General features: G+C 40.0%; 50 protein-coding genes, 6 tRNA genes, 1 rRNA gene and 3 pseudogenes (1 of these 60 running past the window's edge). 17 read left to right on the top strand and 43 right to left on the bottom strand.

The window, feature by feature from the left end; genetic code table 11:
- The 8 genes from N6H06_RS10770 to N6H06_RS10735 form a co-directional block, all read right to left on the bottom strand.
- On the bottom strand, nucleotides 1–556 hold the 5' end (the start) of the coding sequence (locus N6H06_RS10770) for a glycoside hydrolase family 1 protein (RefSeq protein ID WP_263706462.1). Its footprint begins 887 nt before the window's first position; 556 of the gene's 1,443 nt are visible here — the first part of the coding sequence; it begins with the start codon at nucleotides 554–556; its stop codon lies beyond the left edge, outside the window.
- A 16-nt stretch (nucleotides 557–572) separates the two neighbouring features.
- The gene (locus tag N6H06_RS10765; protein WP_263706460.1) at nucleotides 573–1,070 is read right to left on the bottom strand and encodes a PTS sugar transporter subunit IIA; all 498 of its coding nucleotides are present in this window, start codon (nucleotides 1,068–1,070) and stop codon (nucleotides 573–575) included.
- Nucleotides 1,071–1,089: 19 nt separating this feature from the next.
- Nucleotides 1,090–2,379, bottom strand: coding sequence for an apiosidase-like domain-containing protein (locus tag N6H06_RS10760; RefSeq protein WP_263706458.1), 1,290 nt, complete (start codon nucleotides 2,377–2,379; stop codon nucleotides 1,090–1,092).
- Nucleotides 2,380–2,491: 112 nt separating this feature from the next.
- The gene (locus N6H06_RS10755; RefSeq protein ID WP_263706457.1) at nucleotides 2,492–3,874 is read right to left on the bottom strand and encodes a PTS transporter subunit EIIC; all 1,383 of its coding nucleotides are present in this window, start codon (nucleotides 3,872–3,874) and stop codon (nucleotides 2,492–2,494) included.
- A gap of 181 nt (nucleotides 3,875–4,055) precedes the next feature.
- Entirely contained in the window at nucleotides 4,056–5,540 is a 1,485-nt protein-coding gene (glpK, locus tag N6H06_RS10750; protein ID WP_263706455.1) for a glycerol kinase GlpK, read from the bottom strand.
- 13 nt (nucleotides 5,541–5,553) lie between these two features.
- Nucleotides 5,554–6,519, bottom strand: a complete 966-nt coding sequence (locus tag N6H06_RS10745) for a transketolase family protein (protein WP_263706453.1) — start codon at nucleotides 6,517–6,519, stop codon at nucleotides 5,554–5,556.
- On the bottom strand, nucleotides 6,516–7,346 hold the full coding sequence (locus tag N6H06_RS10740; RefSeq protein ID WP_263706451.1) for a transketolase: 831 nt from the start codon (nucleotides 7,344–7,346) through the stop codon (nucleotides 6,516–6,518). Before N6H06_RS10740 ends, N6H06_RS10745 begins: the two co-directional genes overlap by 4 nt.
- Nucleotides 7,347–7,365: 19 nt before the next feature.
- A complete protein-coding gene (locus N6H06_RS10735) occupies nucleotides 7,366–8,802 on the bottom strand; it encodes an L-fucose/L-arabinose isomerase family protein (protein ID WP_263706449.1) in 1,437 nt (478 codons plus the stop codon).
- Nucleotides 8,803–9,170: 368 nt separating this feature from the next.
- Here N6H06_RS10735 and N6H06_RS10730 point away from each other — a divergent pair, with 368 nt between their 5' ends.
- The gene (locus tag N6H06_RS10730) at nucleotides 9,171–10,217 is read left to right on the top strand and encodes a LacI family DNA-binding transcriptional regulator (RefSeq protein WP_263706447.1); all 1,047 of its coding nucleotides are present in this window, start codon (nucleotides 9,171–9,173) and stop codon (nucleotides 10,215–10,217) included.
- 1,138 nt (nucleotides 10,218–11,355) lie between these two features.
- Here the strand turns inward: N6H06_RS10730 and N6H06_RS10725 are convergent.
- The 16 genes and pseudogenes from N6H06_RS10725 to sigW all read right to left on the bottom strand — a co-directional run bounded on the left by N6H06_RS10725 (nucleotide 11,356) and on the right by sigW (nucleotide 28,084).
- Nucleotides 11,356–11,973 carry an FMN-binding negative transcriptional regulator gene (locus tag N6H06_RS10725; RefSeq protein WP_263706446.1) on the bottom strand — a complete coding sequence of 206 codons (618 nt, stop codon included), beginning with the start codon at nucleotides 11,971–11,973 and terminating at the stop codon, nucleotides 11,356–11,358.
- Between the two features lie 21 nt (nucleotides 11,974–11,994).
- Nucleotides 11,995–12,513 (bottom strand): GNAT family N-acetyltransferase, encoded by a 519-nt coding sequence (locus tag N6H06_RS10720; protein WP_263706445.1) that lies wholly within the window; start codon nucleotides 12,511–12,513, stop codon nucleotides 11,995–11,997.
- 26 nt (nucleotides 12,514–12,539) lie between these two features.
- Nucleotides 12,540–12,983: a MarR family winged helix-turn-helix transcriptional regulator gene (locus N6H06_RS10715; protein WP_263706444.1), complete on the bottom strand. Its 444-nt coding sequence runs from the start codon at nucleotides 12,981–12,983 to the stop codon at nucleotides 12,540–12,542.
- 950 nt (nucleotides 12,984–13,933) lie between these two features.
- Nucleotides 13,934–14,737 (bottom strand): annotated as a pseudogene (hemC, locus tag N6H06_RS23080) (hydroxymethylbilane synthase).
- Between the two features lie 35 nt (nucleotides 14,738–14,772).
- Nucleotides 14,773–15,603 carry a cytochrome C assembly family protein gene (locus N6H06_RS10700; protein WP_263706443.1) on the bottom strand — a complete coding sequence of 277 codons (831 nt, stop codon included), beginning with the start codon at nucleotides 15,601–15,603 and terminating at the stop codon, nucleotides 14,773–14,775.
- A gap of 89 nt (nucleotides 15,604–15,692) precedes the next feature.
- Nucleotides 15,693–17,057 (bottom strand): glutamyl-tRNA reductase, encoded by a 1,365-nt coding sequence (gene hemA, locus N6H06_RS10695; RefSeq protein ID WP_263706442.1) that lies wholly within the window; start codon nucleotides 17,055–17,057, stop codon nucleotides 15,693–15,695.
- Nucleotides 17,058–17,232: 175 nt separating this feature from the next.
- Nucleotides 17,233–17,940 carry a DsbA family oxidoreductase gene (locus N6H06_RS10690; RefSeq protein WP_263706441.1) on the bottom strand — a complete coding sequence of 236 codons (708 nt, stop codon included), beginning with the start codon at nucleotides 17,938–17,940 and terminating at the stop codon, nucleotides 17,233–17,235.
- A 54-nt stretch (nucleotides 17,941–17,994) separates the two neighbouring features.
- Nucleotides 17,995–18,423: a MarR family winged helix-turn-helix transcriptional regulator gene (locus tag N6H06_RS10685; RefSeq protein ID WP_263706440.1), complete on the bottom strand. Its 429-nt coding sequence runs from the start codon at nucleotides 18,421–18,423 to the stop codon at nucleotides 17,995–17,997.
- Nucleotides 18,424–18,577: 154 nt separating this feature from the next.
- Nucleotides 18,578–18,871 (bottom strand): nitroreductase family protein, encoded by a 294-nt coding sequence (locus N6H06_RS10680; protein WP_263706439.1) that lies wholly within the window; start codon nucleotides 18,869–18,871, stop codon nucleotides 18,578–18,580.
- A 452-nt stretch (nucleotides 18,872–19,323) separates the two neighbouring features.
- Nucleotides 19,324–20,875, bottom strand: a pseudogene (locus tag N6H06_RS10675) (IS3 family transposase).
- Between the two features lie 160 nt (nucleotides 20,876–21,035).
- Nucleotides 21,036–22,838 carry a glutamine--fructose-6-phosphate transaminase (isomerizing) gene (gene glmS, locus N6H06_RS10670; RefSeq protein ID WP_263706436.1) on the bottom strand — a complete coding sequence of 601 codons (1,803 nt, stop codon included), beginning with the start codon at nucleotides 22,836–22,838 and terminating at the stop codon, nucleotides 21,036–21,038.
- 419 nt (nucleotides 22,839–23,257) lie between these two features.
- On the bottom strand, nucleotides 23,258–24,598 hold the full coding sequence (gene glmM / locus N6H06_RS10665; protein WP_263706435.1) for a phosphoglucosamine mutase: 1,341 nt from the start codon (nucleotides 24,596–24,598) through the stop codon (nucleotides 23,258–23,260).
- A 36-nt stretch (nucleotides 24,599–24,634) separates the two neighbouring features.
- Nucleotides 24,635–25,858, bottom strand: coding sequence for a CdaR family protein (locus tag N6H06_RS10660; protein WP_263706434.1), 1,224 nt, complete (start codon nucleotides 25,856–25,858; stop codon nucleotides 24,635–24,637).
- The gene (gene cdaA / locus N6H06_RS10655) at nucleotides 25,851–26,675 is read right to left on the bottom strand and encodes a diadenylate cyclase CdaA (protein WP_318527544.1); all 825 of its coding nucleotides are present in this window, start codon (nucleotides 26,673–26,675) and stop codon (nucleotides 25,851–25,853) included. Before cdaA ends, N6H06_RS10660 begins: the two co-directional genes overlap by 8 nt.
- Before the next feature lie 161 nt (nucleotides 26,676–26,836).
- The gene (locus N6H06_RS10650) at nucleotides 26,837–27,502 is read right to left on the bottom strand and encodes an anti-sigma factor family protein (RefSeq protein WP_263706433.1); all 666 of its coding nucleotides are present in this window, start codon (nucleotides 27,500–27,502) and stop codon (nucleotides 26,837–26,839) included.
- Nucleotides 27,503–27,520: 18 nt separating this feature from the next.
- Nucleotides 27,521–28,084, bottom strand: a complete 564-nt coding sequence (sigW, locus tag N6H06_RS10645; protein WP_062749008.1) for an RNA polymerase sigma factor SigW — start codon at nucleotides 28,082–28,084, stop codon at nucleotides 27,521–27,523.
- A gap of 148 nt (nucleotides 28,085–28,232) precedes the next feature.
- Here sigW and N6H06_RS10640 point away from each other — a divergent pair, with 148 nt between their 5' ends.
- Entirely contained in the window at nucleotides 28,233–28,418 is a 186-nt protein-coding gene (locus N6H06_RS10640) for an aspartyl-phosphate phosphatase Spo0E family protein (RefSeq protein ID WP_062749010.1), read from the top strand.
- Between the two features lie 53 nt (nucleotides 28,419–28,471).
- Here the strand turns inward: N6H06_RS10640 and N6H06_RS10635 are convergent.
- The 7 genes from N6H06_RS10635 to N6H06_RS10605 form a co-directional block, all read right to left on the bottom strand.
- Nucleotides 28,472–28,544, bottom strand: a tRNA-Ala gene (locus N6H06_RS10635).
- Nucleotides 28,545–28,749: 205 nt separating this feature from the next.
- A tRNA-Lys gene (locus N6H06_RS10630) sits at nucleotides 28,750–28,822 on the bottom strand.
- A gap of 3 nt (nucleotides 28,823–28,825) precedes the next feature.
- Nucleotides 28,826–28,900, bottom strand: a tRNA-Gln gene (locus N6H06_RS10625).
- Nucleotides 28,901–28,912: 12 nt separating this feature from the next.
- A tRNA-Tyr gene (locus N6H06_RS10620) sits at nucleotides 28,913–28,997 on the bottom strand.
- 23 nt (nucleotides 28,998–29,020) lie between these two features.
- Nucleotides 29,021–29,096: transfer RNA gene (locus N6H06_RS10615), tRNA-Val, on the bottom strand.
- Nucleotides 29,097–29,397: 301 nt separating this feature from the next.
- A 5S ribosomal RNA gene (gene rrf / locus N6H06_RS10610) occupies nucleotides 29,398–29,513 on the bottom strand.
- A gap of 69 nt (nucleotides 29,514–29,582) precedes the next feature.
- Nucleotides 29,583–29,654, bottom strand: a tRNA-Glu gene (locus N6H06_RS10605).
- Between the two features lie 199 nt (nucleotides 29,655–29,853).
- Between N6H06_RS10605 and N6H06_RS10600 the strand changes: the two genes are divergently transcribed.
- From N6H06_RS10600 to N6H06_RS10590, 3 genes are all read left to right on the top strand, one after another.
- Nucleotides 29,854–30,000, top strand: coding sequence for a YjcZ family sporulation protein (locus N6H06_RS10600; protein WP_062749012.1), 147 nt, complete (start codon nucleotides 29,854–29,856; stop codon nucleotides 29,998–30,000).
- A gap of 340 nt (nucleotides 30,001–30,340) precedes the next feature.
- Entirely contained in the window at nucleotides 30,341–31,912 is a 1,572-nt protein-coding gene (locus tag N6H06_RS10595) for a glutathione ABC transporter substrate-binding protein (protein ID WP_263706429.1), read from the top strand.
- 178 nt (nucleotides 31,913–32,090) lie between these two features.
- Nucleotides 32,091–32,672 carry an SGNH/GDSL hydrolase family protein gene (locus N6H06_RS10590; protein WP_263706427.1) on the top strand — a complete coding sequence of 194 codons (582 nt, stop codon included), beginning with the start codon at nucleotides 32,091–32,093 and terminating at the stop codon, nucleotides 32,670–32,672.
- A 167-nt stretch (nucleotides 32,673–32,839) separates the two neighbouring features.
- On the opposite strand, the gene N6H06_RS10585 is transcribed toward N6H06_RS10590, so the two are convergent.
- Nucleotides 32,840–33,889, bottom strand: a complete 1,050-nt coding sequence (locus tag N6H06_RS10585) for a 2,3-butanediol dehydrogenase (protein WP_062749017.1) — start codon at nucleotides 33,887–33,889, stop codon at nucleotides 32,840–32,842.
- 356 nt (nucleotides 33,890–34,245) lie between these two features.
- Entirely contained in the window at nucleotides 34,246–34,794 is a 549-nt protein-coding gene (locus N6H06_RS10580) for a GNAT family N-acetyltransferase (protein ID WP_213029027.1), read from the bottom strand.
- A 391-nt stretch (nucleotides 34,795–35,185) separates the two neighbouring features.
- Here N6H06_RS10580 and N6H06_RS10575 point away from each other — a divergent pair, with 391 nt between their 5' ends.
- The 7 genes from N6H06_RS10575 (at nucleotide 35,186) to N6H06_RS10545 (ending at nucleotide 43,213) form a co-directional block, all read left to right on the top strand.
- Nucleotides 35,186–36,928, top strand: a complete 1,743-nt coding sequence (locus N6H06_RS10575) for a sigma-54-dependent transcriptional regulator (protein ID WP_213029026.1) — start codon at nucleotides 35,186–35,188, stop codon at nucleotides 36,926–36,928.
- Between the two features lie 127 nt (nucleotides 36,929–37,055).
- Nucleotides 37,056–37,955 (top strand): 4-hydroxy-tetrahydrodipicolinate synthase, encoded by a 900-nt coding sequence (gene dapA, locus N6H06_RS10570; RefSeq protein WP_238583340.1) that lies wholly within the window; start codon nucleotides 37,056–37,058, stop codon nucleotides 37,953–37,955.
- Nucleotides 37,952–39,121 (top strand): iron-containing alcohol dehydrogenase, encoded by a 1,170-nt coding sequence (locus N6H06_RS10565; protein WP_213029025.1) that lies wholly within the window; start codon nucleotides 37,952–37,954, stop codon nucleotides 39,119–39,121. The genes dapA and N6H06_RS10565 overlap by 4 nt, the downstream gene beginning before the upstream one ends.
- A 134-nt stretch (nucleotides 39,122–39,255) precedes the next feature.
- A complete protein-coding gene (locus N6H06_RS10560; RefSeq protein WP_263706420.1) occupies nucleotides 39,256–40,206 on the top strand; it encodes a phosphoglycerate dehydrogenase in 951 nt (316 codons plus the stop codon).
- An 18-nt stretch (nucleotides 40,207–40,224) separates the two neighbouring features.
- Nucleotides 40,225–41,238, top strand: coding sequence for a tripartite tricarboxylate transporter substrate binding protein (locus N6H06_RS10555; protein WP_062749027.1), 1,014 nt, complete (start codon nucleotides 40,225–40,227; stop codon nucleotides 41,236–41,238).
- A 10-nt stretch (nucleotides 41,239–41,248) separates the two neighbouring features.
- Entirely contained in the window at nucleotides 41,249–41,707 is a 459-nt protein-coding gene (locus N6H06_RS10550) for a tripartite tricarboxylate transporter TctB family protein (protein ID WP_263706417.1), read from the top strand.
- An 18-nt stretch (nucleotides 41,708–41,725) separates the two neighbouring features.
- Nucleotides 41,726–43,213 carry a tripartite tricarboxylate transporter permease gene (locus tag N6H06_RS10545; RefSeq protein WP_263706415.1) on the top strand — a complete coding sequence of 496 codons (1,488 nt, stop codon included), beginning with the start codon at nucleotides 41,726–41,728 and terminating at the stop codon, nucleotides 43,211–43,213.
- A 396-nt stretch (nucleotides 43,214–43,609) separates the two neighbouring features.
- Here N6H06_RS10545 and N6H06_RS10540 read toward each other — a convergent pair whose 3' ends face one another.
- From N6H06_RS10540 to N6H06_RS10530, 3 genes and pseudogenes are all read right to left on the bottom strand, one after another.
- Entirely contained in the window at nucleotides 43,610–44,083 is a 474-nt protein-coding gene (locus N6H06_RS10540) for a DUF3278 domain-containing protein (RefSeq protein ID WP_062749032.1), read from the bottom strand.
- A 3-nt stretch (nucleotides 44,084–44,086) separates the two neighbouring features.
- Nucleotides 44,087–44,281: pseudogene (locus N6H06_RS10535) on the bottom strand (helix-turn-helix transcriptional regulator).
- Nucleotides 44,282–44,406: 125 nt separating this feature from the next.
- Nucleotides 44,407–44,733, bottom strand: a complete 327-nt coding sequence (locus N6H06_RS10530) for an antibiotic biosynthesis monooxygenase family protein (RefSeq protein ID WP_062749034.1) — start codon at nucleotides 44,731–44,733, stop codon at nucleotides 44,407–44,409.
- A gap of 334 nt (nucleotides 44,734–45,067) precedes the next feature.
- Here N6H06_RS10530 and N6H06_RS10525 point away from each other — a divergent pair, with 334 nt between their 5' ends.
- Complete coding sequence (locus tag N6H06_RS10525) at nucleotides 45,068–45,385, top strand: PadR family transcriptional regulator (RefSeq protein ID WP_213029022.1); 318 nt, start codon at nucleotides 45,068–45,070, stop codon at nucleotides 45,383–45,385.
- Nucleotides 45,382–46,104 carry a DUF2812 domain-containing protein gene (locus tag N6H06_RS10520; protein WP_263706409.1) on the top strand — a complete coding sequence of 241 codons (723 nt, stop codon included), beginning with the start codon at nucleotides 45,382–45,384 and terminating at the stop codon, nucleotides 46,102–46,104. Before N6H06_RS10525 ends, N6H06_RS10520 begins: the two co-directional genes overlap by 4 nt.
- A gap of 425 nt (nucleotides 46,105–46,529) precedes the next feature.
- On the opposite strand, the gene N6H06_RS10515 is transcribed toward N6H06_RS10520, so the two are convergent.
- Complete coding sequence (locus N6H06_RS10515) at nucleotides 46,530–47,747, bottom strand: MFS transporter (RefSeq protein WP_263706407.1); 1,218 nt, start codon at nucleotides 47,745–47,747, stop codon at nucleotides 46,530–46,532.
- 426 nt (nucleotides 47,748–48,173) lie between these two features.
- Between N6H06_RS10515 and N6H06_RS10510 the strand changes: the two genes are divergently transcribed.
- A complete protein-coding gene (locus tag N6H06_RS10510; RefSeq protein WP_263706405.1) occupies nucleotides 48,174–50,066 on the top strand; it encodes a sigma 54-interacting transcriptional regulator in 1,893 nt (630 codons plus the stop codon).
- Nucleotides 50,067–50,332: 266 nt separating this feature from the next.
- Nucleotides 50,333–51,493: a mandelate racemase/muconate lactonizing enzyme family protein gene (locus N6H06_RS10505; RefSeq protein ID WP_263706403.1), complete on the top strand. Its 1,161-nt coding sequence runs from the start codon at nucleotides 50,333–50,335 to the stop codon at nucleotides 51,491–51,493.
- Between the two features lie 116 nt (nucleotides 51,494–51,609).
- Here N6H06_RS10505 and N6H06_RS10500 read toward each other — a convergent pair whose 3' ends face one another.
- The 3 genes from N6H06_RS10500 to N6H06_RS10490 all read right to left on the bottom strand — a co-directional run bounded on the left by N6H06_RS10500 (nucleotide 51,610) and on the right by N6H06_RS10490 (nucleotide 54,802).
- Nucleotides 51,610–52,086 (bottom strand): hypothetical protein, encoded by a 477-nt coding sequence (locus N6H06_RS10500; protein WP_263706402.1) that lies wholly within the window; start codon nucleotides 52,084–52,086, stop codon nucleotides 51,610–51,612.
- Between the two features lie 155 nt (nucleotides 52,087–52,241).
- Entirely contained in the window at nucleotides 52,242–53,120 is an 879-nt protein-coding gene (locus N6H06_RS10495; RefSeq protein ID WP_263706400.1) for a GNAT family N-acetyltransferase, read from the bottom strand.
- A gap of 782 nt (nucleotides 53,121–53,902) precedes the next feature.
- Complete coding sequence (locus tag N6H06_RS10490) at nucleotides 53,903–54,802, bottom strand: endonuclease/exonuclease/phosphatase family protein (protein WP_263706398.1); 900 nt, start codon at nucleotides 54,800–54,802, stop codon at nucleotides 53,903–53,905.
- A 418-nt stretch (nucleotides 54,803–55,220) separates the two neighbouring features.
- Here N6H06_RS10490 and N6H06_RS23180 point away from each other — a divergent pair, with 418 nt between their 5' ends.
- Nucleotides 55,221–55,340, top strand: a complete 120-nt coding sequence (locus tag N6H06_RS23180; RefSeq protein ID WP_404830345.1) for a hypothetical protein — start codon at nucleotides 55,221–55,223, stop codon at nucleotides 55,338–55,340.
- Nucleotides 55,341–55,852: 512 nt separating this feature from the next.
- Here N6H06_RS23180 and N6H06_RS10480 read toward each other — a convergent pair.
- The 3 genes from N6H06_RS10480 to N6H06_RS10470 form a co-directional block, all read right to left on the bottom strand.
- Nucleotides 55,853–56,167: a hypothetical protein gene (locus N6H06_RS10480; protein ID WP_263706396.1), complete on the bottom strand. Its 315-nt coding sequence runs from the start codon at nucleotides 56,165–56,167 to the stop codon at nucleotides 55,853–55,855.
- Nucleotides 56,168–56,325: 158 nt separating this feature from the next.
- The gene (locus N6H06_RS10475) at nucleotides 56,326–56,457 is read right to left on the bottom strand and encodes a hypothetical protein (RefSeq protein ID WP_257006975.1); all 132 of its coding nucleotides are present in this window, start codon (nucleotides 56,455–56,457) and stop codon (nucleotides 56,326–56,328) included.
- Nucleotides 56,458–56,462: 5 nt separating this feature from the next.
- The gene (locus N6H06_RS10470) at nucleotides 56,463–57,602 is read right to left on the bottom strand and encodes an AimR family lysis-lysogeny pheromone receptor (RefSeq protein WP_263706394.1); all 1,140 of its coding nucleotides are present in this window, start codon (nucleotides 57,600–57,602) and stop codon (nucleotides 56,463–56,465) included.
- Between the last annotated feature and the right edge of the window lie 69 nt (nucleotides 57,603–57,671).

Here is a 57,671-nt window from a genome sequence, read left to right as displayed (position 1 = left end):
TCTCATTAAACGTCATCCAGTATTTCACTTTGCCTTTATAACGATTGAAAATGGCGTTTACATAACGCTCAAAATATGTAATGACTTCACGGCTTCTCCAACCGCCATACTCTTTTACAAGATTCAATGGCATTTCATAGTGAGAAATGGTTACGACCGGCTCAATTCCGTACTTGTACAATTCATCAAATACACGGTCATAAAACGCAAGTCCCTCTTCATTGGGTTCTAATTCATTCCCATTAGGAAAGATGCGCGACCAGGCAATTGACATACGATAGACTTTGAAGCCCATTTCGGCAAATAAGGCGATATCCTCTTTGTAGCGATGATAGAAGTCTATTCCTTCATGATTTGGATAAGAATACTTTTCTTTATCAATTTCAAAATTGAAACCCGGTTCTTTTAATACTTTTAGTCTCTCTTTACCTCCAGGAAGAACATCAGCGATATTTAAACCTTTTCCCCCTTCAAGATAGCCGCCCTCCATCTGGTTAGCTGCAGTTGCTCCTCCCCATAAAAAGTTTTTGGGGAATTTAATTTTAGATTGATTCATTTTCATTACCCCCACACTATTTAAAGTTGCATACAAATAGTTTTTCTCCCCTTGATACCGCTTGTTGATCTACACGTTCAATCTCGTCTACTTTATCCGAATAATTTGTAATGATGATCGGTGTAATAATCTCCTTATTCTCATTTCTTAAAAATGCAATATCGAAATTTAATAAAGGATCTCCCACTTTAACAGTTTGCCCTTCTTTAATGAAAACAGTAAATCCCTCACCATTGAGTTCTACTGTCTCCAATCCAACATGCAGCAGTATTTCTAGGCCGGAAAGAGATTTAATGCCAATCGCATGCTTTGTATGAAAAACTTGAACGACTTCTCCCTCAACAGGAGATACGAGCACACCTTCCTCCGGTATGACAGCGACACCATCCCCCATCATTTTTTGTGAGAAGACAGGGTCGGGAACCCGTTCTAGCGGTACCAATTCACCAGTAAGCGGAGAAAAAATCTCCTCCTTTTCAAATCTCTTTTTATGTTTGAAAATCTTCGCTAACATTTCTTCCCTCCCTAAATCATTAATCGAATCTTTTTTCGCCAATTATTAAAACATCCGAGCCGAACATATGCATATCAATAATGGTTCTATTCTCTTCATATGAAACATCGACTTCTCCAAAACGTCTTTGTTCTAAATCTATAATCGTGAATTCATAATCTTCAAGAAGCTTGTCTAGCTTTAGAACTGTGTTAACCGGAACATAAATGGCAATTTTAGTCGAATCACTGTTACTCGCAACTCTAATTTCCTCTGTATTTTTTAATACGATATCCAGTGGTTGCAAGTCATAAAGATCATATAATTTAAATATCTTCTTGGCGAACGCATAATCCCAGGCACCTTCAAACTTTAATGCATCTTTCCAATCATAAGGTCTGTCAAAAGCTTCGCCAGTTAGTCCGAAGCTTTTCCCCTTCTTATGCCAACTCCATATTCCGTGAGCTCCATATGTAATACCTGCACTAGCGCCAGATAATAAACTTTGCCATGCAGCCTTTCTAACATCAAACTGATTAAATCGTCCATATAAATTCCTGCTATAACCCATTTGTTCATAACAAGGCTCTGAATTAAGGGTAGGTCTTCTGACCGGTTTGTTGCTAAACTCATCGGCAAGTTTGTAAGTCATATTTTGGAATTTGGCGTTGTGCCCCGATTGAAACATATAAAAGTCTAATTTGTCACTATATAAAAACGCATCGGGTATTTCCTGCAATCTCCCTCTGATATGCAAAGTCGTTAGACAATGAGGGCTTAATCGCTTAATTGTGTTTAAAGCTAACGAGTAATATTCCACGGCCCGATCTGTTGGAAAATCAGTATCTCCACTTACCAAATAAATAGGATTGTATTTTGAAAATCTACCGTCAACATACTTTATATAATCCTCAACTAATTCCAGAGGCATATTATTTACATCACTAATCTCAGATCCCCATGTATCTGGAACATAGTTACACCACAGTAGTACGAGTGCTGGTACGAACCCTTTTTCTACTGCCATTGCAACCATCTTTTCAGCACGTTCAAAGTAAGCATCATTTTTCTTGTGAAAGTTAAAGGAGCCGTCATCCTTGTATTCAAACGGTTTTAAATTCAAATTTGATTCACTGGCATCCCATTGTTGGAGGATATTGATTTGCAGAACATTAAAGCCTTGGATCTTTCTATAATCAAGGTAATTTTCCCACTCCTCCAAAGTGGTATTGGTAAATGCACTCCACACTGTGTCAGCGAAGAAAAAGAATTTGTCCCCTTTTTCCGTTTCTAAATGTCGTTTATTTTCCGAAACTCTTAATTTTATCAAGTCATTCCCCTCCCAATTCATAGTGAAGAGAAAATAGTGTCATGAACTATTCTCCCTCAAATATCGTTCCTTAAAGATAGGATACCATCAAAAACGAATTAAGTTGTTGTCTTCATTGTGTATGCTTATGTTTTAATTGCATCTTTTGGTTATACCCAAATAGGTAAGTCAAGATAAATGCAATGGTCAAAGCGGCAATCAGTGAAATGACAAATCCATAAAATTCTGAGTTAATTCCTTGCGGATCAATAAACATCGGGATACCGAAAACACCACCTGAAGCAAATCCTCCATACATCTTCCCGCTAAAGAATCCTGCAATTGCGCCACCTGCACCGCCGCCAATACACGCCATTATAAATGGCCGCTTAAGTGGTAAGTTAACCCCATAAATTGCAGGTTCTGTAATACCTAAAAAACCGGATAATGTAGCCGTTGTTGATAGCGTTTTCATTTTGGCTTCTTTTGTTTTTAATGCAACAGCCATAGCCGCTCCAGTTTGAGCAAAAACGGTACAATACAATAAAGCATTAATAGGATCGAAGCCTAATGTTGCTATATTGTTTATGAAAATCGGAATAAAAGCCCAATGCAGTCCAAATATAACCGCTATTTGCCAGATTCCAGCAAGAACTAAGCCTGTAATAGCAGGGCTTAATGAATACAAAGCCATAGCCCCTTTAGCTAACAATTCACTAGCATATACAGAAATCGGCCCTATTACAATAAATGATAAAGGAACGGTGATTACTAATATGATTAAAGGAACAAAAATTAATTGCAGTGCCTTTGGAATTGCTCGAAGAAGCAATTTCTCAAATTTAGCTGTAATGAACGCAGCCAGTATAATCGGTATAACTGATTGTGTATAATTCATTAAGACAACAGGAATTTGAAGAAAAGTTAACGCTTCACCAGCATTATACATTTCCAACATCGTAGGATAAACAAGAGCAGCCCCAATAGTAGCTGTTATATATTGATTCGTTTTAAATGTTTTACCGGCTGAGAATCCGAGTAAAATTGGCATGAAATAAAAGAATGCATCTGAAGCAGCAAATAAAATCTTGTAAACGCCCATTTCCTCTGATATCCAACCAAGTACTGTTAAAGCAACTAAAAATCCTTTTAAAATACCGGCAGCTGCTAATACTCCCATTACAGGCATAAATATTCCAGACATCATTGATACAAACTTGCTAAATACCCCCCCTTCTTCAACTGTATCATCTGTGTCTTCAGCAGTTTTTTCCCCGATTAATTTGGTTACTTCGGCATAAACATTGGAAACTTGTTCACCGATTACAACCTGGTATTGTCCGCCACTTATAACAACTGTCATTACTCCAGGCAATTCTTTTATTACTTCTGTTTTCGCAAGAGATTGATCTTTAAGCTTAAACCTTAAGCGCGTCACACAGTGTATCACGCTGTTAATATTGTCTTTACCGCCTACCTCTTGTATAATTTGCCTTGCTAGCTTTTCATTATTCATATCTCAGACCTCCAATCCAGTATTTATTAATCCCTCTACACGCGTAAGACAAAAGCCTGTCGCTCTTCCTCGAATCCACAAAAATTGAAATTTTTCTACGATGTAGCTCATGTAATGACTATTACACTTACAAGCTTAAATCGCCGCTCACCCCCTTTGACGTCGGAGTTAACAGTACCATTTAGGTTAAAAGTGCGTGAATTGCTTTTTTCCATTCTGAATAGAACTTTTCTCTTTTTGTGGGACTCATTTTCGGCTCAAAAATATGTTGTTCATTCCTTAGTTGGTCGATCACTTCAATAGAATCCCATAAACGTATGCCGAGCCCACCAAGGTATGCAGAACCTAGAGCCGATAACTCAGAAACATTTGAGACGATCACTTTAATTCCAAGTACGTCAGATAGAAATTGCATTAAGAACGCATTTGTCGTCGCGCCGCCATCGACTTTTAATTCTTTTACAGCTACATTCGTATCTTTATATATAAGTTGAATAACATCTTTCACTTGGTACACGATACTCTCTAATCCTGCTCTTATAATGTGAGATTTGTTCGTATTTCTGCTCATACCCGTAATACCAGCCCGTGTATTTGGACTCCAATAAGGCGCACCTAATCCAACAAATGCAGGCACTAAATATACGCCACCATTATCCTTCAACATAGCCGCCAATGTTTCAGCTTCAGAGAAATCCTCAAATAAAGTTAAATCGTCTTTCATCCACTTCAGAATGTCACCTGTCGTATGGATGATTCCTTCCAAAGCATACGTAACCTCTCCATTAAGACCCCAAGCTATCGAAGTAACTAAACCGTCTTTCGCATCTACATGTTCTTCTGTAAACACCATTACGGATGTTCCTGTTCCAAAAGTAGCTTTTGCCATACCTTTATGAAAACATCGTTGTGCAAACAGAGCTGCTTGCGAATCACCGATAATACCGGATACAGGAATCTTTGGTATGAATAATTCTCTATCTTCTATGAACCCATATACTTCATCGGAAAATCTCACTTCAGGCAACATCGATCTTGGTATAGTAAAAATATCAAGTAATTCATCATCCCAATTTAAGGAGTTAATATTAAATAGTAATGTCCTACTCGCATTTGTTACGTCTGTAGCGTGAACGCTCCCATTTGTCAGCTTCCATAACAACCAGCTATCAATGGTTCCTAATAAAAGGTCGCCATTTTCTGCCCTCTCTCTTGCACCTGTAATATTATCTAAAATCCACTTTACTTTAGTGGCAGAGAAGTAAGGATCAATCGTTAGACCAGTCTTCAAATGAACCTTTTCTTCATACCCTTCCTGTTTCAGAAATGTACACATAGAAGTAGTTCTCCGACATTGCCATACGATTGCGTTATAAACCGGCTCGCCCGTTTGCTTGTCCCACACAATAACAGTCTCACGTTGGTTTGTTATTGTAAGAGCTTTTAATTTTTCTATTATCGTTTGATTTGATTGAGCGATTGCGTTAATTGCATCCTTTACACATTCATATATCTCAATAGGGTCATGTTCCACCCACCCCGATTGAGGATATATTTGCTTGTGGCTTCCTGTCTTTTTTGCTACAACATTGCCTTGTTGATCAACAATAAGCGCTTTTGTGCCAGATGTGCTCTGGTCTATAACAAGAATGTATTGGTCATCCATTTTAACAGCCTCACTAGTTACCAATCATTTCTTTAGCGATGGTAGAAACATTTGGAGCACTCAAGCCATAATGTTCAAATACTTCCTTTGTATTGCCTGTTATCGCTGGTTCATCCGGAATACCAATGATTTTGATAGGAACAGGGTAATTTTGTGAAATCACTTCTGAAACGGCAGAACCAAGTCCGCCATAAATACTGTGTTCCTCTATCGTAATGATGCGCGCCGTTTCTTCAGCTGCTTTTATAACAGCTTTCTCATCTAGCGGCTTGATCGTATGCATATTTAATACTCTGCAACCAATCCCTTCTGATTTAAGTAAATAAGCTGTATCAAGCGCAATGCGTACAGTTTCTCCCGATGCAATGATGGTAAGATCGTTTCCTTCATGCATCGTAACTGCCTTGCCAATTTCAAAATTGTAATCTTCATTTATATAAGAATCCTCCACAGGATTTCTGCCAATTCTCATATAAACAGGTGTCTGATAATCTACTAAGGCTTCGGTCATTTTCTTGGCTTCGTGACGGTCAGCAGGCATCATGACGTGTAAATCTGGTATAGCCCTGGTCACAGCCAAATCTTGCAGGGAGTGATGTGACATACCAAGCGCTCCATAACTTACTCCGCCACTAATTCCAATTAACTTTACATTCGTTCTTGAGTAAGCAATATCAACTTTAATCTGCTCTATGCTTCGCATGCTTAGGAAACAGGCAGGAGAAGCTACAAACGGCTTTTTTCCAGAGGCCGCCAAGCCGGCTGCAATCCCTACTAAGTTTTGCTCTGCAATCCCTACTTCTACTAATTGACCGGGCAGGGCATCTGCGAATGGCGCCATGGACGCTGAACCTCTGGAATCACTTGTTAATACTAAAATATCTTTATTTTCTTTTGCCAAATGTAGCAGAGTATCACTGATAACTTTCCGATTTGCAATATTATTTCCCGGTTTCTTTTTAAGTGCTGCATGATTCATGATAATACCTCCAATTGCTCAGAAAGTTCCTTCATAGCTAATTCATACTCTTCTTTAGTCGGAACGTGATGGTGCCAGCCAGCTACATTTTCAGCCAGTGATATTCCTTTCCCTTTAATAGTGTTGGCAAGGATGATTGTAGGTTTTCCAATCGTCTTGGGCACTTCATTTAGAACTTCTACTAGTTCAGCTATATCATTGCCATTTACTTCAACAACACTCCAGCCAAAGCTCTCCCACTTTTTATCAAGCGGTTCATTACTCATCACATCACTTGTACTGCCTGTGATCTGCAATCTATTTCTATCAATGATTCCTATTAAGTTATCCAGCTTATATTGTGATGCAGCCATAGCGGCTTCCCAAACAGAACCTTCTGCTAGCTCACCATCGCCCATTAATGTGAAGACTCTATAGGATTTATGATCCTTCTTAGCAGCTAAAGCCATTCCCACCGCTACTGATAATCCATGCCCTAATGACCCAGTGTTCATTTCCACACCTGGAACCTTATTATTCGGATGTCCTATTAATCTAGAGTTGAATTTAGAAAACGTTTTTAATTCTTCTCTCGGGAAAAATCCCCTGTCAGCTAATACCGCCCAATAAGATTCAACGGCATGACCTTTACTTTGAATATAACGATCCCTGTCTTCCCATGTTGGATTTTGCGGGTCGACATTCATCACATTATAGTAAAGAACTGTTAAAATATCGGTGTTTGATAAGGATGAACCAGTATGGCCTGTACCAGCTTCATAAATTGTTTCAAGCAACAACTTTCTGATTTCAGCAGCTTTACGCTTCAAAAATTTTATATCCTCCATAAATCTCCCTCCAATCGTATTATTCATTTATATCACTGCCACGCAGCCACGCTTGAATCTCTTCTACTGTAGGATCTACAGGGTCTGGTGTTAAACCAGGTATATATTGACACGCTTCATATATAACCGGTATGACATTGGCATGGATTCCAGTTGAATGGTGAATATATGGACCTTTCACTAATTTTTCTTCCCATAGCGGCCAATCATTCACTTCTACCCATACATATGACCCTCTTGAGTATGGCCCCTCAATCCCTTTAGCTTTACCTAAAAAAATTGAATACTCTCCATGGTCACCATCAAAGCGCGCTATTGTCATCTCCCCGCCTTTTATCTCCCCTTCATGCGTACCTGGTGAATGATCTTCGAATAAAAAGTGTTTATTTAATGTAGGCCTGTCTTCCACACTTAGTGAAACCGGAAAATTCCCGCAATGGAATAACAACTCTCCATTTGGGTTTTCAGGGTGTCTAATTGTAATATCTGCAAAAAAGGTTGGTGTCGTGTTCAAAGTTGCTGCTTGAACCATAATGGATGTAATGGCACCATGAATATCTGTTTCGCAAGTGACTGGGATTTGTTCATCAGTTAAGATTGCATTTGCCAAACAAGGCATAATGCCTATAATGTCTTGTAATGTAGACCAGCATTGAATAGCAATAGCCGAGCTGCCCGTTTCTTCAGCATATTGCTTCATCGCAACTTTTAGTGAAGCTATACGACGTACGTGTTTTTCTTCAACCATGCTCCAGTCAAGTGTTTCTTTAATATAATTGATCGCTTGATCTAACTCTGCGCTTCCTTCTTCCTCAACTTTCAGTGTTGTCTGCTTTATTTCGTCTAAGGTAATCGGGTAAATTTGAATACCGAACTTTTCAAGCAATTCCCCTTCGTTGCATATTACTGACCAAAAATCAGAAGGTCTGGTTGAGATTTGAAGGATTCGGAGCTGTTTAAATTGCTTCACAACATTCGCTGCACCAATAAAGTTTTTAAATCCTCTTTCAAAGACTTTAGAATCAACAGTACTGTTTGTTATGTAAGTGAACGGTACGTTAAACCTGCGAAGCACCTTACCTGTTGCAAAGATTCCACATTGCGTATCCCGAAGTCGCATCCCATTTTCCAGTGGAGCCTCATCTCTCGGGCCCCATATTAATACAGGTTTATCAACTGCTTTGGCTATTTTGGCTACAAGATCTTCCGTACCAAAATTACAATGCGGAAAAAATAATGCATCTACCCCCTCAGATTGAAATCGATTTACAACCGCAGCTTCATCTGAGCGATTATATAATAGACCTTCCTCATTGATTCCTTCCAAATCAACGATTTCAATTTCTAACCCAAAACTTTTTATTTTCTTCATTATTAACTCTTTGTATTTATAAGCGTCTTCTTTACTAAACACGAATCTCCGTGTTGGAGCAAAGCCCAACTTTAGCTTATCCATGTTACTCCCCCCACAATTTCAACTTTAATACCCCTAAACAAAAGTAAACAAAAACTAAAAAAAACGATAAAAGTTTAATAAAAACGGATTAATACGAGTTAGTTATCGAGATTAGAGTATCACCCGAACTAAACCGAAGTCAACACATTTATATAAAATTTACATTTATTATTTATATAATGTAACCGATTTAATTTAGTTATGTTTAGTCATTTTTAAACTTAAACCTTTTTATTTTAGTATGTTTGACCTGATTAGATGCCTATTTCAACAAGTTTGACATCACTAAATTCTTCCACTAAACTATGTATAAATAAGTTATTAGAATGATACAGGACATCTCAATTAATTTAAGTTGGAGGATATAGATGAAGATTGATGACATTGCAAAAATTGCCAAGGTCTCCAAGTCCGCCGTTTCATTAGCTTTAAATGGAAAGCCTGGTGTCAGTCAAGAAACGAGAGAAAGAATTTTAAAAATCGCAGAAAAGCACGATTATAACCCAAGACCTTTTTCAAAAGCACACAACAATAACAAATCAAAGATTTTCCGTTTTGTCGCATGTACACATACTGGAATTATCACAGATCAATATCAATCTCAATCTTTTTTTATGGAGTTAATTAATAATATAGATCAATCTATTACATCAAAAGGATATTCTTTAATCATTTCCTCAATCAATGTTGACTCATTAGAGCAAGAAATAACAAACCTAGAGAAACAGCAACGTTCTTCTGGAATATTAATGCTAGGAACAAACTTAACTGAAGAGCAAATCAAAGCTGTAGCTAAATTGCAACCAAATTTGGTTGTTTTAGATACATGCTTTGAAACCTTAGATGTTAGCTTTATAGTAATGAATAATGCTTTGGGGGCCTATCAAGCGGGGGAATATCTTGTAGGATTAGGCCATAAAAAGATTGGCTATGTTGAATCTAACTCTAGAATGTACAATTTTAATATGAGAAAAAGAGGATTCCAAAAAGTCATTTCAGAAAACAATTTAATCATCAAGCCTGAACACATATTCCAAATGTCACCTACTGATGTCTCTGTTCAAGAAGCGTTCAAACAATCGATATTGAATCTAAAAGGCAACTTGCCTACAGCATTATTTTGTGAATGCGACTACATGGCGATTAGTGTAATCAAAACACTTAACGAGTTAAACTTAAACGTTCCTGAAGATATATCAGTCATTGGGTTCGATAATATTACTGAGTCAAAAATAATAAGCCCAGAATTAACGACGATCCATGTAAAAAAAGATAAAATTTCATCACTTGCTGTTGAGAAGTTAACTAGAGAAATAGATCATAATGAAGATGTTAAAATGAAAATCTTTGTCGACACTGAACTTATTGTTAGAAAATCTTGTTGTTCACAAACGGAACATGAAAAAAGGGATTGATTTAAAATAAATCTCTTCTATAACATTGAACTTCGGATAGTGCACCTATCCCCGTTCAGTTCCCCTTTTAGCAAACTGTAGCCAGTTCGAGCAATGTTATCGGCAAAGTGCGCAATGCCTGTTATGTGAAACGCTTTATTGATGCCTCGCTACGGAAAAGCCGATGGTAAATATGCAGGGATTAACAAACATTGGCGATTCCACTTTATTTTTTTAATTCGGGAAATAATTGACCAAAATTTTTCTCGTGCCTGCCACGGGGCATGGGCCTCAATACACGGTAAATATTCTACAACCTAAAAGGTTTTATATGTAAAATCGTTTATAATCTAATCCATTCCTCTTTTAAATGTTCTTTAACACCCCTTTGGCTATGCATAACCAAAGGGGTGAACCTTCACGACTTTTTTAAAAGCCGGATTTCCTATTCCCCTGCTAAAAAGTCTTTCCCCACCTCCATTCTCCCCTTCACTCTCTCCAAACCCTTGCGGCTCTAAGCTCTTTCCTCCCTTCCTCTTCTTTCCACCACTCTTTCTTCTGCTGCATAGTACTTCACCAAAACCCTTAATTTCGACCTCTTTTTTCCGTTCTATATTGTATACAATATTGGGACAATATCATTAAGTTCGTACCGAACTGAGAGAGTAATCAAGAGAAAATAATGGAAAGAATGAAAAAAACTACTGAAAAAGTGTTGAAACCCTATAGGTTTATATCGTGAAGAAAACAAAAGAATAGAACAGAGTGAAATTGAGAAAATATGACTGGAGCCCTTATTGGATAAGGGATTGGACAGATATTGAGCAAAACAAAAAGACTAGATCACTAATGGACCCAGCCTGAAATTTGATTGATTTTACGATTGAATATTGATTGAGAACATATTGCTCGCCTGCTCTTTTTTTCCTCTCTCTTCCTTCCGCTCTGGATACCAACTATTTAGCATTGGGTTGGGTACAGCCTGTCTAGCATGAGGAAGGAGAAAGTAACAGCTATATATAATAGAAAAAAGAAGCAGGAAATAAGAAGTAAGAAAGTTGCTATTAACCTAACCCTTATTCAGTTAAATCCATTTACTTTAAGTGAAATTTCCCACAAACAGTAGAAAGATGCCAAGTTGACAGCTCGATCCCCTGCTTTAATTTTTTAATCTCTTTTTCATCAGTTCCGCCATTTGCTTCGAATTTGGATTTTGTTCATTTTGTAATTTGTCAATGATGTTAATATAATCGGTTTCATTTCGATTTTGGCTTAATTTATATGCAGCTTGAACTTCTTGCAATTTAATTTTAAATCCAACTATACCTTTGATTTGTTTTTTTGTTTGTGGAGAAAGATTTTTCCATAAAACAGGATTCTTACGATTTCCTTCATATTTTTGTAATAATAATATAAGATCTTCTTCTAACTCTTGTTCGCTCATAATACTTGCTGTTCCATATACATGGACTGATTGATAATTCCATGTTGGTACATTTTCCCGTTTATACCAAGATGACGAAATGTATGAATGTGGACCTTGATACATAACAAGGACATTATCATTTTCAGCCTCGAACGTTTTCCATTGAGGGTTCGCATAAGCCATATGTCCAGTTATGTAATAATCATCTCCTTGTTTATGTAACTCCAAAGGTAAATGAGAGGCTATAGGTTTATCTTGTTTTGTCGTTACAATAGTTCCAAAAGAGTTCCTCTGAATAAATTCTTTGATTTCATGAAAGTCCGTAACTTTATAATACTTAGGGATATACATGATAATCCACCTTTCAAAAATTTATTTAAGTGTTTTGATCATTACAAAGTCCATTTGTTCTTCATCCCCCATATAAAAAGAGTGGGCTCCAGTTTGAACAAACCCCATTTTCTTATAAAAACCAATGGCATTTTCATTTTTTTCCCATACACCTAGCCAGATTTTGTTTTTATTTTGTTCCTTCGCAATTTCTATAGCTTTAGTTAGCAGATATTTACCAAGCCCATGTCTTTGAAATTTATTCCTAATGTAAATCCTCTCAATTTCAAGTGATTCCTCACCCATTTCTTCAGACTGAGCATCATTAGTATTGACCTTTAAATATCCAGCAACTTCATTATTAAAATAAATAAAATAGAATTGTGAAAAAATGTTGGATAGTTCCTTTTCTAATTGTTTTAAGTTAAATGCCTTTTTCAAATAGGCCTTCATATTTTCAGGTGAATTCTGATCTTTAAATGTTGCATTGAATGTTTCTATACTTATTTCTTGAAGTGTTTGTAAATCTTCAAACGTGCACTTCTTTATTCTTATAGTCACTCTGAAATGTCTCCCCTTATCCACCTTCAATAATTTCTTTTGTTTCCCTTTTTTTCATATTCCCAGTCTTTTTCAATATTTTTTCTAACTCTTTTCAGAAGGTTAAAAATGGTTTCAGCCTCTGTTTCGCAAAATCCAGTTAAGGCGACGGTATTAGAATAATCATTTTCTGTTTTTATAAATGGATATACATTTTTCCCTTTCTCTGTCGGAAATGGTTTTTTATTATGTGGGTCATCTCTCTTTTCAATAAAGCCATTCATTTCTGGCTTTTTTATAGCACTTGATGCTGTTGTTCGATCCACTTTTATCATCTCAACTAACTTTTCTTGAATGATTGCAGGGGTTTCACATATTCGTACAAGGTACAAATACTGCCCTTTTGTGAGATCATATTCTTTAAATGCTATATTACTAATAGAATCTAAAGCCCTTGCAATCATTCCAATTTCAAGAAGAACTTCCTTCATAATAAACTCCTTACACAAATTTTTGTTGCAAATACAATAATAACTCTATATCAAGTCTAATTCAATTTTGTTGCATTTGCAATAAAAAATACGGATAAAAATTCGAGTAAAAAAAGAAAGAATCTTGTAGTTTACTTGCTGAGCAGATTCACCCTCTTTTATTTGGATCTAATATCCAACTCAGTAAGGTTTTCAAATTCAACAAAATCAAAGACATTTCTTTTATCCTTAATGCAACTCAATTACGTAAAATCAATAAATTAGTAGTTCTTCAACAGACGATTCGTAATTAAAAATTATGCTCTACATTAGAATATGTAACTATTAAGTTGTCATAAAAATCCAGATAATCACTTATTTAAACCTTATTGGATACCAACCTTTTAGCGTGGGGAAGTGGAAAGTAACAGGGAGAGTATTCCTGCCACGGGGGGGGGGGCACAGCCTCAATACACGGTAAATATTCCACACCCTAAAAGGTTTTATATGTAAATCGTTTATAATCTATCCCATTCCTCTTTTAAATGTTCTTTTTTCGCCTACAAAAACACCCCTTTGGCTAAGCACAACCAAAGGGGTGAACCTTCACGACTTTTTAAAAACCAGATTTCTGTTGATTTGGAATAAAGTTTGATTAAAAAATATCCCTCAATCCTTATCTAGCAGCAACTTCAAAAACTCCATTTTGAAAAAAGATTGATCAAAATGGAGTTACCCTTTTTAGATATGTATGAGATTTTCATAAAAAAGTTTGATCATTTTAATAAACCTTATTCTGCAAACGCGCCCAATTGTTGAATAGAGTGACTAATTTTCAAACGACTTTATTAAAATTAAACAACTTTATTATCTGTATACAAATCGCACTCAATAAAAAAAGCTAGTATTCATAAAATCCCATAGACAAAGGGGTTTATGAATACTAGCTTAGTAATTTTATAAATTATGCGTTAACTAGTTGGAATGAATTTTGCTACTTCTTTTCCTTTTTCTAAATCAGCACCGATAATTTTTTCAGCGTTTTCACGATCAGCTGTGTGGCCTTCGATTATTACTTCACCGATTTTTTCCATACCATAAACGCCACCAATTACATTATTGATGTAATTTACAGCCATTTCGAATGAAGCTATTTCTGAAGTAGAATAGTTACCACCACGTGCATTTACTATGATATATTTTTTATCGTTCATTAAGCTAACCGTTTCACAGTTATCTTGAATTCCTTCGGACTTTCGGCCAATTTTAAATATCACACGATTCATCTGTACAAAGGCATCGTACTCTTCAGTTTCAAGCTTCGCTAAACGTGTATCTACATTTCCACGAATCCATTTAATTTCAATGTCTGGACACAACATTAAAAGTTGAGAAGCACGTCGTAAACTACTTGTGCACCTACTGGAAGTTCCATAAACTTCACATGATCAGTTGAAATGAATGCGTCACGCGCATCTTCGCGGAGGAATACACCCAATGACAAGGCCTTCTGGCAACTCTGAAGGCATGTCCTTCATAATATGAACCGCAAAGTCGATTTCTTTGTCGTATAGAGCTTGTTCAATTTCTTTTACGAACAAACCTTTACCGCCAACTTTCGAAAGCTGCACGTCTACGATTTGATCTCCTTTAGTGACGATTTCTTTTACTTCAAATTCAAATGGCGAGCCCGCTTCTTTTAATTGGTCAATAAACCAGTTCGTTTGTGTTAATGCTAATTTACTTCTTCTTGAACCTACAATAATTTTTCTCATAATAGAAAATACCCCGCTTTAGCTGTAGTTAGATTTTAATACCAAAAATGAAAGTCAGATAAACGACTTCCTAAAAAGAAGTTTATTAATACTAAAAGGAATGCATATACATGTCCCCATGCATAATTTGTTCCTTGCAATTTGCCTTTTTGATGCCGATAAAATAAGAAGACATAAACAAATAGTAAAACAAACGATCCGAATATCTTCACATCAGCTAATGAAAACTCATTAATTGATACATATGCCCATTGTAGACCAAGAATCAAGCTAACCAACAGAAACGGTATGCCTGTGACAATCGAAATCGTCATGCCTTTTTCAGTCTGATCAAGTGAAGGTAATTTGCCAAACTGTTTAGTCCATTTCTTTTTCTTTAAAAGACGATACAAAATATGATAAAGCGCCGAGAAGACGAACGATAACGAAAATGCCACATAAGAAAGAATGGCAAATGTAATATGGATAATTAACAGCTCAGAAAGAAGTGTTTCCCCTACTGGTGACTGTTCAATTTGACTAGGACCAAATGTATGAATGGTAATAAATATAAAGCCAATCACATTTAAGAAGAAAACAGGTACCAACACGCGGTATGTAAGTTGAAGCACGATAGATAACGAAAGCAACAACCAGGCATAAAAATAAATGCTTTCAAACAGCGTCAAGATTGGAAAGCGCTTTGTTTCGACAATGTATAGGACTAAGAAAACCGTCTGCAAGATCCACACTGTGCTTAATAACCAAAATGCAATGCGCTGTGCTTTTGAATCTGTATCTAAATAATCGATGAAGTAAAATACAAGACTGATTCCATAGAGGATAACTATTACTTCATGCAGCCTTGTCATGGTCAAATCCGCCAATACCTTACCCCATTTCGCTTAAGACATAAAAATAGTGTTTTCGCATGTATAGTTTACCATACAGATACGAAAACGCCTCTTAACTTGAATTAATATGAATAGCGTGGATTAACTACTTGTTGTGTTTCTTCAACAACTTCCACTTGTTGTTTCGTAATCAGTAATTGACGTTCTTTTTCTTTTTGTACTTCTTCTTCGATCCCAAAAATTTGTTGGAATAATTGCAGTTGTTCATGAGAATTTGAAGTAGAAGCAAGTTCTTTTGCTTGTAGAATTGGTTCTTTTAATAATTGATTAATAATTGATTTTGTATGCTTACTCAAAATTTTACGTTCACGCTCTGTAAGATCAGGCATTTTGTTTTCGATGCTAACCATTGTATCTTCTTGAATTTGAGAGGCTTTTTGACGAAGAGCTGAAATAACAGGTACCACACCTAATGTACCCATCCAGTCTTTAAACTGTACCAATTCAAGCTCAATCATCAGCATGATTTCGTTTGCTGCACGTTGACGTTCTACTAAATTTGCTTCAACAATACCTTGTAAATCATCAATATCATACAAGAATACATTTGCAAGTTCGCCAATGCGTGGATCTAAATCACGTGGAACAGCAATGTCTACCATAAACAATGGTTTACCTTTGCGTAGACGTTCAACTAACTCCATTAACTCTAAATCAATGACGAAATTTATCGAACCTGTTGAACTAATTAAAATGTCAGCTTCGTGTAATGCACATTGAAGCTCTTGCATGGATTTTGCTTGTCCATCAAATTTATCTGCAAGTAATTGTGCTTTTTCTAATGTACGATTGATAACGGTGACTTTTCCTGCACCATTACTGTGCAGATTTTTAATCGCCAATTCGCCCATTTTTCCAGCACCCAAAATAACAACATGTTTGTTTTTCAATGAACCAAAAATTTTCTTCGCAAGCTCAACCGCTGCATAAGATACAGAGACCGCGTTTTCACCGATAGCTGTTTCTGTATGTGCTCGTTTGGCAAGTGTAATAGACTGTTTAAACAATTGATTAAACACCGTTCCAGTTGTTCCACGTTCTTGACCTTCTAAGAAACTTTTACGTACTTGTCCAAGAATTTGCGTTTCTCCACATACCATTGAATCTATTCCTGTAGTCACACGGAATAAATGTTCTCTTGCTTCATCATTTTCATAAATGTATAAATAAGAAGAGAACGATTCCATTGAGATATTGAACCAATTGGCAAGGAATTGTTTTATATAATATCGTCCAGTATGCAACTGATCGACAATCGCATAGATTTCAGACCGACTACATGTCGAGACAATTACATTTTCCAATATGCTTTTCTGCTCTTGTAATGCTCGCATCGCCTGTGGTATTTCTGATTCAACGAAAGACAATCGTTCGCGAATCTCTACTGGCGCTGTACGAAAGTTTACACCCACTACGATGGTATGCATGGCTCCATGACACCTTCACTTTCTATTTCATACCTTTAATTACATCATAACCATTGAAGCTATTTTTGAAGTAGAAAAGTTACCACCACGTGCATTTACTATGATATATTTTTTATCGTTCATTAAGCTAACCGTTTCACAGTTATCTTGAATTCCTTCGGACTTTCGACCAATTTTAAATATCACATGATTCATCTGTACAAACTGGGCCTTCACCAACAATTTTAAGAGCACGTTTTAAGCCTGCATCTTGTGCAGCTTTTTCAATCGTTTGCTCAAATATATGCTGTGGCTCCGCACCTGCAATCCCCCATTTATTGTTGAATACAAAAAACGGAACACCACGAACACCAACTTGACGTGCTTCATAAATATCTTGATTCACAGCATCTATATACTGATCACTGTTTAATACTTTCTCTGCTTCTTCTTTATTTAAGCCTAAATCTTCAATAATTGATAAAAGCTCTTCATCTTGTCCAATAGCCTTACCATCTAAGAAGTAAGCTTCTAAAACCGTTTCCATAAATTTAGCACTTAATGCGGTATGTTGTGCTTCTACCCATTTTGTTAAACGATGGGCCTTCACTGTATTTACTGATTTCATATCATCAAAATTGTAGTTTAACCCTACTTCTTTCGCTCTTTCTGTTATACCAGCAGTCATTTTTTTTACTTCATCAATAGAAGAATTGTATTTTTTACTTAATGTCTCATAAACTGTTTCGGTTGTATCGACTGGTGTAGTAGGATTTAATAAGTAACTTTTATACTCCACTTCAATTTGACCTTCATAGCCTGAGTCTTGAATCGCCTTCTCTAACTGACGTTTCCCGATATAACAAAATGGACATTCATAGTCTGACCAAACTTCAATTTTCATTGTTCAACACTCCTTCAATTTTTTATTTTGCTTCGTAATGAAAATACCGTAGTATTACTGTTTTAAAGTGTTTTCGTATAAACGTAGTAAATATTGTTTAAATTGCTGCACATCATCTTCAGCAAAACCCTCGTACAATTCATCCATTAATACATCTTTAAAAATTGTACAATCCTGTAATAGTGCCATCCCTTTTTCGGTAATGGCAACTAATACTTCACGGTTATTTTTCTCATTGCGCTTTCGCTCAATAGATTCCTGCTGCTCTAACATTTTTAAATGACGTGTAACAGCAGCTTGATCAATGGCTAACGTTTGCTGAAGATCTTTTTGCGTCACAATACCTTGACACTGAAGTGCAGCTAAAATCTCAAATCGCGTAAAACTAACATCCGTTCTCTTTTCAAAAATTTGCGTAATATGACGATCTAATGCTCTTATTATCGTAATCATTTGCTTTTTTTCATCGAAATAGTTTGTCATGCGATCCCTCCTTGTATAAATTTATTTGAAATTTAGGTCTAAAACACATAAACGATAATTGCTAGTTCTTAAGTTTAGTTAGAAAAACGAATTACTTGATCGGAAGGTAAACGTGAAGAATTACGTGCTGGCATAGCCGCTTTACCAATTGCAATTAAAAGCATTGGTAATTCTTTAACAGGTAGCTCGTATTTTTTAGTACTCCTTGCATCGAAATTAGACCAATATCTAAATGGGCAATATTTGAACGAACTGCATCAGTAAAACTGCCATAGTTAGACTCTGAATTGGCAATCATCATGTCCGCAATATCACGAGGCTTGTAATCAAGTTCAACGTTAAAATCATAAATGTGTTTTGCATTTTTATACATTTCAATATCACCTAATACGGCAATAATAGCTGATGAAGTTTCAATTTGTTCTTGGTTAAAGGCAGTCGTGCGCAACTCTTTCTTTTCTGTTTCGTCGTCTCCATTAGTTTTTCTAAAGCTGTTTTTTGTTTTAACATAGTATGCACCTTCCTTTCTGAAAATAGAATCGGACTTGACAATAGTTGACTAATCAACTATTGTCAAGTCATGTGTTTGGGTTATTTTTTTCATTCGAATTTGTGCGTGATTTCTATAAAATAACGAAAAGGGGGCTTGTAATTATGTTGGTCAATGTCTCGAACATCGTAGGCCATAAAAAATAGCCCCAATTTTTATATGTAAATTTAGGGCTATTTTTATGAATGATCAGGTTGTAGAAATATTGAAAGCTAATACATATTCAATCTTGAATCACTTTTTACTTATACCAATTATTTACAATATATAATATTTTTCACAATACGCTATTCAAGATATTGACCTATTTCTGCACCCCGTCAAGTAGACAGTGGAAATAAAAAAATAATTTAAGCGGCTTTAGCTCTATACTCCATAGGGCTAAGGCCGTCTAATCGTCTTTGGTATCGATGATGATTATAAAAATGGATGTACTCGTCTATCGCAAGCGAAAGTTCCTCAAATGTTTTATATTTATGTAAACCATACTTCTCACTCTTCAGTGTTCCCCAAAAAGATTCCATTGGTCCATTATCAATACACCGACCAACTCGTGACATACTTTGTGTCATCTTGGCCGCATCGATCTTCCGTTTAAACCCTTTAGAGGTATATTGGAACCCTCTGTCACTATGGATAAGTAGATGTTCACCAGCTAATTGTTCTGTGGCCTGGTCAAGCGTCTTGAATACAAGTGAATTATTATTGGCATGCCCTAGAACATAACTGACAATGGATCCATCATAAAGATCACGTATCGCGCTTAAATAGGCCTTTTTTGATTGGCCATACTTCAATTCTGTCACATCCGTCACCCATTTTTCATTTGGTTGAACAGCTGTAAACTCGCGGTTTAATCGGTTTTCAGCCACATGTTGAGGGGTGGATCGTTTATATGGTTTCTTCTTTAGCCGAATAACCGAGCGTAAATGAGCCACGTTCATCAGTCGATAGATTCTCTTTTCATTTAATTTCTCTTCAAACGCTCTATTCATGTGTAGCGTCATTTGGCGATAGCCAAAGGTGCGATCGACTTTTTCATGAAGGACTTTCATCTTTTTATGATTTCCTCATTGAGACGTTCTCGGTCAGAAGGGGTTCGTTTCAGCCATTTGTAGTAAACAGCTCTAGAAATACCAGCAATCTCACAAAGTAGAAGAATCGAAAAGCTCTCTTCCTTTTGAAGCTCTTGAATGGCGACATAGTTATCTTCAAATCGTATTTGATTTAGTTTCGCCTCCTTTCGACCTCTTCCAACTTTTTTAGGAAAGCATTCTCCGCACGTAACCGTTCATTTTCTCTTTCTAACTTTTTCATTTGAAGTTGGATTTTCTCTTCTGGAGTGAGTAGAGCTTCTTCTTTTTTACTACCACGTTTATCTTTCAACGCTTCCTCTCCGCCCTCTTCATACTTCTTCACCCATTGATAGACTTGTTGATAAGAAACATGATACGTATTGGCTGCTTCTTGGTAAGCTTTTCCGTTCTCCAAACAAGCCTGTACAATGTGGATTCGTTCTTCCCAAGTCGTTTTTCTTCCCTTCGTCATAGAGCTCGTCCTTCCTGGTGACGTATCTTTTAATTCACTATGACTAGTATACTTCCTAATCCAGTCTCTGAGGACAGAGGCGTCCGAGATTTCATACATTCGAGTAACCTCACGGATCGAATACATACCAGACAGATACTCTTTTACGGCGGCTAGTTTCAGATCCTTTGAATACCTTTTCCAGGTAGAAGACTCTTTTAGACCTTCCATCCCATGTTTATTATACTTATATTTCCATTCCAAAATCGTTGAATTGTCTACGTTATATATTGACTTTAATTCATTTTTTGAATAATCCTCTAATGCGTTTAATACCTCGTATTTCTTTTTTACTGAGTAAGACCTTTTGGACATAACAAATACTCCCCCATAAGTAGCCAGATTTTTATATTTTAATCTGTCTACCTAAAGGGGAGCATATCAATCATATCTAAAGGGGAGAAACGATTCGACTTTTTTCAAAACATTCAACTTTATTTCAAACCCACATTTTCAATTCAATATGACAACAACCCTACTCCACCGTCACGCTCTTCGCCAAGTTCCGTGGTTTGTCGACGTCGCAGCCTCTGTGCAGCGCGGCATAGTAGGCAATCAGCTGTGTCGGAATGACCGATACAAGTGGTGTCAGCAACTCGTGTACCCGGGGCAAGACGACAGCATCGCCTTCTTGGTCAAGGCCTTCCATCGAAATGATCGCTGTGGCTGCGCCTCGGCTTGCGACTTCTTGAACATTGCCACGAATGCTTAAATTGACATGTTCTTGTGTAGCGAGGGCAATGACAGGCGTTCCGTCTTCAATAAGCGCGATAGTGCCATGCTTCAGTTCGCCGCCGGCAAATCCTTCTGCTTGAATGTAGGAAATCTCTTTTAGCTTCAATGCACCTTCAAGAGCTACGAAGTAATCGGATGTGCGGCCGATGAAGAATGCATTGCGCGTCACGGATAGGTAGTCGCGGGCAATTTGTTCCATTTCGTCTTTTTGGTTGCAGAGCGACTCCATTGCATTTGCGGCAATGGCTAGCTCCTGCAGCAAGTCAAAATCAAGCGCCTTTCCTGCTGCATTGGCTACATCAACGGCAAGCAAGGCGAGAACAGCAATTTGTGCTGTGTATGCTTTTGTAGAAGCGACAGCTATTTCTGGCCCTGCAAACGTGTGCAGCGTATAATCGGCTTCACGGGAAAGCGTCGATCCTGGCACATTTGTAATTGTAAGCGTGCGGTGGCCTTGTTTTTTGACGTTCACAAGCACGCCGCGGGAATCAGCAGTTTCGCCGCTTTGTGAAATAAAGACAAAGAGTGGTTTTTCAGATAAGAGCGGCATATTGTACAAAAATTCGCTCGCAATATGCACTTCTGTCGGTTTGCCGGAAACGCGTTCGAGCAGCTGTTTTCCAACTAGGCCAGCATGGTAGCTTGTTCCTGCTGCAACAACGTAAATCCGGTCGCTTTCTTTCATTGCTGCGCGGATGTCTTCATCGAGGCGCGTGCTGCCATCTTCGTGTTGGTACTTTTGGATGATGTTGCGAATGACGAATGGTTGTTCATCAATCTCTTTTAGCATAAAGTGGGCGTATGTGCCTTTTTCAATGTCGCTTACATCAAGCTCGGCTGTGTAAGGCTTGCGCTCTTGCACATCACCGGCCAATGTTTTGATTTCAATACGATCGCGTTTGACTATCACGAGCTCTTCATCCATAATTTCAATAAATTGATCGGTGACAGTAAGCATCGCCATTGCGTCTGAGGCAACGACATTCGCATTTTCGCCAACACCAACTAAAAGCGGGCTCTTGTTTTTTCCGACAAAAATGGTGTCTGGGTCTTCCTTATCAAGAAGAGCAATCGCATAAGAGCCCTTCATAAGCGAGAGCGCTTTGCTGACAGCTTCTTCGGTTGTAAGTCCTTCCCCAGCCAATTGTTCAATAAACTGAACAATCACTTCCGTGTCCGTATCGCTTTTTAGCTGTACATCGGCTAAATAATCGCGCTTAATTTGCTCGTAGTTTTCAATGACACCATTGTGTACGAGCGTATACCGTTCTGTTGCGCTTTGATGAGGGTGTGCGTTTAATTGGCTTGGGACACCATGAGTCGCCCAGCGCGTATGCCCGATTCCGACTGTTGAGTGGACATTTTCATCAACAGCCTTGCGCAATGTGGCGATTCGGCCCTTTTCCTTAAACACCTCGGTACCGCTTTCTGTCCGGACTGCAATGCCAGCGGAGTCGTAGCCGCGGTATTCCAGTTTTTCCAGACCACTTAGCAAGATTTCCTTTGCATCCTCATTTCCGATGTACCCAACAATTCCACACATATTTTTCGTATCCTCCCGCAGTGGGAGCATCGACCTGCAGGGGCAGACGTGCCCCCACTCTTTGAATTTGTTGCGTGCTGCTTTTGTTTTTGTGCAACAGGTCACCCCATTGTTTTGACAAAAGCTTGCGGCTGTCACACGCAGCCGGAGGGAACCCGCCGAAAGTTCGATTAGCCCTCTCCTCGTCAACTGGCATCGTGCCAGTCCTGGCGCTTTGGTGTATGAAATTCATACAAGACTCATAATAAAGGAATGGAGAATTGCCGTCAATCGATTTCATAGGTTCTCCACAATTTTAAACTATGCACCTGTTTCGTTCGGCGGAACGGTTTGTTATTCAAAAGGGCAAAACAGCACTTGTTCTAGCGGAAATTTGGCTACATAAAAAAGCATTGCCTTATTACGGCAATGCTTTTTTATCAAGCTCCAAGCTGTTCTTTTACGACATCGACAATTTGGTTGGCGTATTGTTGGCACAACTCATCGGTTTTGGCTTCGACCATCACCCGCACAAGTGGTTCGGTGCCAGACGGGCGTACGAGGATCCGGCCTTCGCCAGCCATTGCCTCTTCCACACGTTGGATTTCTTGTTGGACGAGGGCATTGTTTTTAACTGCATCTTTATCCGTGACGCGGACGTTGATTAAGCATTGCGGGAATGTTTTCATGCCTGCGGCAAGTTCGGACAAAGGCTTCCCTGTTTGTTTCATAATGTTTAAAAGCTGCACGCCTGTAAGCAAGCCATCGCCTGTCGTGTTGTAATCAAGAAAAATAATATGGCCAGACTGTTCGCCGCCAAGATTGTAATTTCCTTTACGCATTTCCTCCATCACATACCGGTCGCCTACAGCCGTCTGCTTCGTTTCGATTTGTTTTTCCTCGAGTGCTTTATAAAAACCGAGATTGCTCATTACAGTGGTGACAACCGTATTGTTGTTCAGGCGTCCTTGTTCTTTTAAGTAGGAAGCGATAATATACATAATCTTGTCGCCGTCCACAATCTCGCCATTTTCATCGACTGCGATCAAACGATCGGCATCGCCGTCAAACGCCAGGCCTACGTCTGCCTGTTTTTCTACAACTAGCTTTGCCAGCTCTTCAGGATGGGTCGAGCCGCAGCATGCATTTATATTGGTTCCGTTTGGCGAAGAGCCCATCGACGATATATCTGCGTCAAGATCAGCCAGCACGTGCGTAGCTAGCGATGAGGCAGCACCGTTGGCACAGTCAATGGCGACGTGGATTCCTTCAAAACCGCCTTCAACCGTTTGTTTTAAAAACTGCATGTATTTCTGGGCGCCCTCAAAATAGTCATTTAACTGGCCGATATCGCCACCAATCGGACGAGGCATCGTATCTTCGCCGTCAATGAGTGCTTCTATCTCCTCTTCTTGTGAATCAAGCAGCTTAAATCCGTCAGACCCGAAAAATTTAATGCCATTGTCTTCTACCGGATTATGAGAAGCAGAAATCATAATTCCAGCAGTTGCGCTCAATTGTTTGGTCAGGAACGCAACGCCAGGAGTTGAAATGACCCCAAGGCGCATAACTTCGGCGCCAATTGAAAGCAAACCAGCCACTAAGGAAGCCTCAAGCATTTCCCCAGAAATACGCGTATCCCGGCCAATCAGCACCTTAGGTTGCGCCGCCTCTTTCGTTAGCACATAGCCGCCAGCGCGACCTAACTTAAACGCAAGTTCAGGCGTAAGCTCTGAATTGGCTACCCCCCTAACGCCATCTGTCCCAAAATATTTACCCATGATTGATCGCTCCTTCTTTATGCGTTCTCATTGCTTTCATTCTTCGAATTGCAACATCGCCTCATCGTCTAGTTCGAAGCGGATATGCGGCGGCCCACTTACCGATATAGGAAGGGACTGTTCTCCTTTATGGGAACCACTCGCATCCACCTGCAATTGTATATCGTTCATGCTCAAACGATCCAGCCTGGCTTTAGTCCCAAATGCTGTTACCGGAACTGTCGATGGCTGGTCTGCAGCGAAACGGACAGTGCCCTCTGCCCCGACAATTTCAATCGGCACGTCGGAAAACGCTTGCCTTTCTTCCTTTCCGACACTAAAGTGGACACGGACTTCTTTCGGTTCAATTCGTTCGGCATCCGTTGGTGTTTTCAGTTTTGCCGTTACCTCGCCGTTTTCCTCAACTTTGCTTAAGTCAACTGGCTCGCTTTCTACAAACTCAATATCTTCCAGAACGTCAGTCGGCCCATATACAGTTACTTCATTTGGTTCAATCGTCACTTCATCAATGCTGATTCCGTCTGGCAACTCATTCTCCTTTATCATTTTCACTGGCACAAGTTTATTTGGGCTCGTGATCGGCACGGTCACAGAAACAAAATTAGGGTCTGCTTCAATCTCCAGTTCTTGCCCTGACTCATCATAAAAATGGACAGGGTACTCATCTTCAACCGTTTCCTTGACCCCTTCAAGGTCTACGAACACTTTGGCTTCTTCAATTTGGTCAATCGTGTCTCCATCTGCGGTCACTTCCACATTCACTGGGTTGGCGATTGGCGAACCTGCAGCAAACTCGTCTCCTAGTTCGCTTTCGTTCTCGAGCTCCACGCGCACTGGGATCGAGACCGTTTGTTTTTCTTTTAAAGTGATGCGAACTACTTGAGGTTGCGTTGTTACCGACAGATCACTCGGGAAATTGCGTGTGTTGACGGCTAGCACATGTTCTCCTTCAGTGGTCACATCAGTCGCGTCCACAAACACCTCTGTCGACCGGTTGCTTGTTAACTGGAATAGCGAGATCGACACTTGCGAACCTTGGAGCTGCACACTCACTGTTTCCGGTTGGTCAACTAGTTCAAAACGTGTTTCATCATAAAACACTTCAAGTGGTTGGTCTTCGATTGTATAAGGAGTATTGGTTACTTCAGGCAAAAGAGACGGCGTGCCGACATTATCTTGATTGACCATAATAAATAACATCAATGCAATAAAGAAAGCCAGAATCCGCACAAACCAAATGCTATTAAACAGTTTATCCATTTTTTCTTCCACCCCACTGCCAGCGGTTTTCAGAAGAAGTAGCGCGAAGCAAGTTCTGCTCAAGCATCTCCCTCAACTGTTCTTCGCTTAAGTTACGGTAGAGCGTGCCGCTTTTTGATATCGATATGCCTCCCGTTTCCTCGGAGACAATCAATGTCAAACAATCCGTTACTTCACTGATCCCGAGAGCGGCACGGTGGCGCGTCCCTAGCTCTTTTGATATTGTATTGTCTTCAGACAGAGGCAAATAACAGCCTGCGGCCAAAATTTTATCGTTCTTAATGACAACGGCGCCATCGTGCAACGGTGTATTGGGAATAAAAATATTAATCAACAACTCCGAAGTAAGTACAGCCTGCATCGGAATGCCAGTCTCAGCATAATCGTTTAAGCCAGTCTCCTTTTCAATCGACACGAGCGCGCCAATGCGTCGCTTCCCCATATAAGAAGTCGCTTTAACGAGGGCATCAATGGTCGTTTGCATCGAATCATTTTTAGGAGCTGAACGGCTTGTGAACAGACGGCTTCTTCCGAGTTGTTCCAATCCCCTGCGCAATTCAGGCTGAAAGATAATAATGATCGCCAGCAATCCAAACGTAGCGGTTTGCTTGGTAATGAACTCCAATGTGCTTAACCCTAGGAAGTTGCTGACAAACCATATCATAAAAATGACAGCGATCCCTTTGACCAACTGTACAGCCCGAGTGCCGCGAATAATCATAATTAGTTTATACACAACATATGTAACAAGCAAAATGTCGACAATTTGGCCAATGTAAGCAAGCCATGGCAAATTTTCGAAGTCTATCGTAAACATGTATGCCCCTCCATGTTTAATCGTCTAGTCCTACCTTTGACAAGTCCAGCGCATCTTAAACGAAACGCAGTGCCAAACGTAACAAGTATACACCGATCCACACGAAATAGAAAGGGAGTTCCCGCTTTACGACAGGAACTCCATTATTTTTCATGCTTCTTCTAATTGTCGGTGGAATGTGGGTCGTCCTCTCCTGCATCGAAAACGGCGACAACTTCACTAAAAAACTCTTTCATGTTGTACCACGCCCAAGACAGCGCTTTGTCGACTTCCTCAATTTCCCCAGTTACTTGATTGGGCGAAGCGTAAAGTGCGTCTCGGTTGAAACGGCTATTGATGAGAAGGACATTGCCGCGCACTTCCCCTTCAAGCACGAGCGTGCCATTTCTGACAACCAAGTCACCATCAATTACTTCGCCTTCGGGCACAACGACAACGCCTGCTTCTTTATCAATTACAAACGGCCCGTTCCCTGATACGGCAATTCCGTCGGTAGTATGGTTCCATGCGGAAAAAAAGGCAGCTGACATCATGAGGAGGAATATCGCTGCTGCAACCAAAATTGGATGACGTTTAGCTTTTAGCTTCCATTTTGCTGTTTTTTTCGTTTTAGGCAATTTCGCCATAACGCCGGCAGTAAACCCTTCAGGCGCCTCTATATGAGAAGAACTTTGGATAAACGCAATGGATTTCTTCAGTTCTTGCAAATGCTCTCTGCAAGACGGGCACGATTGTAGATGAGCATAAAGTTCCTCTTTCTGCTCTTTCGTCGCATCTCCGTCTAAATAAATGTGTATCAATTCATCGTGAGAATGACAGGTTTTCATCTTGTCACCCCTTTACATTTATAAGTGCCGCATACGTTTACGCAGCGCTTCACGCCCTCGATGAATCCGCGTTTTAACGGTTGCTACAGGCATATCCATAATTTCGCTAATTTCTTTTAACGATAGATCCTCTAAATACTTAAGCACGATCGCCGTACGATACTTAATAGGAAGCTGGTTAATCTCTGATTGTATCCACTCTTGAAGCTCCATTTTCACAACCTGGTCTTCAGGCAGTTCATCTGTTGCGGCAAGTTGGGATTCATAGGTCACTTCCTCCATCCCTTTTACCGTATCTTGCAAATACATGTCAGGCTTCCGCTTCCGCAAACGGTCAATTGACACATTGGTTGTAATGCGGAACAACCAAGTCGAGAACTTTCGAGTGGTATCAAATTTATCTAAATTGGTATAAGCACGCAAAAACGCCTCTTGGGCGATATCTTGGGCTTCATGGACGTGGCCGACCATTCTATAGGCAACTTGGTACACTTTGTCTTTGTAGAGGTCTACCAATTCGGCGAAAGCCTGCTCATCCCCTTGTTTAATGTCTGCAATTAATCGATTCGTTAACGAGTCCATTTCATCCCCTACCTAAATTAAACATACGGAACTCACTGACAGATGGTTTCGTGTAATCTAATCATAACACGAAAAAATATCTTTTTTTTAAAAAAGAAGGAATTTTGTCCTAAACCGAGTAATGTAATTTAGAAAGGGAGGGAAGGATATGGCAAATGCGTATGACATTCACCCACTGTCGCGTTCGATTGAAGACACGCGGACGCAACTTAATGATTCGGCTGCTGCTTATCCGCTCAGCTCACCACACATTTTAACGATCAGTCAGAAACTCGACGCTCTACTAAATGAATACTCCAATCTTTCTGCAAAAAAACCGCCTAAAAGCGTATAAACCGATTTTCAACATAAAAAGAGCAGCCTATACAGGCCGCTCTTTTCTATAAGTGGAGCCTAGCGGGATCGAACTGCTGACCTCCTGCGTGCAAAGCAGGCGCTCTCCCAGCTGAGCTAAGGCCCCGATAAAAAACGGCTTTCGCCGTCCCAGACTGTAGACAAACGCTCGCATCCTTCGTTGCTCACCTCGTTCATATGCTCATGAATCCACGTTCTATTCGCATCTTCACTCGGTTTCGCGCCTCGGCTGACAAGCGTTTTCTATCAGTCTGAGTGATATTGTCGACTTTGTCGACAATATCACACAGCTTTCACCGTCTTTAAAGAAGTGAGCCATGAAGGACTCGAACCTTCGACCCTCTGATTAAAAGTCAGATGCTCTACCAACTGAGCTAATGGCTCTAATGGCTGGGCTAGCTGGATTCGAACCAGCGCATCACGGAATCAAAATCCGTTGCCTTACCGCTTGGCCATAGCCCAACAAAATAAAAATGGTGGAGGGGGACGGATTCGAACCGCCGAACCCGGAGGGAGCGGATTTACAGTCCGCCGCGTTTAGCCACTTCGCTACCCCTCCACGATAGAAAGACAATATGAACATGGTGGAGGATGACGGGATCGAACCGCCGACCCTCTGCTTGTAAGGCAGATGCTCTCCCAGCTGAGCTAATCCTCCATTTTGACTGCAGATAAGCGGCGAATTTCTTCGTCCAATTCGTGTCTCTCAGTCAGTCACGTACGGTTGTACGCTCCTTTCCTCGAGCACTTCTTGTCCTCGAACTTCTTGCTTCTCTTTGTCAAAGAATATGCAGATAAGCGGCGAATTTCTTCGTCCAATTCGTGTCTCTCAGTCAGTCACGTACGGTTGTACGCTCCTTTCCTCGAGCACTTCTTGTCCTCGAACTTCTTGCTTCTCTTTGTCAAATGTTGATTTTGAGGAGCCTCGTTTTACAATAGAGGCATATCTATGAAAAATTGTCCGGCAGCGCTCTACTCTCGCAAGGGGAATCCCCTAACTACCATCGACGCAAAAGAGCTTAACGACCGTGTTCGGCATGGGAACGGGTGTGACCTCTTTGCCATTGCCACCGAACTTAAAAAGGCAAGTGAAAAGCAAGGAGTTGAGAAGCCAACTTCTTGCTTTGCCTTCTACTCATAAAAATGACCCGTACGGGATTCGAACCCGTGTTACCGCCGTGAAAGGGCGGTGTCTTAACCGCTTGACCAACGGGCCTCCTGACTGACAAATAATATGATAACAAACGTTTTTTTAGATTGCAACTGTTTTTTTCAATTTATTATTGCTCTAATAGAATAGCCGAGAAGGGCTCATTTTATTCGCGGAGGTTTTACTATGAAAGCCCAGTTTTGTCGCCAAAATTGGATTAACGCATAAGGTGTATTATTCCTAATTGTAAAGGTGGTGTACACGCATGGGTTACTATGGCGGAGGCTACGACGGCTATGGCTACGGTCCAGCTGGCGGCGGTTACGGTGGCTACGGCTACGGTGGCGGTTTTGCGCTAATTGTTGTGCTATTCATTCTTCTTATCATCATTGGCGCAGCTTACGTTAAATAATTGTGCAACCACAACGTTTAAAGAGCAGGCTAAAACGGAGGCCTGTTCTTTTTCCTTTCTACTCCTGAAATTTCGCTGTTTAAACACATAATGATAGAATCTGTATTGCCAAAAAAACACTGCCTTCCTCCATTCAAGACTATGGCGCATGAAAACATAGGCTTGCAAACCGTGTTTTATTTGCACACGCCTAAGCAAAGCGTTTGATTTGTTTCCTAAACACCTATGCATATAAATAGGCGGTTGGCAAAACCATTGCGTTGACAGATATTTTAAACACATGTATATTAAACATAGTTTTTTCATCGGTTTACAGTATTTTTACAAAAGGAGACAACTTATGCCACCCATCACGAAGTTAGCCATAGCTACCTCCATTGCCACTGTATTGGCTTTAGGCGCATGCACCAATGATGCAAGCCAAAGTCCCAGTGAAGAAAATCGCTTTATTGAATACGGCATAGCAACCGACATTCGTCCACTTGACCCCCATACACAGAACATTGTCATCAATTGGCGTGTCGGTGCCAATATATACGACCGCTTAATTGAACAAGATGAAAACTTGGAGTTGCAACCGAGTTTGGCCACAGACTGGGAAATGCTCGATGAGTTAACGTGGGAATTCTCTTTAAGGGAAGACGTCGATTTTCATGATGGAAATGTGTTTGATGCAGAGGCTGTAAAAGCAAATTTCGAACGAAATCTAGCCGAGGAAACAGCGTCTCCGACTGCATACTTGTTTCAAGCTATCGAAGAAGTAGAAGTCATTGATCCAGCTACCGTCCGCTTTCATTTAAACGTTCCGTTTGCTTCATTGCCAGCGCATTTGTCACACCACGGAGCTTCTATCATTAGTCCTGAAGTGATAGCCGAGGACAATGAAGCTGTTGCCAACGGAGAAGCGCCAGGGTCCATCGTAAGCGAAAAACCGATTGGCACAGGCCCATTCCAATTTGAATCTTGGACGCCTGACGAAGAGCTTGTCCTGACAGCAAATGACGATTATTGGGGTGGTGCCCCGCAAGTAGCTGGTGTTCGTTTCACCGTCATTCCAGACGCTGCTACACGTTTAGCGAATTTACAATCAGGCAATTCCGACGTTATTGATGCCGTTTCGCCAAGCAGCATGGCCGAAATCGAGGGGAATCCAGATATAAATGTAATTGAAGTGGAGTCAACCTACGTTAACTTCCTTGCCTTTAACACCAATGAAGCGCCGTTTAATGACGTGCGGGTACGCCAAGCTTTTGCGAAAGCGATTGATAAGAATGAAATCTTTGATGGCATCGTCAACGGCTACGGCTCTATCGCAAACAGCCCGCTTTCACCGTTTGATTTTGGTTTTACGGAAATAGACGGCCTCTCCTTTGACCCAAATGAAGCGAAAGCTTTGCTCGCAGAAGCAGGATATGGAGAAGGCGATCTCGATGTTACATTAACTGTCAGCACAGAAGGAGATCAAGTGAACATCGCTACGTACATCCAGCATGCGTTAGCGGAAATTGGCGTCAATGTTGAAATTGAGCAAATCGAATTTGCTACATTTGTCGACTATACAGGCGAAGGGAAAACGCAAATGTTCCTTTTAGGGCGTTCTAGCCCAACAGGCGATGGTTACAACGGTTTCTTTACGATTTTGCATTCCAATAAACAAACGAGCAACCAACTTCGCTATCCTTATACAAACCAAGATCTCGACCAACTCATCGATGCAACTTTGGCGACTGAGGATGAAGGAGAAAGAAGCGCTTATTTCAAAGAAGCCCAACAATTAGTCGCGGAGGAAGTGCCATTTCATTTCCTCTACTACCCTTCTACTTTGACAGGGGTAAGCAATGATCTAGAAGGCGTAACCGTGATTCCAACAGGCGTCGTTTTCCTAAAAGACGCTGCTTTTACAAACAATTAACATCATCCGGGGTAGCTAAGCATCTCTTTGTTTAGCTATCCTCCTTTATTATTCGAGCGTTTGATATATTTCATCTTCGTTATTTTCATATTTTTCTGTTACAATAACATCAAAATGATGATAGCCTTTATGTTAGTGCCTAGCTCATTACCTTCGAACAAAGAAAGGATCTGTGCTTATGAAACTAGTATGCTTTGGCGATAGCATTACTGCCGGCCATGAAGGGTTAAACGAACCAATGTTAACCGCATTTCTTAAAAAGAAGTTGCCGCCGACGGTTGAAATCGTAAATGCTGGCGTTTCTGGCGACACAACCATTCAAGCTTTAGCACGAATTGAAACGGATGTCATTAGCCATCAACCTGATCTTGTAACCGTGTTGTTTGGAGCCAATGACGTAGCCACCCATAAGCGAGTGGAACAAGATGACTTTGCTGATAATATCGACAAAATCGCTAGCTTCATTTCGCCTAAGAAGGCGATTTTGATTACCCCCGCCCCTGTCGATGAATCACTTGAGCAAAACAGAACGAACGAAGCACTCAAGGCATACAGCCATTGCATCAAGGAAGTAGCACAAAAGCGTGGCTGTCATTTCGTTGACTTTTTTACCACCTTCTTCTCAAAGCCAGATTATCAATGGCGCTTAAAAGGGATGAGGGATGACGGCTTGCATTTTGGTGAAAAAGGGTACGACTTGCTTTCTGATTTGATTGCAGAAAAAATCGCTTCCCTTACGAAAGCGGGAAGCGGTTTTTAAACAATGGGGGAACTGGCGGCCTTACTACTCTTTCCAAAAACAAAAAAACGACCCCCTTATTTATTTGAATAAGGGGGTCATTTTTATCTTATCCGGTTTCTTTCACGAGAAGCCATTCCAGCCTCGACTTGCTCTCTTTCACGAATGGCCTTCCCCAATAAACGCTCTTATTTTTCGCCGCTAAGTTTCACGAGAATTTTAGCCTGGCGTTTATCGCTTGTTAACACTTCAAACCCAGACTCTACAATATCTTCTAGCTCAATCCGGTCGGTTATAACGCCTTTCGGATTCAACGCTCCCTCTGCCATTAAATCAATGGTCGTTTGGAATACTTCTGGTTCATAAGCCAAAGTGGACGTAATCTTAACGCCACTGCCCGTAATATCCATCGGATTGAATTCAATCGGCTTAGCAAAAATGGAAACAACGACGACCGTTCCCCGTGATTTGGCTGCTTGAATAGACTGGTTAAATGTTACATTTACGCCAGCCACTTCAAAGCTCACATCGACCCCATCTGGGACAAGGCTTTTCACTTTTTCAACGGGATCGACTTCGCCAGAATTAAATGTATGGGTAGCGCCGACTAGCCGTGCTTTTTCCAGCCTTTCTTCCGATAAATCAAAAACAATGATTTTGCTGGCGCCCGCAGCCTTAGCAGCAATAATGGTGAACAAACCAATTGGCCCCGCCCCAAAGACGGCAACGGATTGTCCAAATTTAAAATCGGCTTCTTTTACCGCTTGCACCGCCACCGCCATCGGTTCAACGAGTGCTCCTTCTTCTAACGTTAAGTTGTCAGGCAGTTTATATACATTTTTCTCTGGGATCACTGCAAAATCAGCGAATCCCCCATCTGTAGCAAGACCAGCAAACGAAAAGCCATCATAGAGATCAACTGAAGCGGGCTTGTTTCCGTAGGTAAAGAGTGGATTGATGACGACACGATCCCCCTTTTGAAAAGCTTTAACTTCCGTCCCTACTTCCTCAATCACACCGGCAAACTCGTGCCCTAATGTAAGGGGTGGCTCGCCGCCAGTAATAGGATCAGGCTCTCCTTTTGGGATAATAACCGGACCGTGCAAGTATTCGTGAAGGTCACTTCCGCAAATACCAGCCCATGCTACGCGCACTTTCACATCACGGGCGCCTAGTTTCGCGGGTTCTCTTTCCTCTACACGGATATCTTTCTCTTTGTACCATACGGCTGCTCTCATCAAGAACATCTCCTTATTATGCTATGGTGTTTTATCTACACCTTTATAATAACACTGTAAAATGAAAAATGGTCATTATAACGAAAATGTCCACTAAATCTCCTTATGTATTCGAAAACTGTTTATTACTCGCAAGAACGTATGAAAGAATGTCATTTTAATCATCCAAGGCAAGCTATGTTCACTAAATCATGATTCCCCTTAATTTTCCAAAATTACCTTCAAGATTATGCCAGCATTTGTTCCAAAAATCATCAATAATTGTTTTTTTCATAAATTTAGAGTTAGAGAATGATCGGTTTGATTTTCCTAACTACAGCACTTACACGCTTTCATTAAAGGGAATCTTTGCAAACTTATTTATAAGGATTTATCAGTCCATAGCAAACAAGGTCCTCAAACGCATCGATTTTATAAATATGTTCTTTTAACGTTCCCTCATAAACCATTCCACACTTTTCCATAACCTTTCCAGACGCAGGATTTGTTTTGAAATAGCGTCCATAAACACGGTGATAATGCTTTTCTTTAAAAGCAAATTCAATAACCGCCTTGGCCGCCTCCGTTCCGTACCCCTTTCCCCAATAAGGTTCTCCTATCCAGTAACCGATCTCGCCGTTTTTATGTTGCTTATCGTTTGTAATGGCAATAGCGCCATACAACTGCCCGCTCTCTTTATCCGTTATAGCAAATTCGTATAACTGGTCTAATTCAAAGTTTTGCTCATGATTCGCTATCCATGAAAGGGCGCATTCAATTGAATACGGATAGGGCAAATGTAAAGTGCTCTTATAAAGGTTATAATTATTGCACAGTTCAACGACATTATGGGCATCTGCCTTTGTAAACAAACGCAAACGCAATCTCTCTGTCGTGATTATTCTGTCCCCACGATTATAGACCATGTAGTCCATCCCCCCTAAATGATTGTCCTTCATAAAACAGCCTTGAAATGGTATCACACAGTATAGCATAAAAAGAAGCCGTTTAAGCATGTTCATTCTTCATTGATCTCAAAAAATTTTCGATATTCCAGCTCTCTACTTTTAAAACTTATAAACATGCTGCTTTTAGGCTTTCATTTCTTCAACTAATTCACATAAGAACTGCACACCTAAATCTTAGAACGTTTGATTGTCCTCCTTGTTTCATTTTCCTAGCAATTGTTTGCTACGACTAAGTGTTGTACACAGAAATTATGCTTCAAAAACGCGACAAACATGAAGGTTATTCTATGGATCGCTTTGACACTGTGTTATAATCGTTTCAAAATGAAACAAATTATTGGAGGACGACATGAAACTCTTAGCAATTGCGCCGTACGAGGGACTACGACAACTGTTTTTAAGAGTAGCGGAAGAGGAAGGACTATCGATCAAAGCAGAAGTAGGCAATCTAGATGAAGGTGTTCGTCTAGCCAAAAAAGCGGCTGATGAATCGTTTGATGTCATTATAAGCCGCGGAGGAACCGCAACATTGATCCAACAACATCTATCCATTCCTGTAGTAGAAATTGAAATATCCGGGTATGACTTATTAAAAAATTTGCTATTTCTAAAAGAATATCCCGACAAAAAAGCGATTGTCGGTTTTCCGCAAATTACAAACGGGGTCCAACTCATCAATGAATTACTGGATGTTTCCTTTTCCACTGTAACCATCCATAGCGAGGGAGAAGCAGTACATGCTTTAAAGAAACTAAAAGCACAAGGTTTTGAAAGCGTTTTAGGCGATGTAATCACAGTTAATGAAGCAGAAAGACTAGGGATGAATGGATTTTTATTGTCGTCTGGTGAAGAAAGTGTCCGAAAAGCGTTTAATCAAGCCAAACGAGTCGTGAAAGCATTAGGGCGAGACCGGTTAAATTATGAGCTTCCGCTATCTTATTTACATGAACAAGAACGAGGCCTTATCTTGTTAGATCAGAACAACGACGTTTGTTTCATAAATGAATTCGCTAAAAAATTTCAATTAATGGAATTCATAAACGACCATTCTTTTATGCGCCAGTTAAGAACGCCCCGTGACACAGGCGCGTTTTCCTGGCCCGACGACCACTCCGTGTGGTATATCCGCTATAAGACGATTGGCAACCGGGGATTGGCAATGGAGTTTGCCCAACTGAACAAACGTATGTTCAACGACCACCCAAGACCGATCATTATCGGATCAGATGACCCGATTATTAAACAACAAATGAAGAAATATTTATCTTCTACGTCAACAGCTATTCAACGTACATTAAAAGCGGCAGAAGCTTTTTCGGCTTACGAGGAACCGATTTGGATTGACGGAAAACCTGGGACAGGCGCAGAAGCGTTGGCATACCACATCACATTTCAGCTATATCCCGCTGTCGAACATATGATTGTTATTGAATGTTCAAGAATGAATGAGCGTCCGTATCAAGAAGGGGTGCAAGAGTTGTTGTCTTTTTTTGGTGCAGAGCAACTCGCGGTTCTTGTGAAGGGGCTGTCTGAAGGGACTGACGAAGCGCTTAAGGCATGTAGCTCGCTTTTTCAGCAAGTACGTGAGGGCCAGCCTGTCTTGCTGTTAGGCAAGAGAAAGCACCGCATTGCCAAGCAGCTTGGATTAAAACAACTTGGCGGCGAATTACAAATGCCCGCTCTACAGGAAAGAATTGACGACATTGATCTTTTGTCAAGACTGGCGCTTCATGAAATGAATATGAATTACGGCAAGCAGATTGTCGGATTTCGCGAAGCTGCTTTGCACGCTTTAAGAAACCATCACTGGACAGAACACATTGATGAGCTCTGGCAAGTGATTCAAGATGCAGTAAAAACAGCGGATTCGTCTTATATCGACGAAACATTGCTCACGCCATTCCTTCGCTCAAAGGAGACGATTCCACCTTTCCATTTAACGGGAACGATGAAAGAAATCGAGGAGAAAATTATCTATCATGTGTGGCTAGAAGAAGGAAAAAAACATTCGAAAACGGCAGAACGACTAGGGATGAACCGGACGACACTCTGGCGAAAACTAAAAAATGCACAAGAAGGGGCTACTGACTAGCCGCTTCTTTTTTGTTTCAAAATGAAACAAAAATAAGAATACTAGTGAAATGTACGTTGATAAATGAACCATCCCCCGATATACTTTTTTGTAAGCGTTTCAATTTATGACTAGGAGGTGCTTATCGTTGAATCATGTATCAGGCATTTATGCTGCGCTGTTGACACCATTCCATGAAGATCAATCGATTCACAAAGAAGCATTGCAGCAGCTTGTTGCTCGGATGATTGACAATGGCGTTCACGGGCTATTTGCACTAGGAACCAATGGGGAATTCCATACATTAACTCCCCAAGAGAAATACGAAGTTGCAACAATCGTTCTTAAAGAAGCAAAAGGAAAAATTCCGGTGATGCTTGGTGTTGGGGGCAATTATACGGAAGAGGCCATTCAACTAGCAAAAGGGTTTGAACAGCTCGGCGCAACCATGTTTTCTGTGATCACGCCTTATTTTATGCCACCAAACCAAAGCGAACTGGCGAATTACTTTGAAGACATTGCTAACGCGACCGAAGTACCGATTTTCTTATACAACATTCCCTCAAAAACAGGAGTTTGTATTGATCCGTTGACTGTCGCACGTTTGGCAAAACACCCGAACATCTATGGGATTAAGGACAGCAGCGGCGACTTCCAATTAATTCAATCATACATTCAACACACACAAGAAGAAGATTTTGTTGTATTTGCCGGGACGGATTCGCTGATTTTGAAAACGCTCCAGGAAGGCGGAGGCGGGGCCGTTGCGGCAACGGCAAACGCGTTGCCCAAACTCGTCTCATCCATATTTACTCATTTTAAAAATGGACAATTTGACGAAGCCGAGAAAGCACAAGCTCAACTCCAACCATTGCGGGACACATTTTCTCTGAGTACCATCCCTGCTTCGTTAAAAAAAGCGGTCGAACTGTCAGGGATTCCTGTTGGCCCGCCTAGACGGCCTGTCCAACCTGTTGATTTCAAAGCCTTACGCCAAATTGAAACAATGATGCGTACATATCGAGCAGAAGGAGTATTAGACGAATGAATATACATTACCAATTTCAAACGGCAGATAAACTCATTGCTGGTATTGGTGTGTTTGCCGAATTAGTCAGTCACTTGCAAAAGACAGTCCCTTCTATTGAGCGAGTACTCATTGTCACGCAACCTTTTGTTAAGAAACTGGATTTTTATCAAGTGATGACCTCTTCCCTTGAGAAGGCTGGCCTTTTATACGACGTTGTTACCGATGTAGAACCTGAACCGACAGAAGCCAATATTGAAAACATAAAAGAGCGTGTACGCCATTCGTCATACGACGTGTTGATTGGTTTAGGAGGCGGAAGTGTTCTTGACTCGACCAAATTACTGTCTGTGTTGTTGTCAAACGCATGTACCATTCAAGATATCTTAGGAACGGATCTTGTAAAAGAACCTGGCATTCCGACTGTGCTCATCCCAACCACGTCGGGCACTGGGTCAGAAGTGACGCCAAATGCGATTGTGACCTTTCCAGACAAAGAGCTGAAGATTGGCATTGTCAGTCGCCATTTGTTGCCTGTGCTCGTTGTGCTTGACCCACTATTAACGGTGTCCCTTCCTAAACCAATTACAGCCGCCACTGGGATGGACGCATTCACCCACTCGTTGGAGTCGTTTATTTCCAATAAAGCCAATCGATTTAGCGACATGTTTGCGCTTGAATCAATACGGCTCATCTCCGCCGGGATTCAGACAGCCTATCACGATGGCAGCAATGTAGAAGCACGTGAAAAAATGCTCATTGGCTCGGCGTATGGCGGAATGGCATTGACCGCCGCTGGTACGGCAGCTGTGCATGCAATGGCTTATCCCCTTGGAGGAAAGTTTAAGGTGACACATGGCGTCGCCAATTCGATGCTGCTCCCACATGTGATGGCGTACAACATGGACGCCATTGTCGACCGCCTTGCTCAAGTAGCTGAACCAATGGGCATTCAACTGAATCAAGGAGCAACGGCCCAACAAAAAGCAGAAGCAGTTGTACAAACGATAAAAGACTGGACAGCCGAATTTTCAATCCCACAAGATTTAACTCAATTCGGCGTAAGAGAAGATGATTTGGAGAATCTGGCCATAGCCGCTGTACAGGTGAAACGCCTTATGGACAATAATCCAAAAGAAATGACGGTCAACGATGCGATTCAAATTTACAAAAAGCTACTTGCTTAATCTGAAAACGGACACCATTTCAGGTGATTTGACAATAATGCAGAGCCGACACAGACAGGCGCATTTTGCGCCCTGTTCTGGCCTGGATGTGGCCATTTTACAGATAGCACAAATACATGAGAGAAGGTGGAAGAATGAAAGTCATTTGTACATCGCCGTCATTTGCCAAGCACTCTAACAAGCCAATTATCCGCTTACAGCAAGAAGGAATAGAACTCGTTCGCGTTCCTCCGGACATTTCACAAGCGGAGTTTGTCCAAGAAGCAAAAGGAGCCGAAGCAGCGATCGTCGCCTTCAACAAAATAAGTGATGCTGTATTGGCGCAGCTCCCTGACTTGAAGGTCGTTGCTAAACACGGAGTGGGGGTAGACAACATTGACGTAGCTGCAGCAAAAAAACATGGCGTGATCGTCACCAATGTACCAAACGCAAACAAGCATGCTGTTGCCGATTTTGCCTTTAGCTTACTATTGTCACTCGCGCGGCAAATTCCGAGTGGAACCGATATAACAAAAAAAGGCGAATGGCCGTCTTTATTTGGAGCGGATGTCTATCAGCAGACACTTGGAATTATCGGATTAGGCGCAATTGGCAAAGAAGTGGCACGACGCGCAAGTGGATTTGCCATGAATGTACTTGCTTATGACCCTTATATTGATCGGACCTATGCAGATCAGAACGGAATTGAAGCCGTTTCATTGGAGGCGCTTCTCCAACAAAGCGATTTTGTCACGGTTCATATTCCGCTTTTGCCAGCAACGAGGCATTTAATTGGAGAACGAGAATTGCAGCTTATGAAAAAAAGTGCTTATCTCGTCAACGCCTCGAGGGGAGGAATTGTCGACGAAACAGCATTATACGAAGCGCTACAAACACAACAACTGGCAGGCGCAGCACTGGATGTGTTTGAAAAGGAACCGCTTTATAAGTCACCGCTCTTTTCGCTAGATTCATTTATTGCTATGCCCCACGTGGCTGGCTATACGCCTGGAGCAATCAATACGCTCAGCCACACTTGTGTTGACCAGATTATCGCCGTGTTAAAAGGAAAAGGGGATCTTATTCATGTCGTTTCCGGTCCTTAAACGAAGGGAGAGAAAATGATGATAAAACAATTGGCAGGATTAGGGCTTAGTTTGCTGCTCCTCGCAGGGTGCCAACAAACTACAGAGCCTGCAGCTGAAGTAAACCAAGGCGAAGGCAAACCGAGCGATAGTTTTCCGACTCGGACGGTTCGGATTGTAGTTCCGTATGAAGCTGGAGGCGGAAGTGATGTGACCGCGAGGAAACTGGCTGAAATCATAACGAAAAAAGGTTTGCTGCCAGGTGGAGATCCGATCGTCGTTAACTTGCCAGGAAGCAACACCCGGAGTGGGCTTCAAGAAGTCATGAACGCAGACCCGGACGGGCACACGATTTTGTTGCACCATTCTTCACTAAATTCGATGAACGCACTAGGTATGATCGATATTAACCATGATGATTTTCAAATCGTTTCCCAGATAGCAGAAAGCCCGCTTTTACTTGTAGGTTCATCAGATTCAGAATGGACAACCTTTCAAGAATACATAGATGCAGCAAAAGCGGACCCACGTTCTGTCCGTGTTGGACTTCCTGGTCTAGGACCGGTTTCCCATCTGGCATATGAATACTTTACACGTGTGGTAGGCGTGAATGAAGAATTTGCCATTGTACCTTACACTGGGGGAGCGGGTGCCACAACGGCCTTAATGGGTGGACAAGTGGATATGCGTATGTCAGCAACGTTAGATGCTGTGAATTATGCTGAGTCAGGAGACATTGTCCCTCTAGTCACGACCAGTTATGAGGAACACCCTCACCCGCTGTTGAAGGAAGCAACGACGATGAAAGAATTGGGCATTGATTTTGACCTTAATCTCATGTACGGAATATATGCGCCCAAAGGCGTACCGGATGACCGCCTCGCTATACTTGCCAGTGCCTTTGAGGAAGCCGTCAATAGTGAAGAGTTCCAAGAGTATGGAGAAGCAATGGGACTTGAACCGCTTTTTCGAGAGGCAGACGAATACGCTGACTTGCATGATAAACATCAAGCGATCTTCGATGACATTGCTAAAGAAATTCAAGTAGAGTAGGAGCCTGTATATGAAACGATATAGTGTCCAACTAATGTTTATTGCCTTTTCCGTTTTGCTTTTTGTAAACGGTATCACATCTGTAAAAACACAAACGATTCGTGAAGATTTATTAAATCAACGAGATTATATGCTCCTTATTGCGGCAATGATTTTTGCTTTTTCTTTGCTTAGCATTCTACTTGAGTTTCGAAAAGCAAACAAGGAGCAAACGAAGCCTCTTTCATTTGGCGTCAATAAGAAAGTTGTCGTGATTATCGGCGTCACTTTTCTGTTTGCCTTAGGTGTCACATTTGTCGGTTTTTTTACATCAACGGCCTTATTTACATTTGCCATTACATTTTACTTAAGCGAGAAATCGAAAGCCAGCCTAGCAAAGTCCATTTCGTTTTCCCTTGGCTTAACGGTTGTGCTGTTCATCGTCTTTGATCTCATTAACGTGTTTTTTCCAAACACATTGCTTATTTAGTCAGGAGGAACAAAATATATGGACGCACAAACAGCATTTGGAATATTCATAGAAATCATCACAAGCTCTGCTGTTTTATACATCCTTGCAGGAACAGCACTAGGGGTTTTTTTCGGAGCGTTACCCGGTTTAACTGCAACGTTAGCGATTGTGATTTTATTGCCGTTCACCTACGGAATGGATCCCGCCTCAGGAATAGCAATGCTAATTGCCGCCTACATTGGCGGAATTTCAGGCGGTGTAGTGGCATCGGTATTGATTGGCATGCCCGGAACTCCATCTTCGATCACGACCGTGTACGACGGCTATCCTATGGCCAAAAAAGGCCTTGGTGGCAAAGCGCTGGGCATTGGCGCAATGGGCAGTTTGATCGGCTCTCTTGTCTCGCTCTTTTTCCTTGTTACGCTGGCTCCTCAGCTAGCGTCTATTGCTTTACGTTTCAGCCCAATTGAATACACAATGGTCATTTTGTTCGCGTTTATTACGGTCGCTGGCCTAACAGGAAACTTTCTAAAAAGTTCACTCGTTGCCATCGTTGGCTTAGGCATTGCCTTAATTGGCTTTGACCCCCTCAATTCTGCCGAACGAAACCCATTTGGCTTAGATGTATTTGCGGGCGGCATCACTGCCATCCCAGCAATGATTGGTTTGTTTGTCGTGTCAAAAGTGTTTATTGAACTAGAAGGCGGACATCAAAATACAATTATTCCAAAAATCTCTATGAAAAACATTTATCCAAAACTAAGTGAAATTCGCGCATCCTGGACCAATTACTTGCGCTCGAGCCTAATCGGAACCTCGATTGGCATTTTACCAGGAATCGGCGGAACATTGGCAAATTTCGTTTCCTATGATCAAGCAAAAAAAGCAAGCAAAGAACCAGAGACATTCGGAAAAGGAAATGTTGACGGGCTGATTGCCTCCGAGACTGCCAACAACGCCGTCATTGCCGGAAACCTGATTCCACTGCTTGCCCTTGGGATACCAGGAGATTCAGTGTCGGCGATTCTGTTGGGTGGTCTACAAATTCAAGGGCTCCAACCAGGGCCGTTGTTGTTTCAAAACCAGCCGGAATTCATCGTCAATCTATTCATTTCTTTCTTTATCGCTGTCATTATGATGTATGTGCTTATGATGACAGTAGGCATTCGCCTCTTCCCGCGAATGCTGTCTCTAAAGAAAGTCTATCTGCTTCCGTTCGTGCTTGTAATGAGCATTGCTGGCGCGTATAACATTGGCTATCGCGTAGAAGATATTTGGATTATGATCATCTTTGGCGTCATTGGTTACGCCTTCCATAAGCTTGATTTTCCGACGCTTCCGTTGGTCATCACGTTGTTGCTAGGCTCCACTTTTGAAATGAACTTGCGCACATCGTTCATTCTAACAGAAGGAAGCTTGGTGCCGTTTGTCTCGCGTCCCATCTCACTCATTTTCGTTGTGCTGACAATCATTAGCCTGTTGTTTATCATACGTTCAAGCAGAAAAGCACGGCAGGAGGCTTAGGTGTGACTAGAGTAGTCGTCGCCTAAAAAACTAATCATTCAAAGTGTAGGGGCGAGTCAAGGTGGAAATAAAGTGGTTTTATGAGCAAAGCCTATGGACGGGATGAACAAGAAGGATTTGAAGTAACTATCGTCGCTTGGAGATGTTGATAAAGACATTCTCTCCCTTCTCTTGATTGCTTTAAGGAGTGAAAATCGTCTCAATGCTTGCTAAGGAAGCCGACATAGTGAATAAACTTTGAAATTCTCCTCGCTAATACTAGAGTAGTTTCTTTAATTGATCACCTTCTAGAATTATGTAGAATTTATCTTGAGTCTTCTTGGTACTGAAATGACAGGGTCATGCTCGTTTGACACTCCATCCTTGCCAAGGAGGCTCTGATTGTTTACCCATCTTTTAATATTCGTCATCTAGTAAGTCTTTGTTTTTTTTATAAGATCGGTGTAAAGAAAACATATTTAATAAGAACATCAAGATGCACGCTATTACACCTAGACCTGACAAAGTTATAAGATCTCCAATTGTTTTTGGGAGACCAGTTACCAAAATGGAAAGTAGAGAAAATATAAAACCGAAAGTGATTGAACTGCCTACTATCTTTCTTCTTTCACTTTGGAAATCAGTACTAGTAGCTACATTACTAAATTCTGTACCACTACTCACATAACCTATTAGAATATATGTGATCGATACAACAACAGGAATAAATAATGCTATTGAAGCATCCATATTCAAAGAGAATATAGTTTCCGCCAACATGAACACAACACTCATAAGAATACTTATTACAAAACCCTCTGCTAAAAAATTCAAAAGCTTTTGCTTCTTATATTCATCGTTAGGAAGTAAATATTTTATCCATGACTTCATGCTTCAAACCTCCCAAAATAATTGGTCTAATGATGCCTTAGCGATAGCTATACATAGTTTAAGAGACGAATTATAGCGATTTCTTTCGATCAACCCAATCGTTTGTCTAGAAACATTTACTTTATCTGCAAGTTCCCCTTGAGTTAGTCCTCAATCCCTTCTTGCCTGCTTCACTCTGTTCTCCAAAAAAACGCCCATCTTCTTATTACAGGTTTACTGTAACATAGAGAATGCCCAATGTAAAATATATGTTGCATTTTGTAAGTTTAATTTTTCTTTAATAAAGTATTTATTTCTTACGACCCTCCATTTTTTCGCCTTTCTTACATCTCAAATAAATAATCACGCTCTACTTTGCATACACGTACGACGAATCGACTATACCACTCTTTTTTTCCACGTTCTTGAGCGACTTGGTGAGCTGCATGTGCTTTCCAAGCGGCGATATCCTCGAGTGTTTTCCAGTAAGAAACGGTAATGCCCAAATTTGAATCTCTTGCACTTTCGATCCCTAAATAGCCTTCTTGTTTACTTGCTAATTCGACCATTTTTGCTGCCATAACACCATAACCATTGTCCCCTTCCGTTCGCTCTGAAGCAAAGACAACCGCATAATAAGGCAATTTATATGTACGTGCTAAGTGACTCATTTCCAACCACGCTCCTTCCTTATCAATACTGGGACGTACAATTATTATACGTTAACCGGAAAAGCCGCAAAACCTAACCTCTTCTTTTCATTTGCTCTTTTTGCGAAAATGATTAGGTCTTTCCTCGTATCGCTGCTGCTTACGCTATTCGAGAAGTCTTTATGGTTGGCTTTCTACTTTTGCGAAGGGCCGATTGTATGGGTCTTTTTAGACGTATCACAAATTGATGTATCAAATTATGATATAACTATTGCTTTTTATATCGTATATTGATATATTGTTATTGGATATATCACTGCTTGATACAATCTCATTAGAGAAGTGAGGTGAGCTTTTGAAAACAACTGAGCTGTTAACCGATTCAATGTTTTATATTATGGCTGCTTTAACGAAACCGAGGCATGGTTACGCTATTATGAATTTAATTGAAGAAACAACAAATGGCGCGATCACGATAGGCCCTGCTTCCATGTACACGATTATAAAGAAGTTATTAAAACAAGAATGGATTTATTTGTATGACGGATCGGATTCAAGACGTAAAACATATTTACTTACCGAAAGAGGCAAAGAAGTGCTAGAGGAAGCCGTGAAAATTAGAAAAACGGTGATTCAATTGGCAGAAAAAGGATTACAGGAGGCTGGAGAATGAGACAAACAAAGTATATGATGTCAGGTGGATTAGCCTTTTCTGAGGACAAGGACATGGAGAAGTTACGGCAATTTTCTTTAAAGGGCTGGCATGTCAGTGACTTTAAGTTTATGGGATATACACTTGAAAAAGGACAAAGCGCAGATTACATCTATAGTATTGATTATCGTTCATTAAATGAGGAGGAAGCAGGAGAATACTTTGACTTTTTTTCTTCTGCTGGATGGACGCATATTGCTTCACAAGGAAATTTTCATTTGTTTCGCGGGTTACCTGGTACCAAACCGATTTATAGCGATCAGGAAACAGTGATTGAAAAACATAACAACGCTGGAAACTCTATAAAATGGACCGCACTCTCAGCAGTCTTATTATCAATACTCTCGTGGTGGGGGGCATTCTTAAGCTCCGGTTTTTTACATACGACACTGGTTGTAATAGCTACCGTACTCACTATAATTGCCATTCCAACCGCTTGGACAGTCCTTGCAATTTACAATAACAAATGGAAGGCAGAAGGAAGAAAAAGTTTAGTGAATCTAACGAAGATGGTCCCGCCTCTTCTTTTCCTAGTTGCGATGACTACATTAATAATTGCCACCGGCACTGACAGCCCCGTTCGCCTTTTAGCCTATATAGTAATTGGGGCAATTGCGTTTCCGACTGCTATTTGGATGATCATGTCTCTGAAACATAGATTGGGAGGAAGGAGAGCATAGGGAAATGTCGTAACATATGTAGGGAAGTCCTCTTGGTGAAAACATAGGCATTCCTACTAAATGAGGCTTTGAGGCTATGCTTATCTAAAATAGAAAAAAGACTGCTCAAAAGGTCGCTTCACTATGGCCTTTTGAGACAGCCTCTCTATAGCCCAATCTCCACTAGGATGATTCTTGGTGATAAATGCGCTTACATGCTTACCATCCTTGATTCGCCCCTTCTCTAATTAGTTCAAAGTGATTGCCCGCTTGATTTTCTAATCCGCCGAGTGCAACGCCTTGCGGTGCCTAGTAGATTATACAGACGTATGAGTTCCGTAATGCCCTTGGAATAAGGACTACGTGTCTAAGAAAAATACCTATTTTTTTATATCCGCCTGATGTTAGTTACGTGTATCCAAAAGTAATCTTTTCGTGTAGCTGGATTAATAGTTTGATGTGTAATTTTTGTACGTTTTCCCTTTCCATAAAGTGATAAGAGCAATCATTAAACCAACAATCGAATAGTACAAAATCACGTGTTGAACATCAATACCTCTAGACACAAGGAATGTTACACTTGCATAGGCAAGTGGATCAAAGCCATTCATTGCTAAGAAGACAATGCTCATAACCCTCCCCATAATACGAGGATCAGTATCTTCTTGTGCTGAAGTAAAGAATGGGATTGAAACAAATGTCATGGTAAATCCAATTAGGAACGCTAATGCTGTCAAAATATACAAATTAGGACTTTGGCTAAATGCGATAGCTACGAGTAATGTTGCAATTAATCCAGCAATGGAGGTTAATCCCCTACGGCGTACTTTGACGATACCAATTATTGCTGTGCTTACTAGCATTCCAACCCCTAAAGCAGCCTCAATGTAACTAAGATCAATCGGCGACCCTCCATACGTTTCCACTAGAATTGGAATGGCAATCGATATTGCTCCGAAGGCAAAGAAGTTTAACGTAATTAAGATCAGAATACCTGTGAGTAAAAATTTACTTGCTTTTACATAGGAAAACCCTTCTATGAAATCTTTAAAAGGTGTTTGTTTAACTGTATTGTCTACCGGACCTTCTTTTAAGAAAGGTGGAAACATAAAAAAGGCAGATAAAAGTACAATAATAGCCGAGACTAAATAACCTGTTGTTACGCCACCAAATTCCATGACACTCCCAGATATAACAGGTCCCATTATAAAACCAATCTGACCCAATCCTTGAAGAACGGCATTTGCTTGTTTTATTTGGTTTTTCTCTACCATTTTGGGGATTAATGATGTGCCTGCTGGTCCAGAAAACGCATCTAATGTTCCAAAGAAGAATCCCAAAATGATGAGATATTCAAATGTTAACTGATTTGCATTGTTCAATAAAAATACGATAACTAGTAGAACTCCTTGGATGAAACTCGTACTGAACATGATTGTCGTCTTCTTGAATTTATCAGCTAGAACTCCACCGAATGCCATCATAAGAATACGCGGCACAGTAATGGCAATGAGTATAATGCCTAAAGAACTAGAAGAACCTAAATCAGAAATCACAAACCAAGTTGTTGTCATGAAAAACATGCTAAAACCGATAAGCGCTAAAAAACTTCCGAGAAACAGAAGTATAAACCGGCTATTTTTAAATAATGATTGTTGTTCCATTACATAACCTTCCTCCTTGTTTTAATCTATAAGCAATCATAGATTGTGACGTAATGTCGTACGCAATCTTTTTTTAAAAAAAATATCCTGTGTTTTCGTTACTATAAGCAAGTGTATTGATTGTAACCTTACGCAACAAAATATCATTCAATTTTGCAAAAGTAGGTTGGTTCAACGGTGAGAACATTATGCTTACACTGAAGGATCACATACCATATAAATAAAAAAGCTCCAAGAGCACTCAAATGTGAAGAGTTTACTTGGAGTCTTTGAACGGCTGCCCCGGAAATCAAGAACGGCTGCCCCCAAAATAAAGTTAACATTGTTATAATAAACATACATTTTGTATCGGCCAATTACTAAAATGCAACATAGTAAGTCTACATTTTTGAATAGTAATTAGTAAGATATAGCTGGAGGGTTATTATGAAAGAAATTTTAGTAATAGCACCGTTTGATTTAACAGATGCTCAAATCGTTAAAATGGAAAACTCTCTAAAAGAACTCCCTTATCAATTCCGTTTCATGGAAACGTTACTTCCTTATGAGAAAAACCTCGACACAATATCTCCATCGACCAGCGCGATTGTTTCAAGAGGTGGGTTAGGTGAATTTCTCCGAAGCCATACCTCTATCCCATTCATTAAAATTCCCGTTACCCCATATGATCTGCTCCGTTCCATTACTTCTGTATACAATAAAGGCTATCAACGTATTCAGGTCATGTTTTTTGCTGGGATATTTAATGATATGGATTTTATTGAATGTGACTTCGGTTCATTACAAATTAATATAGAAAGTTATCGAGACCAAGCTTATGCAAAAGAATACATTAAACAGTTAAGTAAAAGGAAAACAGCCGATGCCATTATTGGGGACAGGTTTGCTACTGAGGTAGGTAGTGAAGCAACTATTCCTTCTTTTTTAGTGAAATCAGGTGAAGAAGCACTTGTTTTCGCTGTTGAACAAGCGATTGAAACATTAAACATTCAATTCGAAGAAGAAGCTAAAACAAAAGAACTCGATTCGATTCTTCAAGTTGTCCCTCAAGCGGTTATAAACGTCGATGCAAATGACAACATTAAAATGTTTAATGAACAAGCTAAACATATTTTTCCAGAATTGAAGGAAGCGTTACCTGAATTCAATTACACCGATATCTTTAAGAGTGAGGAATTGCAAGATCAACTTCAAGCCCGAACGATTCAAAGAAACATCCTGACACCTATTAACAATCAACAAATGCTCGTAACCACCACCCCTATTTTTTCTAACGATATGTACGTTGGTGCGATTCAAGTATTCGAAAGACTAGCGGACTTTCAGAAACTGGAGATGAAAATTCGAAAAGAAGTATACAAAAAAGGACTTACAGCAAAGCATACTTTTGCAGATATCGTTTGTGAGAATAAGGAAATGAAGAGATTGGTTAGCGAAGCTGCCGCCTTTTCACGCTCAGAAGGTTCTGTCTTAATCTATGGAGAGACAGGCACAGGCAAAGAATTATTTGCTCAAAGTATTCACAATGCAAGCGATCGACATGCCCAACCTTTTGTATCATTAAACTGTGGGGCATTAAATGAAAACTTACTTGAAAGTGAATTATTTGGTTATGAAGATGGTGCTTTTACCGGCGCACTAAAAGGTGGGCGCGCAGGGTTATTTGAAATGGCCCATGAAGGGACCCTATTTCTTGATGAAATCAATGAAATGCCCCGTAGTTTTCAGATAAAGCTTTTAAGAGTATTGCAAGAAAAGGAAGTCCGTAGAGTAGGAGGGGCAAAGAACATCCCTGTCAACGTACGTATTATCTGTGCAACCAATCAACCAATGGATGAGCTAATCAGTCGTGGAGAATTTAAAGAGGATCTTTATTACCGTATCTCTACTTTAACATTGGACTTATTGCCTTTACGCAACAGAAAAGAGGACATTATCCCTCTCGCTACCCTTTTTTTAAATAAAGAAATGGAAAGAGAAAACCGTTATTTAAAAATCAATGATGCAAACAGCGCACTTCGGCCATTACTCTCTATGAATTGGGATGGGAATGCACGTGAATTACAAAACTTTATGAAGAGATTGGTCATTACTTATCAAGGAAGTGTGATTACAGCAGAAGGAGTCCATTTGCTATTAAACAAGGCGAAAAAAAAGAGTGGAGAAGTAACCATTCCGATTTCAACCTCTTTTAAAGAAATGGAACGTCACCTTTGGGCACAACTATACAGCCAATTTAATGGAACAAAAAAGGAATTCTGCAACCACTACAAAATTAGCCAAACCACTTTATGGCGCAAACTATCCATTCAAAAATGAAATCATGATTTCATTTTTGAAATGAATAAGTAGCCTTTTATCCGATGTATTGTCTGAAAAAAACCGTCGAAAGATCTATTCTACAAAAAAGTTGAGTTATTAATTGATGACTCAACTTTTTTGCATATAAATTGCATAAAAGCAAAGAAAGGCAGTTTGCAAATCCGTTTACTCAAGCCAAGATAGAATTTTTGGCACAGTTATTGCGTGAACAAAAGTGAGCATTCCCCCACTACCTCATATTTGGCTAAGGAGAGGATTTGTAAATGAAAATTGTAGATGTTGTAGAGAGAGCAGTGCCAATTAGCAGTAATATCGCCAATGCTTTTATTGACTTTAGTAAAATGAATGCCTCCATTGTGGCGGTAAAGACAGATGTTATTCGAAACGGTAAACCAGTAGTAGGCTACGGTTTCAATTCCAATGGTCGTTATGCGCCGAGCGGCATTTTAAGAGAGCGATTTATTCCTCGTTTATTAGAAGCAAAATCAGAAGATATCTTAAATGAATCAGGGACCAACTTCTCGCCCGAAAAGATTTTTGACATTCTAATGGCAAACGAAAAACCAGGAGGGCATGGTGAAAGAACGGTTGCGGTTGGAACACTAGATATGGCTATTTGGGATGCAGTAGCTAAAATTGAGGAAGTGCCACTTTATAAACTATTGGCTGATCAATATGGAGACGGCACGATTGACGAGAAGGTCTTTGTCTACGCCGCTGGCGGTTATTACTTCCCAGGTAAAGGGTTGCCAGAACTTCAAGATGAAATGAAAGCCTATTTAGATATGGGTTACTCAAAAGTCAAAATGAAAGTTGGAGGCGTACCTTTAAAGGAAGATCTAAAACGGATTGAGGCAGTTATTGATGTCGTAGGTACGGGACAGAACCTAATGGTTGACGTGAACGGCCGATTCAATCTAGAAGAAGCGATTGAATTTGGAAATGCGATAAAGGACTATCATTTATTTTGGTATGAAGAAGCAGGAGACCCGTTGGATTACAAATTGCAGGAGGAATTATCGAAAGTTTACCCACACGCAATTGCGACTGGTGAAAATTTGTTCTCCCTTCAAGATGCCACTAACTTAATCCGTTATGCAGGTATGAATCCAAAGACGGATTTCCTGCAATTTGATTGCGCGCTTAGCTACGGACTAGTGGAATACATGAAGATATTAAACATGTTAGAAGATAACGGATGGTCTTCTCGCAATTGCATTCCACACGGTGGACACCAAATGTCATTGAATATTGCAGCAGGATTGAAATTGTATGGGAACGAATCATACCCTGGTATTTTTCAACCATTTGGTGGGTTTGCTGATGGGCATGCAGTGGAAGACGGCTTCGTTACATTGCCAGATGCGCCTGGAGTTGGTTTTGAAGCGAAAGAGAATTTATATGACCTATTAAAAACGCTGTAACCAGTATGGAGATCAAAGAGATATATGGCTTATATATCTCTTTGTTTCTCTACTTTGTCCATCACTCTCAATTGATTTATTTAGGCGCTAGCTGTGCAAAAACTCTTTGCAACTCATTATAATACGTCCCTAGAGTAGCTATTGACTACAAGTTTGTCCACAAGCAAATCAACTATTTCTGGTTTTTGATCCAACATATAATAAGACTGAGGCACAGTAAATCGGTCAACCTTACTTTTTAGTTCTTCCAATGATACTGGAGAAAATTCGTATACTTTTTTTATTGGTATAGCTACACCTTTTCCTTTGCCCAAATATGCCCTTATTCCCACGAAAGATCCTGGCTCATCCTTCTCTGCAATTTGACAAATTTCATTAGCAGATCCAAAAATAGGCTGTCCAAACTCAACTAGTCCGCTTATAGCTTTCCTGGTCTTTGATATGTATATAAAACACTTCGTAGGCGTTTTCCTGAAACTTTTTCTGTACTCGAAACCTTTTTCTCCTGACAACATCTTCTCAAAATATTCTTCTCTCAGACTCAGCAGCACTAATTGATCCATTTTGTTTACCAAATCAGAAACTCTCTTCAATTCATTCATTCCTTTTTTGGAAAAATGCCCTTAGTTGGTGCTATCAAACACCAATTCTGAAAACTAACGACAACCATTTCCCGTTAAAATTCCACAACTTCATGAGTTTTGGCTTGCAGAGCTTCAATCCAAGGGCACGACCTCTAACACTTTTTTTAATGTCGCACGATGTCATAACTAATTAATTTGTACTTCTCCAAGAATCCGACCGATTTGTATAAATGAATGGCGGCTAGATTGTCTCCTCCAACACATATAGTAATTTCCTTAATTTCAGAAGAAGAAAAGAGATGGTCGATTGCCACTCTTATTAGCGTTTTACCTATCCCTTGTTTTCTTAGTTTCGTTGACACAGCAATATATTCAATATTGGCTTCCATATGTTTAGGGTTTGCTTCAATATAGACATACCCTTTAATAGCATGTTCATTTTCCGTAACAAAGAATAAATGGTTAAAGTCATTTAATCGACTAATAATGGTATTTGCATCAAAATAGGTTGTAGGAAATACTTCATTATGGAGATTGATAAAAGATTGACGATAGGCATCAGAGTAAGTTTCAACATCGCTAGGCGTGTGATTAATAAATCGATCTCTGGTAATTCTCAAAACCAAATCCGACCCTTGATCTATGCCTTTATTTTGTACCACAAACTCTTTTACAAAGTGGTTATCCTCATTCAAAAAGAAAGAAAATGTCTTTATCGTATGAGGTGTTTTCGAAACAATCGTTTCCCATAACTCTTGGGCTATATGGATATTTTCGCCCTCAACAAATGGCCCCCATACGTCCGCACATCCTTTTTTTAAGTCAATATCCAAACCTATGGCACCAACTATACGAGAGTGATTATAAGCAACCAAAAATGAATCTTTCAACTCCAAATCAGAAAAATCATTCATTAAATGATCGTATATTTCTTCCCTATCTTCCCCACAAAAGCCAATATGAGAACTTCTTTTATTGTTCATTTCTTCTAGGAAGATAGTAAGATCTCTTATATTGATTGGGGGTGTTATACGAATATTCATTGGGATCAACCTTTCTAAACAAATTATGTTTAGCTATTCGTTCGATTAAACCTAATACAAATAATAAAGGATGTCAATAGATTGCTTTTTGTTTTTTCTGAATTTATCATAAAAAACTGCCCCTGTGCCTTCTTCACAAACCTTTCGGAGAGTGCGTCCCATTAATCATTTTTGCATCTAAGCTTCCAAACGGACGTGAAACGCTGACCCCTACTTTTCCATTCTGTATCAAATTAGTAATAAACAATCTTGAAGAAAAAATAAGGATGTTCACTCATGCGGTTAATGGAAAGTTCATTAAAAATGATAGAAGACTGCTATCGTAAAAAAGGATTTGCTCTCACATACATTCGAGTTAACCCCGTATAGAGGAAAGATTAAATTTCCTATTACCTTTCATTGTTAAAAAGTTTTTTTGAATAAAATGATGAGACTACTCAAGCTGTTTCGAATGCCAGATCACGGGTTTAAAAACTAGAGGGAAATAAGACCAATGAAAAAGCATACCCGATCTGAAGAGGTATGCTTCTCATATTCTATTAGGTTGCTCATTCTTTCTTATCTTCCTGTTGAAGGAATACTTTACGAAGAATCAGTTCATTAATAACCTTTTCAATAAACAATTCCTCTTCTTTGTTAAAAGCACTAGGGAATAAATAAGGATTAGGCTCAAATAAAGAACTTTCACCTTTTTCGAGTTGTTCCAGCGCTACTTCATCTAAAAGTGGTGCGACTACTGGTTTTAAAAAGAAGCTGCATAGACAGCCTCTTTTTATTAGTACCTATTCTTCTCCAAGCTTAAATTCTGCAATGACTGGAAAATGGTCACTTGGGTACTGCTCACCATTGCGATAATCATTAATCCCAATGGATTCAGCTAAAATGTTCTTTGTTAGAACCCAATCAATTTTATTATCGGTTCCACCACCTGTGGGATCATTAAATCCATTGAATGTACCTAACTCTTCGTTTATTTTTTCTTCAGCATAATCCCACGGATCTTCAAACAATCCTTCTCCCGTTAAAATTCCATGAGAAACACTATCTGGAGTCGTGTTGAAATCACCCGTTAGTATAATCGGTAAGCTTTCATCATACTCATTGACTTTTTCTATAATCAATTCAGCACTTTTTTGCCTTGATTCTTCCGATCGATGATCAAAATGCGTATTCACGAAATAAAACTGTTTGCCGGTTGCTTCTTCTTCAAACTTTGCCCATGTGACCATTCGAGGGATTGTATTTCCCCAAGAAGTCGAGCCGACTACATCTGGCGTATCGGAAAGCCAGTAATGACCTGTATCAGTTGGTTTGAAACGGTCACTTTTATAATAAATTGCCATGAATTCCCCATCGGTTCCACCTTCTCGACCAATTCCAATCCATTCGTAATCAGGTAAGTCTTCATCAAGGTGAGTAACCTGATCATAAAGAGCTTCTTGCGTGCCTAAAATATCTGGCTCTTCTGTTTCTAAAAAGGACTGAACTGTAGGACGCCTCTCACTCCAACTATGAGGCGAAGGGTCGTTTCCCCCGCTATTGCGCAAATTAAACGATATTACTTTCATTTTACCCAACTCCTCTTGGTTTTCCGAAGCATGTACTTGCTCATCAGTACCTAACAGATAATTTACTGAGGTCAATACAGCAAGAGCAACCCCTACTTTCAAAACTTTCCTCACAGAAAAAAACCTCCAATTGGTTTAAGTTGTCTAAACAAGAAGGAACTTCTTTCATTTCGTCTATTTTTACCCTTCTATATGAATCCGTTGTTTCCTGTTATTAAATCATTATTTAACAAACTCAATTTTTTCTTAACAATGAAAGGTAGGAGTTGCTATTTGTCCTTTATTTCTTATCTGATCCGGCTGTTACAGGTTCTTTCGATTCTTTTGCTTTCGGTTCAAAGTTAGAGTTAGGCTTATGACCCGTTTCCACGAAATCTTCTGCAAGTAATGATAAACGATATTGCAAAGTTGCCATTTGCTTTGGCTTTTTGCTGTAATTTTGGATTCACTAGTTTCACTGGTTTATTGAAATCAATTTCTTTCAGATCAACATAATCAGGTTATATGCGCTCATGAGCTTGGACATGCTGTCTTGCACCCGGAAGCTAACACCCCTTTTTTGAAACAGCATACATTCTACTCCACAGACGTATTGAGCAAGAGACGAACTATTTTGCGGCTGAGGACAAAACCGTATCATCGGCAGAGATAGGCACGAATACGGTGTGCCGTATGAAGTCATCAAAAATTTTTAACCTAAACACGAACATACATCCTCTCCTGTATTAAAGGAGGTGAGCATTATCGGAAAGAACGCACTCCATGTATGATGTTAGGGATTAAGAAAGGAGGAAGAAAACAGTAAAAGGAAGCATTGAGAAACGCGGAGAATAGACCTTGAGGCTACCCATCCAGATGGGAAACGCAATCTACCACAGATCGAGAATGCGAGAAATATAGCCCATTTTGTCCCCAGCTCCATTTTTAGACAAAAATAAAAAGCCTTCATAAGGCTGAAAGGCTTGGTGTGTAAGGTTTGAGAAAAGCTTCCAAGCGGACTTGAACCGCTGACCCCCACCTTACCATGGAGTGTTGCAGCGGTGTCATCAAATTCCACCCGTGTTCTTATGCGCTTTACAGCAGGGGTTTGCACCACCTGCTGCCTTCTCACATTAAGAAATATCAATAATTCGCCACCTGTTCGCCACCTGAGTGGCGAGTTTTTCACCTTAAGTCAATTATACGAACTAAGGCTATGTATTTTTGACCATGGTAACTTTCTATATATCCCTTGTCCCCCACAATCTTAGTTACGATTGTCCTTCCAATAGGTGGCATCGTTTGGAAATCCAATCTTAGTTTGTACCCCTTTCTTATTCCTTTTTCAAGAATTTCGTTTGCCGCATAAACAAATGAGGCATTGATATACGGTTTATTCAGTCGCCATCCCTGGTCGGTGCTTAGTTGGTCAACGCTCAGAATTTCGTATTTTTCACTTGTATTAGCATTTTTCTTAACTTTTACCTCGATTAAATCCATATTTGACGACGCCCCCTATTTAAATTGTTTTTTGTGCTCCTATTTAAATAGGAAGTAACTAGTTTTCCTATCCAAATAGGAACACAAAGGCGCCGCTAGGACGCCCTAAACTAAAGTTACAGTTATAAAATTTTAATTATTTCTGTAACTTCATGCCGCTAAGACCCTTGAATCGGATTAGACGGGCCACTTGTTGGTACTGTATTAATAGTTTCTGTTACGTATGCAGTTGAGGCGAAAAACAGAGTGGACAACGACAATGCGATCAATACTTTCTTTAGTGATTTCACCTAATTCACCCCCTTTCCGCAAACTGGTAAAACTCTCTTTCAAAAGCACGTTTAAAGAATGTTTTACCATCCCTTACAATTATAGCGTGTCCTTCAATGAAGTATGACATGTCTCTGAATGCCATCCCTTTATATAACAATGTAAAAGCGTCTTTATCATCAAGTTTAGATAGCACTTCGCAAGCCTTTTCCCTGTCACCTCTAACTAATAATTGGTGGGCTAATTCACCATCTTTTAAATTCTCTAAGTCAACAATATCCTTATGATAGTTATGCACAAACACAAGATCGTTTTCTAAAAGGTTTTGCGCATAATCGCTATAGCCAGCCAACTTAAACAATTTAGCAGCAGTCCTGATGTTCTGTAGGCTTTCTTCCTTCCAATCGTACATCTGTGCTTGTCCTCTAATTAAATGGGCGGATGCAACAAGAAAAGTTGGTGACACTTTATTTTTTATTACATATTCGGTATGTTCCAGTGCTGTTTCCACGTCATTCTTATAGTAAAGGACAGCGTTTGCATGTAAATTAAAAAAACGAATTTTAAAAGACTCTTTTATAAAGCCGTCCCTTAATTGCTTTATTTTCGTTTCTATTCTGTCGCACATCCTCAACAAAGATTTGTAATCCTTTGTATAGGTGCTCACTGCTTCTATAAGGTCTATCTTGACTTTCACTTCATCTGAGGTGACTTTACCATATAAGTTTCGACAAGCGTCCATTACGTCGTATGGACTCATTGTTTTGCGGCGTTTGTTAAGATCATACACCTCTAACCACTCGCGTATCTCACCTTTTTTATGCCCCGCGTGAAGAGCTAGCAAATTGCTAGTCAAATCATGCCTTTCGTAATTGGAAGCGTACTCTAAAGCGTTCATAATTCCTAAAGGCTTTTCCAACTTCAAGCAGTAATTGTCCATAATCTCTAAATACTCACTCGCTGCCAAATATCGAATTAAGTTAAGTACAGTCGAAAATTCCAGATCATTTTTCCCTTTGGCAGAAAGAAAACGCGATATGTACTCTTTTCGGATACCTGTAGAGTTGCTCACATCTATTTGTTGTAATTTTTTTTCGTTCATATATGATTTTACAACTTGATATAGATATTCTGCTGATTCAATAGTCGCTTTGGCTACAACCATATTTACCCCCCTAGTTACATTTTTGAAATTTTTAATTTTTATGTAACTGAATGTCAGAATAATAGTACT

Origin of the sequence: Shouchella tritolerans (assembly GCF_025770735.1) — a bacterium.
GTDB lineage: Bacteria > Bacillota > Bacilli > Bacillales > Bacillaceae_D > Shouchella > Shouchella tritolerans.
The sequence above is the reverse complement of the archived record's forward strand: the minus strand, read 5'-3'. Positions and strand labels throughout refer to the sequence as shown.

Coding starts and splice junctions, on each gene's coding strand:
- N6H06_RS10530 (WP_062749034.1), bottom strand. CDS start 44,733: ATGAGTCACTTAGCACGTACATATAAATTGCCTTATTATGCGGTTGTC.
- N6H06_RS10470 (WP_263706394.1), bottom strand. CDS start 57,602: ATGGTTGTAGCCAAAGCGACTATTGAATCAGCAGAATATCTATATCAA.
- N6H06_RS10550 (WP_263706417.1), top strand. CDS start 41,249: ATGAAACGATATAGTGTCCAACTAATGTTTATTGCCTTTTCCGTTTTG.
- N6H06_RS10580 (WP_213029027.1), bottom strand. CDS start 34,794: ATGGTCTATAATCGTGGGGACAGAATAATCACGACAGAGAGATTGCGT.
- N6H06_RS10690 (WP_263706441.1), bottom strand. CDS start 17,940: ATGAAAATTGAAGTTTGGTCAGACTATGAATGTCCATTTTGTTATATC.
- N6H06_RS10565 (WP_213029025.1), top strand. CDS start 37,952: ATGAATATACATTACCAATTTCAAACGGCAGATAAACTCATTGCTGGT.
- glmS (WP_263706436.1), bottom strand. CDS start 22,838: ATGTGTGGAATTGTTGGGTACATCGGAAATGAGGATGCAAAGGAAATC.
- N6H06_RS10715 (WP_263706444.1), bottom strand. CDS start 12,983: ATGAAGGAAGTTCTTCTTGAAATTGGAATGATTGCAAGGGCTTTAGAT.
- N6H06_RS10505 (WP_263706403.1), top strand. CDS start 50,333: ATGAAAATTGTAGATGTTGTAGAGAGAGCAGTGCCAATTAGCAGTAAT.
- N6H06_RS10480 (WP_263706396.1), bottom strand. CDS start 56,167: ATGGATTTAATCGAGGTAAAAGTTAAGAAAAATGCTAATACAAGTGAA.
- N6H06_RS10585 (WP_062749017.1), bottom strand. CDS start 33,889: ATGAGAGCAGCCGTATGGTACAAAGAGAAAGATATCCGTGTAGAGGAA.
- cdaA (WP_318527544.1), bottom strand. CDS start 26,675: ATGTTTACGATAGACTTCGAAAATTTGCCATGGCTTGCTTACATTGGC.
- glmM (WP_263706435.1), bottom strand. CDS start 24,598: ATGGGTAAATATTTTGGGACAGATGGCGTTAGGGGGGTAGCCAATTCA.
- N6H06_RS10650 (WP_263706433.1), bottom strand. CDS start 27,502: ATGAAAACCTGTCATTCTCACGATGAATTGATACACATTTATTTAGAC.
- N6H06_RS10765 (WP_263706460.1), bottom strand. CDS start 1,070: ATGTTAGCGAAGATTTTCAAACATAAAAAGAGATTTGAAAAGGAGGAG.
- N6H06_RS10730 (WP_263706447.1), top strand. CDS start 9,171: ATGAAGATTGATGACATTGCAAAAATTGCCAAGGTCTCCAAGTCCGCC.
- N6H06_RS10660 (WP_263706434.1), bottom strand. CDS start 25,858: ATGGATAAACTGTTTAATAGCATTTGGTTTGTGCGGATTCTGGCTTTC.
- N6H06_RS10595 (WP_263706429.1), top strand. CDS start 30,341: ATGCCACCCATCACGAAGTTAGCCATAGCTACCTCCATTGCCACTGTA.
- N6H06_RS10555 (WP_062749027.1), top strand. CDS start 40,225: ATGATAAAACAATTGGCAGGATTAGGGCTTAGTTTGCTGCTCCTCGCA.
- N6H06_RS10590 (WP_263706427.1), top strand. CDS start 32,091: ATGAAACTAGTATGCTTTGGCGATAGCATTACTGCCGGCCATGAAGGG.
- hemA (WP_263706442.1), bottom strand. CDS start 17,057: ATGCATACCATCGTAGTGGGTGTAAACTTTCGTACAGCGCCAGTAGAG.
- N6H06_RS10740 (WP_263706451.1), bottom strand. CDS start 7,346: ATGGAGGATATAAAATTTTTGAAGCGTAAAGCTGCTGAAATCAGAAAG.
- N6H06_RS10735 (WP_263706449.1), bottom strand. CDS start 8,802: ATGGATAAGCTAAAGTTGGGCTTTGCTCCAACACGGAGATTCGTGTTT.
- N6H06_RS10685 (WP_263706440.1), bottom strand. CDS start 18,423: ATGACAAACTATTTCGATGAAAAAAAGCAAATGATTACGATAATAAGA.
- N6H06_RS10600 (WP_062749012.1), top strand. CDS start 29,854: ATGGGTTACTATGGCGGAGGCTACGACGGCTATGGCTACGGTCCAGCT.
- N6H06_RS10515 (WP_263706407.1), bottom strand. CDS start 47,747: ATGGAACAACAATCATTATTTAAAAATAGCCGGTTTATACTTCTGTTT.
- N6H06_RS10560 (WP_263706420.1), top strand. CDS start 39,256: ATGAAAGTCATTTGTACATCGCCGTCATTTGCCAAGCACTCTAACAAG.
- glpK (WP_263706455.1), bottom strand. CDS start 5,540: ATGGATGACCAATACATTCTTGTTATAGACCAGAGCACATCTGGCACA.
- N6H06_RS10510 (WP_263706405.1), top strand. CDS start 48,174: ATGAAAGAAATTTTAGTAATAGCACCGTTTGATTTAACAGATGCTCAA.
- N6H06_RS10640 (WP_062749010.1), top strand. CDS start 28,233: ATGGCAAATGCGTATGACATTCACCCACTGTCGCGTTCGATTGAAGAC.
- N6H06_RS10545 (WP_263706415.1), top strand. CDS start 41,726: ATGGACGCACAAACAGCATTTGGAATATTCATAGAAATCATCACAAGC.
- N6H06_RS10520 (WP_263706409.1), top strand. CDS start 45,382: ATGAGACAAACAAAGTATATGATGTCAGGTGGATTAGCCTTTTCTGAG.
- N6H06_RS10725 (WP_263706446.1), bottom strand. CDS start 11,973: ATGTATATCCCTAAGTATTATAAAGTTACGGACTTTCATGAAATCAAA.
- sigW (WP_062749008.1), bottom strand. CDS start 28,084: ATGGACTCGTTAACGAATCGATTAATTGCAGACATTAAACAAGGGGAT.
- N6H06_RS10745 (WP_263706453.1), bottom strand. CDS start 6,519: ATGAATCATGCAGCACTTAAAAAGAAACCGGGAAATAATATTGCAAAT.
- N6H06_RS10540 (WP_062749032.1), bottom strand. CDS start 44,083: ATGAAGTCATGGATAAAATATTTACTTCCTAACGATGAATATAAGAAG.
- N6H06_RS10575 (WP_213029026.1), top strand. CDS start 35,186: ATGAAACTCTTAGCAATTGCGCCGTACGAGGGACTACGACAACTGTTT.
- N6H06_RS10495 (WP_263706400.1), bottom strand. CDS start 53,120: ATGAATATTCGTATAACACCCCCAATCAATATAAGAGATCTTACTATC.
- N6H06_RS10755 (WP_263706457.1), bottom strand. CDS start 3,874: ATGAATAATGAAAAGCTAGCAAGGCAAATTATACAAGAGGTAGGCGGT.